This window comes from Pseudohalioglobus lutimaris (assembly GCF_002866825.1).
GTDB classification, from domain to species: domain Bacteria; phylum Pseudomonadota; class Gammaproteobacteria; order Pseudomonadales; family Halieaceae; genus Halioglobus; species Halioglobus lutimaris.
Genome location: NZ_PKUS01000008.1, coordinates 1 through 57671 on the forward strand (window position 1 = coordinate 1; position 57671 = coordinate 57671).

Annotated in this window: 51 protein-coding genes (1 of these 51 running past the window's edge); 24 read left to right on the plus strand and 27 right to left on the minus strand. The window is 58.2% G+C overall.

Features of this window, described 5'->3' with window-relative positions; translation table 11 throughout:
• Positions 1 to 59: 59 nt before the first annotated feature.
• The 5 genes from C0039_RS08350 to glnA form a co-directional block, all read right to left on the minus strand.
• Positions 60 to 524 carry a tRNA (cytidine(34)-2'-O)-methyltransferase gene (locus C0039_RS08350; RefSeq protein WP_075999856.1) on the minus strand — a complete coding sequence of 155 codons (465 nt, stop codon included), beginning with the start codon at positions 522 to 524 and terminating at the stop codon, positions 60 to 62.
• A 32-nt stretch (positions 525 to 556) separates the two neighbouring features.
• Entirely contained in the window at positions 557 to 1960 is a 1404-nt protein-coding gene (gene ntrC, locus C0039_RS08355) for a nitrogen regulation protein NR(I) (protein ID WP_101517825.1), read from the minus strand.
• Positions 1953 to 3014: a nitrogen regulation protein NR(II) gene (gene glnL / locus C0039_RS08360; protein ID WP_243391581.1), complete on the minus strand. Its 1062-nt coding sequence runs from the start codon at positions 3012 to 3014 to the stop codon at positions 1953 to 1955. Before glnL ends, ntrC begins: the two co-directional genes overlap by 8 nt.
• A 275-nt stretch (positions 3015 to 3289) precedes the next feature.
• Positions 3290 to 3820: a DUF4124 domain-containing protein gene (locus tag C0039_RS08365; protein ID WP_101517827.1), complete on the minus strand. Its 531-nt coding sequence runs from the start codon at positions 3818 to 3820 to the stop codon at positions 3290 to 3292.
• A 228-nt stretch (positions 3821 to 4048) separates the two neighbouring features.
• Positions 4049 to 5455 (minus strand): glutamate--ammonia ligase, encoded by a 1407-nt coding sequence (gene glnA / locus C0039_RS08370; protein WP_101517828.1) that lies wholly within the window; start codon positions 5453 to 5455, stop codon positions 4049 to 4051.
• A gap of 722 nt (positions 5456 to 6177) precedes the next feature.
• On the opposite strand from glnA, the gene typA reads away from it, so the two are divergent.
• The gene (gene typA / locus C0039_RS08375) at positions 6178 to 7989 is read left to right on the plus strand and encodes a translational GTPase TypA (protein WP_101517829.1); all 1812 of its coding nucleotides are present in this window, start codon (positions 6178 to 6180) and stop codon (positions 7987 to 7989) included.
• A gap of 15 nt (positions 7990 to 8004) precedes the next feature.
• Positions 8005 to 8442, plus strand: coding sequence for a D-aminoacyl-tRNA deacylase (gene dtd / locus C0039_RS08380; protein WP_101517830.1), 438 nt, complete (start codon positions 8005 to 8007; stop codon positions 8440 to 8442).
• Here dtd and C0039_RS08385 read toward each other — a convergent pair.
• Complete coding sequence (locus C0039_RS08385; RefSeq protein WP_101517831.1) at positions 8426 to 8884, minus strand: GNAT family N-acetyltransferase; 459 nt, start codon at positions 8882 to 8884, stop codon at positions 8426 to 8428. The genes dtd and C0039_RS08385 overlap by 17 nt on opposite strands.
• 153 nt (positions 8885 to 9037) lie before the next feature.
• On the opposite strand from C0039_RS08385, the gene C0039_RS08390 reads away from it, so the two are divergent.
• Both C0039_RS08390 and parC read left to right on the plus strand, forming a co-directional pair.
• Positions 9038 to 9835, plus strand: a complete 798-nt coding sequence (locus tag C0039_RS08390) for a Crp/Fnr family transcriptional regulator (protein WP_075999864.1) — start codon at positions 9038 to 9040, stop codon at positions 9833 to 9835.
• Positions 9836 to 9923: 88 nt separating this feature from the next.
• Positions 9924 to 12176 (plus strand): DNA topoisomerase IV subunit A, encoded by a 2253-nt coding sequence (parC, locus tag C0039_RS08395; protein ID WP_101517832.1) that lies wholly within the window; start codon positions 9924 to 9926, stop codon positions 12174 to 12176.
• Positions 12177 to 12302: 126 nt separating this feature from the next.
• Here the strand turns inward: parC and C0039_RS08400 are convergent, their stop codons facing one another.
• Positions 12303 to 13553, minus strand: coding sequence for a hypothetical protein (locus C0039_RS08400; protein ID WP_101517833.1), 1251 nt, complete (start codon positions 13551 to 13553; stop codon positions 12303 to 12305).
• Between the two features lie 138 nt (positions 13554 to 13691).
• Between C0039_RS08400 and serB the strand changes: the two genes are divergently transcribed.
• Positions 13692 to 14906, plus strand: coding sequence for a phosphoserine phosphatase SerB (gene serB, locus C0039_RS08405; protein ID WP_075999866.1), 1215 nt, complete (start codon positions 13692 to 13694; stop codon positions 14904 to 14906).
• A gap of 15 nt (positions 14907 to 14921) precedes the next feature.
• Here serB and C0039_RS08410 read toward each other — a convergent pair whose 3' ends face one another.
• Positions 14922 to 16760 (minus strand): hypothetical protein, encoded by a 1839-nt coding sequence (locus C0039_RS08410; protein ID WP_101517834.1) that lies wholly within the window; start codon positions 16758 to 16760, stop codon positions 14922 to 14924.
• A 164-nt stretch (positions 16761 to 16924) separates the two neighbouring features.
• Between C0039_RS08410 and efp the strand changes: the two genes are divergently transcribed.
• Positions 16925 to 17497 carry an elongation factor P gene (gene efp / locus C0039_RS08415; protein WP_075999868.1) on the plus strand — a complete coding sequence of 191 codons (573 nt, stop codon included), beginning with the start codon at positions 16925 to 16927 and terminating at the stop codon, positions 17495 to 17497.
• Positions 17498 to 17503: 6 nt separating this feature from the next.
• Positions 17504 to 18457: an EF-P lysine aminoacylase EpmA gene (gene epmA, locus C0039_RS08420; RefSeq protein WP_076002209.1), complete on the plus strand. Its 954-nt coding sequence runs from the start codon at positions 17504 to 17506 to the stop codon at positions 18455 to 18457.
• Here the strand turns inward: epmA and C0039_RS08425 are convergent.
• Both C0039_RS08425 and nhaC read right to left on the minus strand, forming a co-directional pair.
• Complete coding sequence (locus tag C0039_RS08425; protein ID WP_084179477.1) at positions 18454 to 18924, minus strand: acyl-CoA thioesterase; 471 nt, start codon at positions 18922 to 18924, stop codon at positions 18454 to 18456. The two genes, epmA and C0039_RS08425, sit on opposite strands and share 4 nt — an antisense overlap.
• Entirely contained in the window at positions 18921 to 20393 is a 1473-nt protein-coding gene (gene nhaC / locus C0039_RS08430; RefSeq protein WP_232334924.1) for a Na+/H+ antiporter NhaC, read from the minus strand. Before nhaC ends, C0039_RS08425 begins: the two co-directional genes overlap by 4 nt.
• Before the next feature lie 163 nt (positions 20394 to 20556).
• Between nhaC and C0039_RS08435 the strand changes: the two genes are divergently transcribed.
• The 7 genes from C0039_RS08435 to C0039_RS08465 all read left to right on the plus strand — a co-directional run bounded on the left by C0039_RS08435 (position 20557) and on the right by C0039_RS08465 (position 30066).
• Complete coding sequence (locus tag C0039_RS08435; protein ID WP_076002211.1) at positions 20557 to 21726, plus strand: PQQ-dependent sugar dehydrogenase; 1170 nt, start codon at positions 20557 to 20559, stop codon at positions 21724 to 21726.
• A gap of 3 nt (positions 21727 to 21729) precedes the next feature.
• Positions 21730 to 23388, plus strand: coding sequence for a VRR-NUC domain-containing protein (locus C0039_RS08440; protein ID WP_133125965.1), 1659 nt, complete (start codon positions 21730 to 21732; stop codon positions 23386 to 23388).
• A complete protein-coding gene (locus C0039_RS08445) occupies positions 23336 to 25675 on the plus strand; it encodes an ATP-dependent DNA helicase (RefSeq protein WP_133125966.1) in 2340 nt (779 codons plus the stop codon). The genes C0039_RS08440 and C0039_RS08445 overlap by 53 nt, the downstream gene beginning before the upstream one ends.
• A 288-nt stretch (positions 25676 to 25963) precedes the next feature.
• A complete protein-coding gene (locus tag C0039_RS08450) occupies positions 25964 to 27106 on the plus strand; it encodes a Re/Si-specific NAD(P)(+) transhydrogenase subunit alpha (RefSeq protein ID WP_101517837.1) in 1143 nt (380 codons plus the stop codon).
• Between the two features lie 2 nt (positions 27107 to 27108).
• Positions 27109 to 27396: an NAD(P) transhydrogenase subunit alpha part 2 gene (locus C0039_RS08455; RefSeq protein ID WP_075999871.1), complete on the plus strand. Its 288-nt coding sequence runs from the start codon at positions 27109 to 27111 to the stop codon at positions 27394 to 27396.
• 6 nt (positions 27397 to 27402) lie between these two features.
• On the plus strand, positions 27403 to 28755 hold the full coding sequence (locus C0039_RS08460) for an NAD(P)(+) transhydrogenase (Re/Si-specific) subunit beta (protein ID WP_075999872.1): 1353 nt from the start codon (positions 27403 to 27405) through the stop codon (positions 28753 to 28755).
• 186 nt (positions 28756 to 28941) lie between these two features.
• Positions 28942 to 30066 (plus strand): hemerythrin domain-containing protein, encoded by a 1125-nt coding sequence (locus C0039_RS08465; RefSeq protein ID WP_243391582.1) that lies wholly within the window; start codon positions 28942 to 28944, stop codon positions 30064 to 30066.
• Here C0039_RS08465 and C0039_RS08470 read toward each other — a convergent pair whose 3' ends face one another.
• The 16 genes from C0039_RS08470 to C0039_RS08545 all read right to left on the minus strand — a co-directional run bounded on the left by C0039_RS08470 (position 30067) and on the right by C0039_RS08545 (position 45831).
• Positions 30067 to 31827 (minus strand): ABC transporter transmembrane domain-containing protein, encoded by a 1761-nt coding sequence (locus C0039_RS08470; RefSeq protein WP_101517838.1) that lies wholly within the window; start codon positions 31825 to 31827, stop codon positions 30067 to 30069.
• A complete protein-coding gene (locus C0039_RS08475) occupies positions 31824 to 33476 on the minus strand; it encodes a mechanosensitive ion channel family protein (RefSeq protein ID WP_075999874.1) in 1653 nt (550 codons plus the stop codon). Before C0039_RS08475 ends, C0039_RS08470 begins: the two co-directional genes overlap by 4 nt.
• A 57-nt stretch (positions 33477 to 33533) precedes the next feature.
• Entirely contained in the window at positions 33534 to 34283 is a 750-nt protein-coding gene (tatC, locus tag C0039_RS08480) for a twin-arginine translocase subunit TatC (RefSeq protein ID WP_075999875.1), read from the minus strand.
• A complete protein-coding gene (gene tatB / locus C0039_RS08485) occupies positions 34280 to 34594 on the minus strand; it encodes a Sec-independent protein translocase protein TatB (protein ID WP_101517839.1) in 315 nt (104 codons plus the stop codon). The genes tatC and tatB overlap by 4 nt, the downstream gene beginning before the upstream one ends.
• 4 nt (positions 34595 to 34598) lie before the next feature.
• Positions 34599 to 34814 carry a twin-arginine translocase TatA/TatE family subunit gene (gene tatA, locus C0039_RS08490; RefSeq protein WP_075999877.1) on the minus strand — a complete coding sequence of 72 codons (216 nt, stop codon included), beginning with the start codon at positions 34812 to 34814 and terminating at the stop codon, positions 34599 to 34601.
• 28 nt (positions 34815 to 34842) lie between these two features.
• The gene (locus tag C0039_RS08495; protein ID WP_101517840.1) at positions 34843 to 35178 is read right to left on the minus strand and encodes a phosphoribosyl-ATP diphosphatase; all 336 of its coding nucleotides are present in this window, start codon (positions 35176 to 35178) and stop codon (positions 34843 to 34845) included.
• Positions 35178 to 35570 (minus strand): phosphoribosyl-AMP cyclohydrolase, encoded by a 393-nt coding sequence (gene hisI, locus C0039_RS08500; protein WP_101517841.1) that lies wholly within the window; start codon positions 35568 to 35570, stop codon positions 35178 to 35180. Before hisI ends, C0039_RS08495 begins: the two co-directional genes overlap by 1 nt.
• 36 nt (positions 35571 to 35606) lie before the next feature.
• Complete coding sequence (gene ubiB / locus C0039_RS08505) at positions 35607 to 37250, minus strand: ubiquinone biosynthesis regulatory protein kinase UbiB (protein ID WP_101517842.1); 1644 nt, start codon at positions 37248 to 37250, stop codon at positions 35607 to 35609.
• Between the two features lies 1 nt (position 37251).
• Positions 37252 to 37899 carry a ubiquinone biosynthesis accessory factor UbiJ gene (locus tag C0039_RS08510; protein ID WP_101517843.1) on the minus strand — a complete coding sequence of 216 codons (648 nt, stop codon included), beginning with the start codon at positions 37897 to 37899 and terminating at the stop codon, positions 37252 to 37254.
• 2 nt (positions 37900 to 37901) lie between these two features.
• Positions 37902 to 38651, minus strand: a complete 750-nt coding sequence (gene ubiE / locus C0039_RS08515; protein ID WP_075999882.1) for a bifunctional demethylmenaquinone methyltransferase/2-methoxy-6-polyprenyl-1,4-benzoquinol methylase UbiE — start codon at positions 38649 to 38651, stop codon at positions 37902 to 37904.
• Positions 38652 to 38718: 67 nt separating this feature from the next.
• Positions 38719 to 39108, minus strand: a complete 390-nt coding sequence (locus C0039_RS08520; protein WP_243391583.1) for a gamma-butyrobetaine hydroxylase family protein — start codon at positions 39106 to 39108, stop codon at positions 38719 to 38721.
• Positions 39109 to 39119: 11 nt separating this feature from the next.
• The gene (gene hslU, locus C0039_RS08525; protein WP_101517844.1) at positions 39120 to 40442 is read right to left on the minus strand and encodes an ATP-dependent protease ATPase subunit HslU; all 1323 of its coding nucleotides are present in this window, start codon (positions 40440 to 40442) and stop codon (positions 39120 to 39122) included.
• 9 nt (positions 40443 to 40451) lie between these two features.
• Positions 40452 to 40991 carry an ATP-dependent protease subunit HslV gene (hslV, locus tag C0039_RS08530; RefSeq protein WP_075999885.1) on the minus strand — a complete coding sequence of 180 codons (540 nt, stop codon included), beginning with the start codon at positions 40989 to 40991 and terminating at the stop codon, positions 40452 to 40454.
• Positions 40992 to 41273: 282 nt separating this feature from the next.
• Positions 41274 to 41855 (minus strand): SPOR domain-containing protein, encoded by a 582-nt coding sequence (locus C0039_RS08535; RefSeq protein ID WP_101517845.1) that lies wholly within the window; start codon positions 41853 to 41855, stop codon positions 41274 to 41276.
• Between the two features lie 11 nt (positions 41856 to 41866).
• Entirely contained in the window at positions 41867 to 43552 is a 1686-nt protein-coding gene (argS, locus tag C0039_RS08540; RefSeq protein ID WP_101517846.1) for an arginine--tRNA ligase, read from the minus strand.
• Positions 43553 to 43641: 89 nt separating this feature from the next.
• The gene (locus C0039_RS08545) at positions 43642 to 45831 is read right to left on the minus strand and encodes a primosomal protein N' (protein ID WP_101517847.1); all 2190 of its coding nucleotides are present in this window, start codon (positions 45829 to 45831) and stop codon (positions 43642 to 43644) included.
• A 287-nt stretch (positions 45832 to 46118) separates the two neighbouring features.
• Between C0039_RS08545 and rpmE the strand changes: the two genes are divergently transcribed.
• The 3 genes from rpmE (at position 46119) to C0039_RS08560 (ending at position 48497) form a co-directional block, all read left to right on the plus strand.
• Positions 46119 to 46334 carry a 50S ribosomal protein L31 gene (gene rpmE / locus C0039_RS08550; protein ID WP_075999887.1) on the plus strand — a complete coding sequence of 72 codons (216 nt, stop codon included), beginning with the start codon at positions 46119 to 46121 and terminating at the stop codon, positions 46332 to 46334.
• Positions 46335 to 46342: 8 nt separating this feature from the next.
• Positions 46343 to 47182: a thermonuclease family protein gene (locus C0039_RS08555; protein ID WP_075999888.1), complete on the plus strand. Its 840-nt coding sequence runs from the start codon at positions 46343 to 46345 to the stop codon at positions 47180 to 47182.
• A gap of 64 nt (positions 47183 to 47246) precedes the next feature.
• Entirely contained in the window at positions 47247 to 48497 is a 1251-nt protein-coding gene (locus C0039_RS08560) for a malic enzyme-like NAD(P)-binding protein (RefSeq protein ID WP_101517848.1), read from the plus strand.
• A gap of 5 nt (positions 48498 to 48502) precedes the next feature.
• Here the strand turns inward: C0039_RS08560 and C0039_RS08565 are convergent, their stop codons facing one another.
• On the minus strand, positions 48503 to 50941 hold the full coding sequence (locus C0039_RS08565) for a penicillin-binding protein 1A (protein WP_101517849.1): 2439 nt from the start codon (positions 50939 to 50941) through the stop codon (positions 48503 to 48505).
• Positions 50942 to 51116: 175 nt separating this feature from the next.
• Between C0039_RS08565 and C0039_RS08570 the strand changes: the two genes are divergently transcribed.
• From C0039_RS08570 to aroB, 7 genes are all read left to right on the plus strand, one after another.
• On the plus strand, positions 51117 to 52181 hold the full coding sequence (locus C0039_RS08570; protein WP_075999891.1) for a pilus assembly protein PilM: 1065 nt from the start codon (positions 51117 to 51119) through the stop codon (positions 52179 to 52181).
• A complete protein-coding gene (locus tag C0039_RS08575; RefSeq protein ID WP_101517850.1) occupies positions 52181 to 52750 on the plus strand; it encodes a PilN domain-containing protein in 570 nt (189 codons plus the stop codon). Before C0039_RS08570 ends, C0039_RS08575 begins: the two co-directional genes overlap by 1 nt.
• Positions 52751 to 52753: 3 nt before the next feature.
• Entirely contained in the window at positions 52754 to 53368 is a 615-nt protein-coding gene (locus C0039_RS08580) for a type IV pilus inner membrane component PilO (RefSeq protein WP_101517851.1), read from the plus strand.
• An 11-nt stretch (positions 53369 to 53379) separates the two neighbouring features.
• Positions 53380 to 53901, plus strand: coding sequence for a pilus assembly protein PilP (locus C0039_RS08585; protein ID WP_423810683.1), 522 nt, complete (start codon positions 53380 to 53382; stop codon positions 53899 to 53901).
• A 91-nt stretch (positions 53902 to 53992) separates the two neighbouring features.
• A complete protein-coding gene (locus C0039_RS08590; protein ID WP_101517853.1) occupies positions 53993 to 56071 on the plus strand; it encodes a type IV pilus secretin PilQ in 2079 nt (692 codons plus the stop codon).
• Complete coding sequence (gene aroK / locus C0039_RS08595) at positions 56071 to 56586, plus strand: shikimate kinase AroK (protein ID WP_084179487.1); 516 nt, start codon at positions 56071 to 56073, stop codon at positions 56584 to 56586. The genes C0039_RS08590 and aroK overlap by 1 nt, the downstream gene beginning before the upstream one ends.
• A 69-nt stretch (positions 56587 to 56655) precedes the next feature.
• A protein-coding gene (gene aroB, locus C0039_RS08600; RefSeq protein ID WP_101517931.1) for a 3-dehydroquinate synthase crosses the window boundary here: on the plus strand, positions 56656 to 57671 show its 5' portion. 73 nt of this gene lie beyond the right edge of the window; 1016 of the gene's 1089 nt are visible here — the first part of the coding sequence; its start codon is at positions 56656 to 56658; the stop codon falls past the right edge of the window.

The window sequence follows — 57671 nt, forward strand, 5'->3', positions numbered from 1 at the left end:
GTGATCCCAAACTGTGGGACAGCAGTGGAGCTTCGGCTCCTTTTTTTTTCGCCTGTGGTTCAGACCAGTGACGGAAACCCGATCTGGCGCAGCGCCTCATAGGTAACGATTGCTGCCGCATTGCTCAGGTTGAGGCTGCGGCTTTGCGGGCGCATGGGGATACGCAGTCGTTGTTGTGGAGGGAGTTCATCCAGGACTTCAGCGGGCAGGCCTCGCGTCTCCGGGCCGAACAGCAGGGCATCATCACTGCGGAAGCTGACTTCATCATAGGGCATGGCACCCTTGGTAGTGAGAGCCAGCAGGCGTGACGCTGGGAACTGCTGGCGGAAGTCGGTGAGGGAGGGGTACAGGCTTACCGCGGCGAATTCGCGATAGTCCAGGCCGGCTCGCCGAAGCTTTTTTTCCTCCATATCAAAACCAAGCGGTTCTATCAGGTGCAATGAACAGCCGGTATTGGCGCACAGCCGCATGATGTTGCCGGTGTTGGGCGGAATTTCAGGTTGGTAAAGGACGATATTCAGCATCGCCGCATGTTACCGTTGGCCCGTGCCTGCGGCTACATCTGCAGGTCCTTCATTTTTCGGGTGAGCGTATTACGCCCCCAGCCAAGCAACTCGGCGGCATCGCGTTTGCGGCCATGGGAGTGCTGTAGGGCCGTCTCTATCATCACCCGTTCAAACTCCGGTGTGGCCTGTTCCAGAATATGGTTTTTGCCCTGTACCAGCTCATTCCTCGCCCAGTTGCGCAGCAGCACCCTCCAGTCTGCCTCACTATCTTCGGCGACCGGTCCTGCGTCTTTGTTTAGCTCCGGGGGCAGGTCGGTCAGGTGTACTTCGCGCCCGGATGCCATTACCGTAATCCAGCGGCAGGTGTTTTCCAGCTGACGCACGTTTCCCGGCCAATCGAGATGGGACAGGAACTGCTCGGTCTCAGGTAGAAGCACCTTGGGGTCACCGCCGAGTTCGTCGGCGGCGCGCTGGAAAAAGTGCTGCATCAGCCTGGGTATGTCCTGGCGCCGTTCTGAGAGTTTGGGAATATGAATTCGGATTACGTTCAGGCGATGGAACAGGTCTTCACGAAATTCACCGCTGCGCACCAGCTCCTCCAGGTCCTGATGGGTTGCGGCGATGATGCGCACGTCTACCTTCGTCGGGGTTGCACCCCCCACGCGGTAAAACTCGCCATCCGCCAGTACCCGTAACAGGCGGGTTTGCGTCTCGGCGGGCATGTCGCCAATCTCATCGAGGAACAGAGTGCCGCCGTCGGCTTGCTCAAAGCGGCCCTGGCGCCGGGCATTGGCACCTGTAAAAGCGCCTTTTTCATGTCCAAACAATTCAGACTCCATCAGTTCGCGGGGTATTGCAGCCATGTTCAGGGCGATGAACGGGCTGGCTGCGCGTGGGCTGTGTTTGTGCAACGCATGAGCGACCAGCTCCTTGCCGGTGCCCGACTCACCATTGATAAGTACGGTAATGTTGCTGTGTGCCAGTCGCCCGATGGCTCGAAACACTTCCTGCATCGCCGGCGCTTCACCAATGATCTCCGTCTGAGGCAGCTGGTCCGTCTGCGGGGCCTCCAGGCCGTGCTCCTTTACCTGCGCCAGCGCTCGCTCGGTGATGGCTACTACCTCATCCAGGTCGAACGGTTTGGGGAGGTACTCGAAGGCGCCCTGCTGATAGGAGGCGACGGCACTGTCCAGATCCGAGTGCGCGGTGGTGATAATGACCGGCAGTTGAGGATGGCTTTTACTGATCCGGGCGAGCAACTCCAGCCCATCGGTGCCAGGCATACGGATATCGCTGATGATCACATCAGGCGACTCCAGGACCATGCGTTGCAGTAGTTGATCGCCGTCACTGAAGGTCTCATTGTCGATGCCAGCCTGATTTAGAGTGCGTTCCAGCACCCATCGAATCGAGCTGTCATCGTCTACTATCCAGACTTTCGCCTGCTTATGCATTGTTGGTATCCATTGGTAAGTAAATAGTGAAGCGGGTGCGACCCGGTTGACTGGCGCATTCCAGCATGCCGCCATGGCGAGCGATGATGGACTGGGATATGGTCAAGCCCAGTCCAGTACCCTCGGCCCGTCCTGTGACCATGGGCAAGAAAATTGATTGCAGCATATCCGGAGGAACTCCCGGCCCGTTGTCCTCAATGTCGATACGGCACGCCAGGCGGTGGCGCTGATTGCCGATGGTGAACTGGCGTTTGGCCCGGCTGCGCAGTGTGATCACGCACTCATCGATACTGGCTGCGGCTTGCAGCGCATTGCGCATGATGTTGAGTACAGCCTGAATCAACTGGCTGCGGTCGCCGAGCACTTCGGGGATGCTGGGGTCGTAGTCGCGCACCAGTGTGGCACAGTGGTCTGTTTCGGCGCTGATCAGGTCATGAACGTGTTCAAGGACCTCATGAATGTTGAGGTTGCGGATGTCCAGTGCCTGATTTGGTCCCAGAAGCCTGTCGACAAGGTCGCGAAGCCGGTCCGCCTCGCGAATGATGATATTCGTGTACTCGGTCAGCTCCGCGGATGGTAATTCACGCGCCAGCAATTGTGCGGCGCCGCGAACGCCCCCCAGCGGGTTTTTGATTTCGTGTGCAAGCCCGCGGATCATCGCCCGCGTTGTTTCCTGTGCATTGACCTGGTACTCATCACGGCTGATTTTCAGCAGCCGATCCACCGGCTGCAGTTCCAGCAGCATACTGATGCCGTACTCTGAGTTGCTGATGGGAGTGACCATCAGGTCCACGTGTATATCGCGACCGGACAACAGGGTGAGTGGCATGCCGCGGCGTGCCAGCGGACTGCGCGTGGCGCGAACCTGTTTCAGTATCTGCACCAGGGTGTCGGGTCGGGAGACCAGCTTGCGTGGCGTTTTACCCAGGCTGCGCAGTTCGGAAGTCTCCAGCAGGTCCTGGCTGGAAACATTGAGGCTGACGACCCGCAGTTCAGAGTCCAGGGCGACGATCGCCGTACTGATGTTGTCGAGGATGTCGCGATCCTGATGCATTCGGTCGTGAGTCCTTTGGGGGTCTTTGATCACTGCGTTCATTCCTTCACTAACTTAGCAAGAATGGAGCCAATCAGCAGGCGCAGTGCTCGAATTTGGGGCGCGGCCCCGGCTGTGTAGACCATGGCGTAAGCAAGTACTTACTTCGATTGAATTGATGGCGGATCGCCCAAGATGGCGCGCTGTTAAAACAACGTGGACAGATCAGCACTCAATTATTGCGCACCAATATGGTGCGTCATTTTGTGGGGGCTTGTCCAGAGACGGGTGGGCGTTTACTGAACCGACGGGCGCAGTACATAGACCCGCACGGTATCGGATCTGGCGAGAACCTTGCCATCCCGGCCAAGGACTTCAACTACCAGGTCATGGGGGCCGCGAAGCACATTCTGCAGATTCCAGTTCCCCGCCTCCTGGAGTGCGCCCTGCGGCGAACCATCCACCAGCAGTTGCAGTGTTTGCTCGCTGCTGCCGCCAGCGCTGATGGATGCGCTGACTGAGAAATTGCCGCCACCCATGGGGATGGTAGATTCGTTGGCCGGGGACGTAATTGCGACTTCTACAGGCACCGCCTGGGCTTCGGCCGGCTCAGCCTTTGGCCGTGGCACGGGCGTGACGGTCGGTGGCGGAGGTGTGGTGTTTGTCCGCGGCAGGTCCACCTGCTCGCTCTGGCCGGAGCCGGCGGGGGGGGCATCAGTAAACACGACGTTGCCGTGCTCGTCGGTCGTTTTGTATATCTGTGCATTCGCCATGCCCGCCAGCAGCATTGCGGTGCCAAGTACTGTGGCGATTACCAGCCTGATCATAGTGGCCACTCCCTCTCTCTGTGAGTTGTCTCTACCCTATCAGAAAAGTCCTGGCTGCGAGAGTTCAACGAAGGCGGTAAATATTTCTCATTCGTCATCTTCGCATGGCAACGGGCTGTGTTCGCGGGGCTGCTGCAGAGAGAAATAGCGGAGACAAAAAAAACCCGCCAGGCGGAGTGTGTTTTTACACTCTCCACCTGGCGGATTTTTTTAATGACCGCCCTGTCGTTAGACGGAGTAGTACATTTCGAACTCAACCGGGTGAGTGGTCATGTTCAGGCGCTCGATTTCAGCCTCCTTGAGATCGATGTAAGCATCGATCATGTCGTCGGAGAATACGCCGCCAGCGGTAAGGAACCCGCGATCTGCGTCCAGGGCCGCCAGCGCCTGGTCGAAGGTGGCCGCCACGGTGGGGATGGCCTTGCCTTCTTCCGGTGGCAGGTCGTAAAGGTCCTTATCTGCCGCATCGCCAGGGTGGATCTTGTTCTGGATGCCGTCCAGGCCAGCCATCAGCAACGCTGCGAATGACAGGTAGGGGTTGGCGGTCGGGTCGGGGAAGCGAACCTCTACGCGCTTGCCCTTGGGGTTGGGCTCGTAGGGGATACGGATGGAGGCAGAGCGGTTGCGGGCCGAGTATGCCAGCATGACCGGTGCCTCAAAGCCAGGTACCAGGCGCTTGTACGAATTGGTAGAAGCGTTGGTGAAGGCGTTGAGTGCCCTGGCGTGCTTGATAATCCCGCCAATGTAATAGAGCGCCGCATCGGACAGACCTGCATAACCGTCGCCGGCAAATATGTTTTCGCCGTCCTTGGAGATAGACTGGTGCACGTGCATACCGGAGCCGTTGTCGCCAACGACCGGCTTGGGCATAAAGGTCGCGGTCTTGCCGTAGGCATGGGCAACGTTGTGGACGCAGTACTTGAGCACCTGCACCTCATCGCCCTTCTTCACCAGCGTGCTGAAGCGGATGCCGATCTCGCACTGGCCGGCTGTGCCCACCTCGTGGTGATGTACTTCCACGTCCAGGCCCATCTGCTCCATGGCCGTACACATGGCGGCACGGATGTCGTGCAGCGAGTCGACGGGAGGAACGGGGAAGTAACCGCCTTTAACACCTGGGCGGTGACCGATATTGCCTTCTTCAAACTGATGGTTGGAAACCCAGGCGGCTTCCTCTGAGTGGATCTGGTAGCTGGCACCAGACATATCCACCTTCCACTTGATGTCATCGAAGACGAAAAACTCGGGCTCGGGGCCGAAGAAAGCGGTATCACCGATGCCGGTGGACTTGAGGTACTCTTCCGCGCGCTTCGCAACGGAGCGCGGGTCGCGGTCGTAGCCCTGCATGGTGGTGGGCTCTACAACGTTGCAGCGAACGATGACGGTAGCGTCATCGGTAAACGGGTCAAGCAGGGAGGCGCTGTCGTCCGGCATCAGAATCATGTCGGACTCGTTGATACCTTTCCAGCCAGCGATTGATGAGCCATCAAACATCTTGCCGTCTTCAAAGAAGTCCTCGTCGACCTCCTTGGACGGGATAGTGACGTGCTGTTCCTTGCCGCGTGTATCGGTGAAGCGCATGTCAACCCAGCGCGCTTCATTTTCTTTTATCAGGTTCAGAGTGTTCTCTGACATTGATTTTCCTCCTTGGGATGTTTAAGGACCAACGGGTCGGCCTGCGTATTTGTTCCAGTGCGGGGTCAGGGGTTAGCCTGCACCCGGAAAGTTCGACAGTTTTACCTCTGCAATAGCAACAGCAAGAGCTGTGCCAAAAAGGGGCTTTCTCTAACATGCTGAAATCGTTGGAAATAAAGTCGGCTGACTTTCGAATCGAAATCTGCGCGCCCTGTAATGGTGCGCTAAAGCACCATTTTGGTGCAATTCTATTCGGGGTGTATCTCCCTGCTCTTTGGCCTGCGCTGTTCAGTAGCGTTGTCGTAGTAGGCGTGTCCGGCAGAGCCATAGGTTTATGGCCCCAATAGGTTTTATTGTCAAGTTTTCGCCCGGATTACGTGTCACATCCGATCGATCGTGCCTCTGTTGACGCAGGGTTTTGTAGCGTCGGGATGATGGGCCTGCTCCGGGCTGGTTACGGCTGACGCTGCGGGTGATTGTGCAGGTCCACGGCAATTCCGCTGTTGCGTCGTGATGAGATGTCAGGGCAGCGAATGGGGCAGGCCACAGCCGGACCGGCATGATTACTGGGTAAGGCCCCGAAAAACTACCATTTCGCTCCCTTGGCGCTAGTGTATAATCCGCGCCCTTCCCAGTCTGTACAGACCCGGCGGGGCCCGCCGCCGCACGTGCCAATTCAGCGCATCCTGCGGCGGGCCCCGGACATTTTTTGAGGTAATCCCTTGATCGACCAGTTACGCAACATCGCTATTATCGCCCATGTAGACCATGGCAAAACCACGCTGGTGGATTGCCTGCTACAGCAGTCCGGCACGCTGGACCGCCGCAATGAAGGCGCTGAGCGCGTCATGGACTCCAACGACCAGGAACGCGAGCGGGGAATTACCATTCTTGCCAAGAACACGGCGATCAAATGGAATGACTACCGTATCAACATTGTCGATACACCGGGGCACGCTGACTTTGGTGGTGAGGTTGAGCGCGTGCTGTCGATGGTTGACTCGGTCCTGTTGCTGGTTGATGCGGTCGATGGCCCGATGCCACAGACGCGGTTTGTGACCTCCAAGGCGTTTGAGCAGGGGCTGAACCCTATTGTCGTGGTGAACAAGATTGACCGACCGGGTGCGCGACCCGACTGGGTGGTGGACCAGGTGTTCGACCTGTTCGATCGCCTCGGTGCCAGTGAAGAGCAGCTCGATTTTCCCGTGATCTTTGCCTCTGCCATCGAGGGCATCGCCGGGCTGGACCACGAGGAGATGGCGGATGATATGCAGCCGCTGTTTGAGGCGATTATGGAAAAGGTGCCGGCACCGCAGGTCAACAGCGCTGGGCCATTGCAGATGCAGATCAGTGCGCTGGATTATTCCAGTTATGTCGGCGTGATTGGCGTCGGTCGCATCAGTCGGGGCAAATTGGCGCCCAATACCCAGGTTACGATCATCGACCGCGAAGGCGAGACCCGCAATGGCAAGGTCCTGCAGGTAATGGGTTACCTGGGGCTGGAGCGCGTAGATGTAGACAGTGCCGAGGCCGGCGATATTGTTTGTATCACCGGCATCGACGGCCTGAACATTTCTGATACGCTCTGTGAGCCGGGGCAGGTGGAAGCGTTGCCGCCACTCTCTGTGGACGAGCCCACAGTCAGCATGACCTTTCAGGTCAACGACTCTCCATTTGCCGGCAAGGAAGGCAAGTACGTTACCTCGCGCAATATAAAGGAGCGCCTGGAGCGCGAATTGATCCATAACGTGGCATTGCGGGTAGAGCCGGGTGACAGTCCGGACAAATTCAAGGTATCCGGCCGCGGCGAGTTGCATCTTTCTGTACTGATTGAATCCATGCGCCGTGAAGGCTTTGAGCTGGGCGTGTCACGCCCAGAAGTGATTCAGAAGGAAGTTGACGGCGAGTTGCAGGAACCCTATGAGCAGCTGGTAATCGATTGTGAAGACCAGCACCAGGGTTCACTGATGGAGGAACTTGGCCTGCGTCGCGCGGAACTGGAGAATATGGTCCCCGACGGCAAGGGGCGTGTGCGCCTGGAGTTTATAATTCCAGCACGGGGTTTGATTGGGTTCCGGTCCCAGTTCCTGACAATGACCTCCGGTAGTGGCATCCTGACACATGTCTTCGATCACTACGGTCCGGTGAAGGGGGCGGAGATTATTCATCGCCAGAACGGCGTGCTCGTTTCCATGGTGAAGGGCAAAACGCTCGCCTATGGCCTGTTCAACCTGCAGGACCGTGGCCGGCTGTTTGTCGACCCCAATGTTGAAGTATATGAAGGTCAGGTAATCGGTCTGCACAGCCGCAACAATGACCTGACCGTGAACCCGACCAAGGCCAAGCAGCTTACCAATGTGCGTGCTTCGGGCACGGATGAAGCGCTCACGCTGACACCACCGGTAAGGCATACCCTGGAGCAGGCCCTGGAGTTTATCGAGGATGATGAACTGGTAGAGGTCACGCCGGAAAGCATTCGCCTGCGCAAGAAATTGCTGCAGGAACACGAGCGCCGTCGGGCCGGGCGCGTCTAGAGTCAAGCAGCCGGTATGAAGGCCTTGATTCAGCGGGTCAGGTCAGCGCGGGTGGACGTGGCAGGAGAGACCGTTGGGAAAATTGACGGTGGAATACTGGTTCTATTGGGTCTGGACAAGGGCGACGATAAAGCCACAGTAGAGCGCATGCTGGACAAGGTGCTCGCCTATCGGCTGTTTGCCGATGCCCAGGGACGCATGAATTGCTCAGTGACTGATATTAATGGTGGGGTACTGCTGGTCTCCCAATTCACCCTTTCTGCCGGCACGCGCAAGGGTCTGCGCCCCGGATTTTCCTCGGCCATGCCGCCGGTTGAGGCCGAACAGTTGTATGATTTCACGCTGCAGCGTTTACGCCAACGTCACGCGCGCGTTGCCGCCGGGGCGTTTGGCGCTGACATGCAGGTCAGCCTGTGCAACGATGGTCCGGTAACGTTCATGCTGGAGCTGTAGACAGCACCATTTCCAGATGGGGGATGCCGTCCAGGCCATAAACGTCGCCCTGGGTGACAAAGCCCAGTTCACGGTAAAAGTCCTCCAGGTGGGCCTGGGCGTGTATGCGTATAGCGGCCTGTGGCCAGCGCTCGAGGTTGTGGGTAATGCCCCGCCGGACCAGTTCCCGACCCAGGTTCTTGCCGCGTGCCGCAGGCGCGACAACGATACGGCCCAGGGTGCTCTCGGTCTCCTGTAGGCCTGGTGGTAGGCAGCGCTGGTAGGCAAGCAACTCACCATCCTGCCAATGCAGCATATGGATGGCCTCGGGGTCGAGGCCGTCCGCGTCCACATAGATACTGGCCTGTTCCACTGCGAAGACTTCCTGCCGCAGTTTCAGCGCAGCATACAGCTGCGAATTGCTCAGCCCTGCAAAATCGCTGGTGAGCCATTGCGATGACATGCTTCTAATACCTCATTTACCGGTTCCGGCCTTCCTCCTGATATGGAGATGTTGCTACTATAGGGGTGATTTTACCGCAATGACAGGGAGTGTCGCTCGCGGTCACCATAGCGCCGTCCCGCAGGAACGGTTGCCCAGTTGGAGAGACTACCGATGCTGGCGACAGCGGAGCCCGGCCCGGACTTCACAGTCCTCGGTCAGCAATACAAGAAACTGATCCGCGCACTAGTGGAAGTGGTTAACATGCCCGCTGTGCCAGTAGAGGTGGCGCCCGTCACCGACGGCAACTTTCGGGGCTTTGATGATGGGCAGTTTTATATCGTGGAACGTGGTTCACTCACTGCGCGCTACCAGGGGAAGATGGTCTACCTGCTCGAGGAGGGGGATATTCTCCTGCCAGACATAGCGGGCACGGCAGACACGGATGCCGCAGTTTATTTCGGCAGTGATAGCGGCGCGAAGCTGGGCAGCTACCCGGCTCTGGAGTTTATGCGCCGTGTGTTTGCCGACCAGTCAGCCACCAAGCTGTGGACGCGTTTACTGGTCACCTACTCCGGACTTATGCTGCGGATTACCGCGGCCAATATCCAGGATGAACCGGACGCTACCCCGGGCTTTGAAGTTTATGAACCGGGCGATATTATTATCCGCCAGGGAGAGCGTGCGGACTTTGTCTTTCACATGTCGGCCGGGTCAGCCGAGGTCGTGGTAGATGACATCGTCGTCGGTCGCATCGGCGAGGGTGAGATTTTTGGCGCCATGGCAGCGTTGACCCAGGCAGATCGCAGTGCAACGGTTCGCGCCAAGACGAGCTGCTCTGTAGTGAAAGTGCCCAAAGACCAGTTTACCGAGCTGATCAAGAACAACCCGGCGACCATACACAGCCTGTTGATTGACATGGCCAACTCCATCGTCAACCTCAACGAGCAGTTGGTCGGTCTGCGCGGCTAGCCTCAACCTTAATCCCATGTCGGCATGATCCCGGTCATTACCCAAAGGCCGGGGACAGCACTGAACAGTATTATCTTATGGAAAACGCATGTCAGATATTGTAGAAATCGACGAAGACGGCATTGAGCAGGTCTCGATGCAGCAGTACACGGAGAAGGCCTACCTCGATTACTCCATGTACGTGATCCTCGACCGTGCCCTTCCCCACGTGGGCGACGGTTTGAAGCCTGTGCAGCGGCGCATCGTCTACGCCATGAGCGAGCTGGGCCTCAAGGCTTCCGCCAAGTTCAAGAAATCAGCGCGGACGGTGGGCGATGTGATCGGTAAATTCCATCCCCACGGCGATAGTGCGGCTTACGAAGCGATGGTGTTGATGGCACAGAACTTCAGCTATCGCTATCCGCTGGTTGACGGACAGGGTAACTGGGGCTCTCCCGATGACCCCAAGTCCTTTGCGGCCATGCGCTATACGGAGTCCCGGCTTACCGCTTATGCGGACGTACTGCTGAGCGAGCTGGGCCAGGGCACGGTGGATTGGGCGCCTAATTTTGACGGCACCCTGGAAGAGCCTCGTGTACTGCCTGCGCAGGTGCCGAATGTATTGCTTAACGGTACCACGGGTATCGCTGTGGGCATGGCAACGGATGTGCCCCCGCACAATCTGAGGGAAGTGGTTGCTGCTACCGTTCACCTGCTGGAATCTCCGAAGGCAACCGTGGCCGAACTCTGTGAATACGTGCTCGCTCCGGATTTCCCGACGGAGGCCGAGATTATTACGCCGCGAGAGGAAATTGTAGCGCTTTACGAGAGCGGGCGAGGCGGGCTGAAGATGCGTGCGGTGTGGGAGCGCGAAGGCGGCGATATCGTTATCAATGCTCTGCCCCATCAGGTCTCGGGCTCAAAGGTACTGGAGCAGGTCGCGGCGCAGATGCAGGCCAAGAAGCTGCCAATGGTGGCTGACCTGCGCGATGAGTCCGATCATGAGAACCCCACGCGACTGGTCATTGTGCCGCGCTCCAACCGGGTAGATGTGGAAGCGGTGATGAATCACCTGTTTGCCACCACCGACCTTGAGCGCAGCTATCGGGTCAACCTCAATATGATCGGTATCGATGGCCGTCCCGGGGTCAAGGGCCTGGACCGGATTATCAGGGAGTGGCTCAAGTTTCGCACCGAGACTGTTCGTCGTCGCCTGGAGTATCGCCTGGAGCGGGTGCTGCGCCGCCTGCACATTCTCGAGGGCTATCTTGCCGCTTACCTCAATATCGATGAGGTGATCCACATTATCCGGACGGAGGACAAGCCGAAGCTCGCTTTGATGGACCGCTTCGGCATTTCCGACATCCAGGCCGAGGCAATTCTCGACCTCAAACTGCGCAACCTGGCCAAACTGGAAGAGATGAAAATCCGCGGTGAGCAGGATGAACTGGAAGCCGAGCGCGATCAGTTGCAGAAGGTCCTCGGCAGTGCTGCCCGCCTGAAAACACTGATCAAGAAGGAGCTTCTGGCTGTTGCTGAGCAATTTGGGGATGCGCGCCGGTCTCCTTTGGTAGAGCGCGGTGAGGCCCGTGCTTTCAGTGAGCTGGAACTGATGAGCGCTGACCCGATCACTGTGGTGATGTCAGAGAAAGGCTGGATTCGTGCCGCCAAGGGGCATGATATTGACCCGTCAGCACTCAGCTACAAGTCCGGGGACGGCTTCAAAATGTCTGCCCTGGGGCGCAGCAACCAGCCCACGGTAATACTGGACTCAACCGGGCGCGCCTATACCGTGTCCTCGCACAACCTGCCGTCTGCGCGGGGCCAGGGTGAGCCGGTCACCGGTCGTATCAACCCGCCATCAGGGGCTACTTTTGAAGGCCTGATGATGGGTGATGAAGATTCGCTCTACCTGCTGGCGTCTGACGCCGGCTATGGTTTTGTCGCCAGATTCGCTGACCTGCAAACGAAGAACAAGGCAGGAAAGGGAGCACTCAACCTGCCCAAGGGCAGTGCGGTGTTACAGCCCGCACGGATTTCTGAGCAGGAGAATGCGTGGGTTGCTGCGGTATCCAACGAGGGACGGCTGTTGGTCTTTCCTCTCGCAGACCTGCCGCAAATGTCCCGTGGCAAAGGCAACAAGATTATCGGCATTCCCTCAGCCCGCGTGCAGTCGCGAGATGAGTTTGTCGTTGCGGTGAAGGTGTTGACCGAGAAGGACGCGCTGGTGGTCTACGCCGGGAAGCGTCATCACCGCTTGAAGTTTTCTGACCTGGAACATTATCGTGGTGAGCGCGGCAGACGTGGTAACAAACTGCCTCGAGGGTTCCAAAAAGTGGATGCGATGTTGGTGGAGAGCTGATTTCCTGTTGTTGCCTATCGGGCCGGGTTCTTGCCCCGGCCGGACAGGCAGCGGTATTTCCCGCTGCCTGCCTTTCACCATAGCTTCAGGTGTGCATGCACAGACCCGATTGAATACCGCGAAGCGCTATACCAGCAATGGGTCCATCAATCGCTTCAGGATCAATTGCAGCTGCCGTTCCAGCAAATCCTGGTAAGGCCCCGCAAAGCTCTCCAGCATGCTGTAGTCCAGAACCTCGGTGGACTCCAGCTGTAGCCTCCCCTGAATGTCCGTATCCTCGGTCACCGCTGGCGAAAGCAATATCTTTGGCGGCTTGCTGGCACAGACAGCCTGCAGTTCGTCCAGCGTGTGCTGCATGTAGAGTCCGGGATAGATGTCACGGGCATCGCCTATACCCAGCTCGCTCTGGGAGATCGCCATCGCAATTTTCATGGACAGTGCCATGTTTTGTTCCAGCTCTGCTGCGACAGCCTGAATCAGCCAGGCGCAGGAGGCCGCGCGAAACGGCGCGCTGCCGGCATTGTTGGGGCCGCTGAAATACACGGCCAGTGCGAACTGGCGGGTGACTTGAAGTTCTCCGCCATAAAAACCCGCAGCCGCATAGACTACCTGATGGAGCCTGTCTGCATAGCGATGCAGTGATTTTTCGTCCAGCGTGTCCACGTAGCCGGAGAGGCTTTCCAGATGGAGGTAAAGCACCGCAGTAGAGCGATAGTTTTCGTCCCGGGCTTCTGCATCGTTGCGAGTGCGCAACAGGTCCATGGGTAATGCCCGGACGCGTGTCTCCAGCAGATCCAGTTCACTGGTGCCGGTGGCCGCCGGGGGCGCATCTTCAAGCGCCAGATTTCGTGCCAGACCGGCAATGCGGTTTCCCAGTTGTTTGCCCAACTTCAATCCAGCTCCATAGGCTGCCAGGCTGAGCAGGACTGCAAGTCCGAGCAGGCTGATCACGAAACGCTGGTGAGCAGCGCTGGCCGAATCGGTGTTGATTGTTACCAGCACCTCGCCCGCGACATCGGCTTCAATGCGCACTGGCGCACGGTATTGGCCCGCGTTCTTCTCCTGTGGGTCTCCTGCTTCGCCCAGCACTGTGCCCTCCACGTCAAAAATGGCTACCGCCGTGGCAGGGGAGGTGTCGACAAAGCGCTGTAGTGAGGCGGTGATGCTCAGCAGGTCACCGTTTTCCAGCGAGATGCTGACGCGCCGGGCAATCTGGTGCGCCAGGGCACTGCCAAACTCTGCCTGTTGCTCTCGTTGCAGGTGCTTGCTGGAAATTGCTGCCAGAACAACCAGCGCCAGACTGACGGTCAGGCAAAGCGCAGCCGCCGTGTAGGCTAGCTGTTGGTTCAGGGAGGCTTTTTTCAGGTGAATCAGCACGTCTTTTTATCGTAGTGGGAACGCGTGGAGTATAAACCAGCTGTCGCCCCCGCGGGTCTTTTTCTGTGAACTGTCGCGCTTCCTCGTGCGCGATGCTGGGGTTAGAATAGCGGGCTTTCACTGAGCCCTGGAATACCCTTGAGCCAAATCCTGTTAATTACCATTTCCGGCGAGGACCACCCCGGCGTAACCGCAGGTATTACTGCAATTCTGTCCCGGCACAATGTCAATATCCTCGATATAGGTCAGGCGGTCATCCACGCTACGCTGTCCATGGGGGTGCTGGCCGAGCTTCCTGGCGGCTGCGACCGTGAAGTGGTCAGTGCGGAGGTAGAGCGCTGCGGGCAGGAACAGGGCATGCGCGTGCGTATTGCCGAGGTCTCCGCTGACAGCTATGGCCACTGGGTCGCTGCCCAGGGGCGGGCCCGTTATATTGTCACCTTGCTGGCGCGCAAGATAACGGCAGACCAGATCGCCAGGGTCACCGAGGTAATATCCCGGCACGCTTTGAATATCGACAGCATCAATCGGCTTTCCGGACGCATTCCGCTGGGCGATTTACCGGATCTGTCCCGGGCCTGCGTGGAGTTTTCCGTGCGCGGTCCGCTCGCCGAGATGTCCACATTCCGCCGTGACCTGTTGGAGGTGGCTGGCGCTCTGGAGGTGGACCTGGCATTCCAGCAGGATAATATGTATCGGCGCAACCGGCGCCTGGTCGCCTTTGACATGGACTCTACCCTGATCGAGGCAGAAGTTATTGATGAGCTGGCCGCGCGTGCCGGAGTTGGCCCTCAGGTCGCAGCGATTACCGAGCGTGCGATGCGTGGAGAGCTGGATTTTTCCGCGAGCTTTCGCGAGCGGGTGGCGCTGCTGCACGGGCTTGATGAGGCTGTACTGGAGGAAGTCGCCAGTGATCTGAAAATCACCGAAGGCGCGGAGCACCTGATTTCCACGCTGCGAACCCTGGGGTACAAAACGGCGATTCTCTCGGGGGGGTTCACCTATTTCGCCCGTTATTTGCAAGCCCGGCTGGGCATGGACTTCGTGCACGCCAATGACCTGGATATAGAGGGCGGCAAGGTTACGGGAAAGGTTACGGGTACCATTGTCGATGGCGAGCGCAAGGCGCAGTTGTTACGTCAGCTGGCGGACTCGGAGGGTATCGACCTGCAGCAGGTCATAGCGGTCGGGGACGGCGCCAATGATCTGCCTATGTTGAGCACTGCCGGCCTGGGCATCGCCTTCCGTGCAAAACCGCTGGTGCAGAAATCGGCAGAGCAGTCCATCTCTACTCTGGGGCTGGATGCTATTCTTTATTTGCTGGGATTCAGCGACCGCGATCAGCAGCGTTAGCCTTTGCAAGTCATGCTAGATCTTGCTCCAGAGTGAATCATAGGATGCATCCAGCGGGCCGCTCTTGTCTTCTGCCACGACCTCGTCCAATTGCTTGATATAGCGGAAATCGAACTGCGCATAGCTGGCGGTTGCTGCAACCTGTTGGGTAAGCTGGATCAGGAAGCTCTCGCCGAGTCGTAGTAGCGAGATCTTCTGGCGCTCACGAAAGCCTGACCGGGCAGTGAGCAATGTGTGGGGTTGCCCTACCAGCTTGATCTCCGGCAGCAGCAATACTCGTTGTGGGTCGGCTTCCTGTCCTTTCTTGGTGTGTATCAATGCGCCATAGGCCACAGCCTGTGGGCTAAGCAGTTCAAGCCCGATGAGGGTGCGCGCGTTCTGGAGGCGACTGACCCAACGTATCACTGCGATAGACCAGCTGCTGCTCTTGCCTTCTTGCACAGAGGCGATTGCGCCGGCGCGGATATCCTCCGGCAGGTCTTCACCCCACTCTATGCAGTATCCACCAGGACTCGCGTTGATGGATTTGACTTGATACACGGGGTAGCTGCGCCTGGGTGAATCGGCTGCATTACCATTGGTGATTGCCTGCAGGCTCTGCTCGTCTACCTCGATGTTATGGGTAAACGCAGCTTCGGCCTCACTGGCCGACTCCTCGCGGACGAAGTCTTCTTCGGGATTGGCTTTTCGCCAGGGGTCATGGGGGGACTTGTCCTCGCGCAGGAAAACGTTGGTGCTCATTCGCCCAGCGGCTTCCGGGCTGTAGTGGTCGCCGTGAATCAGTTGCTCAAAGTCTCTTCCGTCGGCTGCGTGGAAGTGGGCAGCCCCCAGGCCTATGCTGATAGCGAGGGGGGTCTCGCTTTGTACGCGACTGAAATTGCGCATGCTCATACTGCTGAGGCAGTCGATAAGATGACCGAGCATGTTGGACGGAAGGCTCAGTCCATCCTCCAGTTTGACGCCAGGCTTGCCCTTGGCGTCGTCCTGTTCCTGTAACTGATGTAGATAGCTTACCAGTTCCTGTGCACTGATCTGGCGACATTGGCTGCTGCTGTGCTTGTCATAGAGCTTGCTGTAAAGCGGCGGTTGGTCGCGGTCGAGATCGACAAGAAACAGGCCATCGACTGTGCCCTGGCCGCCTATCTGCAGTTTCTCGCTCCATTGCGCCAGGGCAGCATGTACCGCCACCATATCGGACTGTCGGAGTTGATTGGGTTTGATACAGCCCAACACAAGGCCCTGCAGGTAGGTGTTGGTCACGGTCGTACTGCGGCCATCAGCGTCATTGACCGCAAGTGTCGCCAGTCCCTGTCGCTCGGCCAGCGCATACAGCTGATGCAGGGTCAGCCATCCGCCCAGGGTGACTGGCCGGTATAGCTGGAAGCTGAGCAATATGCTGCGACCGCTAAAATCGAGACCCGACTGAATCGCCTCGCAGAGCAGGCGGGCGGGATTGTGGTCGCGAATGCTGTCCGGATCATTGACGATATGCGTGGCGAGCAGTGAATACGCGTCGATAAGTTGACCGTAGATATCTTCAGTCAGTTCCGCCAGTTGCCTGGGTTCTTCGGGCATGACCAGCGGCTGATGAAGAAAGCGCTTGGTGAGGTTGGCAAGCGTGACCTGCACACTGCCTGACAGGGCTGCAAGTATCGCGTGACGCAGCTCGGGAGCGACCACGCAATGATTCAGGTCGTCAAGTGCGGCCCGCAGTTGTTCTGCGACGGCACGGATATTCGTCACCGGCAATTGCTGCGCCCAGTCGCGCGCCGCATCCCCATCCAATTGGAAATGTGTGAATTGCGCGAGATCCTGCTGCGGCAGCTTCATTTTTAGCAAATTATCGTTATTCATTTCCCTGGTCCTGCCTTACCGTGTTCGCGTCCAGGTGCTGGTTTAGCAAGATTAGCTCATTTCCCGCGGTCGCCGCCAGCGGCAATGCTTGCAATCTCCCCAAGACCCGCGCTCTGGGGTATCATTGTCGCCACTTTTCTGAGCCCAAGGTAAACGGTAACACCATGGCGAACTATTCAACCAACGAATTCAAGTCCGGCCTCAAGGTCATGCTGGACGGTGACCCCTGCAGCATTCTCGACAACGAATTCGTGAAGCCCGGCAAAGGCCAGGCTTTCAATCGCGTCAGATTGCGCAATCTCAAGACTGGCAGGGTGTGGGATCGTACCTTCAAGTCCGGTGAGACACTGGAGGGCGCCGATGTAATGGACCGGACCATGGAGTATCTCTACAACGACGGTGAGTTCTGGTACTTCATGGAGCCAGACACCTTCGAGCAGTACCAGGCCGATGCCAAGGCCGTGGGCGATGCGCACCTGTGGTTCAAAGAGCAGGAAAAGTGCGAAGTAACCCTGTACAACGGCACCCCCCTTTCGGTAGCGCCGCCCAACTTTGTCGAGTTGGAGATCACCGAGACGGATCCTGGCCTCAAGGGAGATACAGCACAGGGCGGCAGCAAGCCGGCTACCCTCAGCACCGGTGCAGTAGTCAAGGTTCCCCTGTTCCTCAGTGAGGGCGAGGTCATACGCGTTGATACCCGTACGGGCGAATACCAGGGTCGTGCCAGCAAGTCCTGATTGTTGATGGGTTGGCAGCCCGCGGCAACCCTGGATAGGCTGCGCCAGCGAGCTGCCCTGTTGGCGCATGTTCGCGATTTCTTCTGTGGCCGCGGCGTTCTCGAGGTGGAGACGTCGCTGCTGTGCAGCAGCGGGATAACCGATCCTTCGATCGAGCCCCTAAGGGTACAGTGTGGGCAATCCATCACCGGCACCCGTTTCCTGCAGACCTCTCCCGAATACGCGATGAAAAGGCTGCTTGCTGCTGGCAGCGGACCTATCTACCAGGTCGCAAAGGCCTTTCGTGATGGCGAAGCAGGGCCGCGCCACAACCCCGAATTTACGCTGCTGGAGTGGTACCGGCCGGGTTTTGATCACCACCAGTTAATGCGGGAGGTGGCGGACCTGGTGCTCTCATACCTGGGTACTCAGCCGGTGGAATACCATGCCTATCGCGCATTGTTTCAGCAGGAGCTGGGGGTGGATCCTCTCACCGCGGAGCTGGACACGCTGCAGTCAGTAGCGCGCGCGGAACTGGATGTCGGTGGCCTCAGTGGCGATCGTGACCTCTGGCTTGACCTGCTTATGAGCCATCTTATCGAGCCGCGACTGATAGGGCGCGGCCTGTGCTTCGTTTATGACTATCCTGAAAGCCAGGCCGCTCTGGCCCGCGTCAGCGAGGTCGATGGCATGTCGGTGGGTCATCGTTTCGAGCTCTACGTCAACGGCCTGGAGTTGGCCAACGGCTATTGGGAGCTGGGTGACGCTGTCGAACAGCGCCGCCGATTCGTCGCCGATAATCAGCGGCGATGCGTCGCTGGCCAGAACGAACAACCCCTGGACGAGCATTTGTTGGCGGCACTGGCAGCGGGAATGCCAGACTGTGCCGGGGTTGCCCTGGGTCTGGACCGCTTGTTGATGCTTGGCGCGGGTTGCGAGGATATTCGCCAGACCCTGGCATTCGATTGGTCGCGCAGTTAGCGGATGATGGCATTGTCGTCCACGTCGCACACCGCCGGACCATAGCCCGCGATAAATTCCGCGGGCAATCGCCTGGGTCTGCCGCTGGACATCTCGATACAGGCAAAGCGCATGCCACCGCGCAGCAGGGTGACGCCGTCATCAACGCGGACGATCTGGAAGCGGCGCTGCATGGTGAGACGACGGTCCCAGTTGACTATCCAGGTAGCGATTACGACTTTGTCGCCCTCACGGGATGCCTGCAGGTAGTGATATTCGCTGTGGGTGATCGCCATGGCCCTGTCCAGCCGCCGGTATGCTTCAAGGTCAAGGCCAAGCGATACCGAGTGGGCCCACGCCACTTGCTCACACCATTTAACGTATACGGCGTTGTTGGTGTGATTGAGTCCGTCGATATCGTCAGCCTGGACGATGCTGTCCAGGGTAAAAGGTTGAAGGTAATCCCAGTCCGGCATTCGAGGGCTCATGGGCTGGCGGCCTCGGCGGCTTCCGCCGGGTCAAAAGAGATGGGTTTGAGCGCGAACTGCAGGTAGCCGTAGATGATGGCAATGACCGGGCAGAACAGGTTGAAAAAGGCGTAGGGGGCATAGCTGATCGTGGCGACGCCAAGGGTGGCCGACATGTACGCTCCACAGGTGTTCCATGGAATCAACGCCGAGGTTAGCGTAGCGGAGTCCTCCAGCGTTCGCGACAGGTTGAGAGCAGACAGTCCACGCTCTCGATAGGCGTTGCGATACATACGCCCGGGCAGCGCCACGGCAATGAACTGGTCTGCCGCTAGGATATTGGTGCCAATGCAGGTAAACACGGTGGTGGTGATAAGTGAGCCAACGCTCTTCACGCTGCGCAGGGCCAGCCCCAGCAGATAGCCAAGAATACCTGTGCGCTCCAGTACTCCTCCAAATCCCAGCGCGCAGATAATCAACCACACCGTATTGAGCATCGACGACATACCACCCTTGCTCAGTAATGCGTCCAGGAATTCGTTTCCGCTATTTGAAGTGAAGCCGTCAAAGAGTGCGATCCAGATTCCCTTTAATTGCACGAACATATAGCTGAGATCCGGGCTACTGCCGGCGAGTCCGGCGACCTGGTCTGGCTGGAACAGCACTGCGAATACGGCGCCTGTCAGCGCGCTGACAACGATCGCGGGAAAGGCGGGAAAACGCTTGAATACCAGTAGTAACATCAGCACTAGCGGCAGCAGCAGGTGCAGACCAATGGTGAACTCGGCGGCGAGCGCAGCCTGCAGGTTGGCAATCTCCCGGGGGGTCGCGCCCTCGGAAGAGCCGAGTACGGCAAAAATGGCCAGTGCCAGTACAAAGCTTGGCAGGGTTGTCCACAGCATATGACGAATATGATCGAACAGGTCCACGCCGGTGGCGGCAGCGGCGAGGTTGGTGGTGTCGGACATCGGCGAGAGTTTGTCGCCAAAATAGGCCCCCGAGATAATCGCCCCGGCCGTTATCGCAGGCGACAGGTCAAAGCTGCCGGCGATACCCATCAGGCCGATGCCAAGGGTGCCGGCTACCGTCCACGAACTGCCGATGCTGATAGCGACGATGGCGCAGATTGCAGCGCTGGCTGCGTAGAAGATATCGGGGTCGAGAATCTGCACACCGTAATAGATCATTGCCGGCACCGTGCCGCAGAGGATCCATGTGCCGATAAGCATGCCCACACTGAGCAGGATCAGGGTCGGGCTCAACCCCATGCTGATACCGTTGACAATGCCCTCCTGCGCCTCTCGCCAACTGACTCCGCGGCTGCGTGACACCAGGGCCGCGACACAGGTGGCCAGAAGCAGGGCGATCTGGTTGGCACCGTAAGAGGAGTCTGCGCCAAACAGGTAAACGGAGCAGCCAAGGAGGGTGACGAGAAAGGCGATCGGGGTCAGCGCCTGCACCGCAGTGATTGGGAGTTTTTCTTTTCTCACGTCTAATCGCCGTTCACCCGGGTTGCCTTTGTGCATCCCCAAGCCAATCAGGATGCCTGAATTTGTGCATACGGTACAGCCTGCGACCGGCCTGGGTCTGACAGCGAAAACCGTATCGCGTAATATAGGCACCGTCCTATTCAGTTTTTCCTGGAACAGTCACATGCGCCCTCATTCCCTACTCCCCGCATTGTCAGTGGCAGTATTTATTCTTTTATCAGTTGTTGCCTGCGCCCAGCCGGGCCCGGGTCCTGCGCGTGTTGAGCCTCTTCTGGAGAATGCGGCCAGCGCAACCGGGCCGGGCGAAGAGACCGGGATTCGTGTGCGCACGCTGTTGGAGTGGTTGCAGGAGCCCTGGGGAATGGACTTCCTCCCCGATGGTCGGCTGCTGCTGACAGAAAAGCCCGGCACCCTGAAAGTCGTCACGCCGGAAACCTGGCGCACCACGGATGTGAGTGGTGTGCCAGCAGTTGCCGACGAGGGGCAGGGGGGATTGATGGATGTTCTGGTTCATCCCGACTTTGAGCGCAATCATTGGGTGTATCTAAGTTACGCTGTTGCGGTAGAGGGTGGTTTCACGACTCGGGTAAGTCGCGCACGTCTGCGGGGTACTGCGTTGGAAGACTTCGAGGTCCTGTTTACAGCGCGACCTGCCTATGCCGAGCGGCGGCATTTCGGATCGCGCCTGCTTTTGGACCGGGGACTGCTCTATATCACCGTTGGTGACCGCGGCAATCGTGAAAAGGCCCAGTCACTACTGACGCATAACGGCAAGGTACTGCGGCTCACTGAGGATGGGCGCATTCCTGATGACAACCCATTCGTGGGTCGCGACGACGCCCTGCCTGAAATTTATAGCTACGGCCATCGCAATCCCCAGGGTATGGCCCGCCGCCCGGGGACGCGAGAAATCTGGGTCACCGAGCACGGTCCCCAGGGCGGAGACGAGATAAATATCATAAAGCCAGGCGCCAACTATGGCTGGCCCGTAATCACCTATGGTGAAGAGTACGGGGGTGGGGCAATTGGTGAGGGCGTCCACAAGGACGGCATGGAGCAGCCGCTTATCTACTACGTACCCTCCCTGGGAACGGGCGGTATCGCCTTCTATGACCTGAATACCTATCCTGGCTGGAACGCGTCACTGCTGGTCTCCGGCCTGCGCCTCGCGAGAATCAACCGCCTGGAGCTTGACGCCAGCGGCAAACCTGGAAAGGAAACTCGCCTGCTGGGGAACCTGGGTATGCGGGTACGCGACATTCAGGTGGGCCCCGACGGTCTGGTCTATGCCCTGGCTGACCGGTCGCGCCTGATTCGACTCGAGCCGCGCTAAACCTTGCCATCACCCCACCGGCCACCTGCGGAACTACCCCCGTTTTACTATCGGGAAAACTTCCACAAGTTGCTGGACACCGTCGAAGGTCAGTATGGGGACCTGCTGCTCCCTGAGGAGACGGGCTTCCTCGAGGCATACAGGCGACTGGGTTTTGATGCGCAGTGCCTTTATGTGCGACTGATCTCGCGTGTGGGCCCCTGGTTCAGGGAGCTGCGACTGCATTACCCGGAGCTGGGCGCCATTACCCCGGCGGTGGACGATTTGCTGCAAGCCGGTCTCGCCGAGCAGGCAGCAGGGCTGTCTGTCGAAGACCTGGGGGGGCTTTGCAGCGTCGCCGAGCTGTCCACTTTATACGCGACTCGGGCCGCCGACAAAGCCAGCCTGCTGCAGCAGATTAGCCAGGTCGAGAGTAGCGAGACGGGCGCTCTGGACACGCTCATAGCCGCAGATTGTGCTCGTGTGATTGCGCCGGCAAAAACAGACGTGGTCAACCTGCTGCAATTGCTGTTCTTTGGTAATCGCCGTCAGGGGCTGACCGACTTTGTGCTCAGCGACCTCGGGGTGGCGCGCTACTATCCCTACGCGCTGGACCGGGGCCAGCGCCTGTTTCCCCGGCGTGAAACGCTGGAGGCCTATCTCGACTGCGCCGCCTGCGAGGATCAGTGGCACGTCCTGCTGGAGCAGGGCGACGAAAAAGGTATCCGTGAGTTGGCGGTCGCCATGTCTTGCACAGCAATTCGCGACCCTGCGGTACAGCACCGCTGGGACCGTCTCTACAATCGTGTTGCCCGACAACTGGAGCGCATGGGGGAAAGCCAGCTCGCATTGACCCTGTACAGTCTCAGTCAAAGGCATCCGGCACGCGAACGCAGTGCCCGGCTGTTTGAGAAAGTGGGTGCTCACTCGCAAGCGGAGCAACTTTGCGAGACCATCGAAGCGCAGCCCTGGTGTGAGGATGAGAGGGATGCGTCGCGGCGCATTCTGCCGCGCGTGCGCAGGAAGTTGTATGGTGGCAGCACGTCCCGGCGTCGCGACCAATTCGATCAATTCGTGTTGTCTTTGCCACACAGTGACGTGCGAGTGGAACGGCAGGTAGCGCAGAAACTGTCTGGCGATTGGCAGCAGGTACGCTACGTCGAAAACCAGTTGATGACTGCGCTGTTCGGACTGGCGTTCTGGGAGCAGATCTTTGCCCCGGTTCCCGGCGCATTCAACAATCCCTATCAGAGTGTGCCTGCCGATATGTACGAGCAGGACTTTGCTGCCAATCGACGGGAGCTGCTCGACTCGCGACTGGCCGAGCTCTCGACTCTGTCGCTGGATGTTGAATTACCCAATCGTTGGCGCAGCTACCAGGGATTCCAGTGCCGCTGGGTGAACTGGCGCGTCATCTCTGAAGAGCTGGTGACCAATGCCGCAGCCGTGATTCCGCGTGAACATTTGCTAGCCATCTGGCAGAGAATCCTCTTTGATCCCCGGGAGAACCGCCGTGGTTTTCCGGATTTGCTGGCGCTTGGTTCCCGCCCAGGCGACTACCAGATGATAGAAGTCAAAGGCCCCGGGGATACGCTACAGGATAGCCAGAAGCGTTGGCTTCGATTTTTTCGTGAGCAGGGGATTCCTGCTGCTGTCGCGCATGTACAGTGGTCCGATGACTGAATTTACCGTTAGTGTTCGCGATCTGGTGGCGTTCTGCCATCGTAGCGAGGACATTGATCACCGCTATACGCCGTCCCCTACTGCTGAGCAGGGGATGGATGGGCATGCGCGGGTCTACCGTCGCCGCGCCGACAGCTACCACCGGGAGTATCCGGTACGGTACCGACACCAACAGGGCGAGTGTAGCTTGCTATTGCGCGGGCGGGCGGATGGTTACGACGCGACTCTGGGCCTGGTAGAAGAAATCAAAACCTGTCGTGGGGATCCGGCGCGTATTCCTCCGGCAGTGAGCCGTCTTCACCTGGCGCAGGCGCAAGTCTATGCCGCCATTATCGCTGAAAATGAGGGTCTGGCATCGCTGGAAGTGCGCCTGACCTGGCTGGATATTGATCAGGACCAGGAACACCCTCTTTCCCAGCATTACCAGCGCGAGGAGCTGAGAACTTTTCTGCTGGAGACGCTGGCGCGGTTTTCGCAATGGCTGGAACTGCTGCAGCGACTGCGAGAGCGCCGTCAGGCAAGTTTGCGTTCCCTGCCTTTTCCCCACGGTGAGTTTCGCAGCGGGCAGCGGGATATTGCCGAACTGGTCTACAAATGTGTGGATCAGGGGGGGCAACTGATGATTGAGGCCCCGACGGGCATCGGCAAAACTTCGGCGGTGCTGTTCCCGTCACTGAAAGCGATGGAGCGCGACAAGCACGAGGCGCTGGTATTTGTAACCTCCAGAACGGTGGGCAGGCGCACAGCGGAAAGCAGCCTGGCGATGATGGCGGAAGCAGGCTTGAGGGCATGCAGCCTCAGCCTGTCTGCCAGGGCCTCGGTCTGCCTGTCGCCGGGCAGTGCCTGCCATGGAGATGATTGTCTCTATGCCAGCGGCTACTACGACCGGCTGCAAGGCGCGATGGCCGAGGCGGTGCAGGCGGGCCTGCTGCAGCGTGAAACACTGCAGGACATCGGCAGGCGTCACCGCGTATGCCCTCATCAACTGGCTACCGACCTCCTGCCCTGGGTGGATATCGTGATTGCCGACGCCCATTACGTTTACAGCTTGCAGCCCCTGGTCGGCAGGAAGATGGAAGAGCACCGGCGCTGGAGCGTATTAGTGGACGAGGCGCACAATCTGCCTGAGCGCGCGCGTAGCATGTATAGCGCCAAACTGTCCAAGTCGGCATTGATGCGGGTGAAGAAACATGCCTCCGGACCAATAAAAAAGGCATTGGAGCGACTCAACCGGGCGATACTGGCGCTGCAGAGCGAACGCTGCACTGAGACTGCGCAGTACGCCATCCTCGAAGACCTGCCGTCCCCGTTGGTGAATGCCATGGCTGACGTGGTCGCGGCGGTGGTGCAACGCATGGGAGAGGACGTGCGCTTCCCCCCTGCCAACCCGCTGCTGATGGACTTCTTCTTCTCCCTGTTGCAGTGGCTGCGGGTCGCGGAACGCTGGGGCGATGAGTACCGACTGGAACTGGACCCCGGCGAGGGCAGGCAAGGGCTGATCCTGCATCTGAATTGCCTGGATCCGTCGCGACTGCTGGCGCTGTGCCATAGCAGGGCTCATGCCACGGTGGCTTTCTCGGCGACACTCTCACCGCGCGACTGGATGCGTCAGCTGATGGGTCTGCAGGAGGATGCCGTTTGCCGGCGTCTGAATTCCCCTTTTTCTCCCGGGCAGCTGCAGGTGGAACTGGAGACGCGTGTTGATACCCGTTACCGCCAGCGGGAGGCCAGCCTGGATCTGCTGGCGGCTAGAATTGGTCAGTTTCTCCGGCAGACTACCGGAAACTGCATCGTATACTTCCCATCTTATCGTTATCTTCACCGGGTGCTGGAAGTCCTGCACGCGGCCGGGGGATTGCAGGGGCGCCAGCTCTGGGAGCAATACCCGGAAATGGACGAGGTGGCGCGCAATGGTTTATTCGAATCCTTGCACCGGGCCGACAATGTGGCCGCATTCTGTATTCTCGGCGGTTTGTTCTCCGAGGGCATAGACTTGCCGGGCGACCTGCTCACTGGCGTTGTCATTGTGGGAGTGGGTATGCCCCAGGTAGGCCAGGAAAGGGAGCTGCTGCGCCAGTGGTACCAGCTGAGATACGGCTCTGGATTTGAGTATGCCTACCTTTACCCTGCGCTGCAGAAGGTGGACCAGGCGCTGGGCCGGGTCGTGCGCACCGATGCAGACTGCGGTCAGGCCTTACTGATCGATATTCGCTATGACAATGACAGCTATCGCCAGTTACTGCCCCCCTGGTGGACTTACCAGCGCGCCGTCGATCCACTTCCGTAGCGATCGATCTGGTCTATATTATTGGGCTCTGTCGCACTTGTTTGCGCGGCTTGAGTCCGTACATTAGCGGATCTGCAGATTAATCGGCTAGAGTTGGCGCCGAAATGAATTTGCTCAATCCATTCAGCGCGTGAATAACAGTCATAATTCCTGCGCTGTAGGCACTGTGCTAGAGTGTCCGGCCGGCCCAAAGAGGGCGGTAAGGTTATGGCCCACAAGAGGCCAGCCAAAGGCGTCCGCACAGGGCGAGAACAAGAAACACAAACCAGCAACGGGGGTTACACCGCAATGCGTATCGCAATACCCAGGGAGACACAGCCGGGCGAGAACCGGGTGCCTATCACTCCCGACGTGGCCAAGAAACTGGTGCACATGGGCGCAGATCTTGTCATCGAAGCCGGACTTGGTGTCGGCGCCGGATTTACCGATGAGGAGTACGTTAAAGCTGGCGCTACTGTATCCAGCGACCGCAAGGAACTGTTCGCCAGTGCCGACCTGCTGTTGCGCTTGAATAAGCCGACGGTTGAGGAAATCGGACAGATGCAGAGGGGCTGCATCCATATCAGCTACCTGGACCCCTTTAATGAGCGTGAACTGATCTCCGCTTTCAAGGAAGCAGGCGTCACGGCCATTTCCATGGAGATGATTCCCCGGACTACCCGTAGCCAGAAGATGGACGCCTTGAGCTCCCAGGCTAACCTGGCGGGTTATGTGATGGTAATGAAGGCTGCTTCGCACCTGCCACGTATATTCCCGATGATGATGACGCCTGCTGGAACCTTGAAGCCCGCGAGTGTTTTTGTCATTGGCGCAGGTGTGGCGGGTTTGCAGGCCATCGCCACGGCCAAGCGTCTCGGCGCCAAGGTTACCGCATTTGATACACGCCCGGTTGTTGCCGAGCAAGTACAATCACTGGGTGGCAAGTTTCTCGAGATAGACCTCGGTGAAACGGGTGAGACCGCCGGCGGATATGCCAAGGAACTGACGCCAGAGCAGGTAGAGCTGCAGCGCCAGGCCCAGAAAGATGTGATCGCCAAGTCCGATGTGGTAATCACCACAGCGCAGGTTTTTGGTCGCAAGCCTCCGGTTCTGGTTACCCAGGATATGATCCAGGGCATGCAACCCGGTTCGGTGATTGTGGACATGGCGGCCGAGACGGGCGGCAATGTCGAAGGCTCGCGTCCGGGTGACATTGTTGAGTGGTCGGGAGTGACTATCATCGGCACGGGCAACTGGGCCGGCGAAGTCGCCCGGGATGCCAGCCAGATGTACTCCTCGAACTTGTTCAATCTGGTTGAAGACAACTGGTGTAAGGAGCAGAAGCTGTTTCAGGTCGATTTCAACGACGACATTCTCCCCGGTTGCATCATCACCCATGGCGGTGAAGTGACCAACGAGACTATCAAGAACATCATGGAAGGGGAGGCATAATCATGGTACCCGCAGTCGTATTCCTCACGTTTATTCTCATGTTGTCCATCTTCCTGGGCTTCGAACTGATCAACAAGGTCCCGGCGACCTTGCACACACCCCTGATGTCAGGCGCCAACGCGATCTCCGGCATTACCGTGGTAGGTGCGGTCAGCCTGGCCGGCACTGGCCACGGTGACGCGGCGCAGTGGTTCGGCTTCTTCGCTGTAGTTCTTGCCTCGATTAACGTGGTCGGCGGTTACCTGGTGACTGATCGTATGCTCGCCATGTTCAAGAAGAAGGAGGGCTAAGGCGCTATGGATATTGTGATTCAGTTCGCCTACGTCGTTTCTGCGGCCCTGTTTATCCTTGGCCTGAAGCAGTTGGGCTCACCAGCGACCGCGCGTCGCGGCAACATGATCTCCTCTTTTGGTATGTTGCTGGCTATTGTCGCCGCTCTGCTTGATCAGGGCATCGTTGACTACCAGTGGATTGTGATCGGCATCATTATCGGTGGTGGCATTGGTGCAACGGTCGCACGTATGGTGGAAATGACCTCCATGCCGGAGATGGTTGCCCTGTTCAACGGCTTTGGCGGTATGGCCTCCCTGCTGGTCGGTATGGCCGCAATTGCGCCAGATGCAGCCACGTTCACCCTGATAACCATCGTGCTGTCCATACTGATCGGTGGCGTGACGTTCACCGGTTCACTGGTCGCCTATGGCAAGCTCAGCGAGCGCATCAGTAGTGCCCCCGTCCTGTTTGCCAAACAGCAGGTTGTGAATGGCCTGATTGTCGCCGGCATTGTGGTCAGTGGCCTGCTGTTTGCCACCAACCCGGACACCGGTTTCTGGCTGTTGCTGGTGGTTGTGCTGTCCCTGGCTTTTGGCGTTATGGTGGTGATCCCCATCGGTGGCGCGGACATGCCGGTGGTGATTTCACTGCTGAACTCCTATTCTGGCCTGGCCGCTTGTGCCGCTGGTTTCGCCGTGGACAACAATATTCTCATTGTTGCCGGTTCCCTGGTGGGTGCCTCGGGCATCATCCTTACCCAGATCATGTGCAAGGCGATGAACCGCTCTTTGAGTAACGTACTGTTCTCCGGCTTCGGCAGTGGTGTGGTCGAGACCACCGAAGTAGAAGGTGAGATCAAGCCTATTTCCGTAGAGGACGCCTATTACGTTCTGGAAGCGGCTTCCAGCGTTGCCGTCGTTCCCGGGTACGGTATGGCTGTGGCCCAGGCCCAGCACGTGGTCAAGGAATTGATGGAGCTGCTGGAAGAAAACGGCTGTGAGGTCAATTTCGGCATTCACCCGGTGGCGGGTCGCATGCCTGGTCACATGAACGTGTTGTTGGCGGAAGCCGATGTGCCCTATGACCAGCTGCTGGAAATGGACGACATCAACCCGCGTATGGAAACAGTGGATGTCGCCATTGTGATCGGCGCCAACGATGTGGTTAACCCAGCAGCGCGCGAGAACGAGGGGAGCCCGATATACGGCATGCCAGTAATTAACGTGGACCAGGCGCGTACCGTATTCGTACTCAAGCGTTCCATGGCATCCGGCTTCGCCGGGATTGAGAACCCACTGTTCTATAAAGAGAACACGCGTATGTTGTTTGGCGATGCCAAGGAGTCCATTGGCGGACTGATACGCGAATTCAACTAAGGGTCTACAAAGACCTTTCAACGCCGGCCCTGTGCCGGCGTTTTTCGTTGTGCGGGGCGCCTCTGGTGCACACAGTTGCGCCACGGGAGAATTTTTGCAAGTCCTGAGGAAGATCAATGATCTGCAGGACTGGACAGCTTAGGCTGGGAGCCTATTCTGAGAAGAAGATAACTTGGGAGACATCGCATGGCAGCTTCTGCAAGCGACACGCAAAAAAAGACCGCGACAAAGAAGAAACCTGCCGCGCGTAAAACGGCGCCGGCCAGGAAGAAAGTGCCCGCCAAAAAGGCAGCTGTGAAGAAGGCGGCTACGGCCAGGCGAAGAACGACTGCCGCAAAGGTTTCAAATCGCAAGACTGCAGCCAGGGAAGTTCCGGCAAAGTCACCTGGCGCAGCCTCCGGTCGACAGTCCCGGAAACAGCAGGGCGGGGTAGATAAAAAAACGCCTGAGCAGCCAATGATGAAGACGCTGCGTGCTGAGCATCGCCACATTGCCACCGTGATGCAGCTGTTTTCCGAGCAATTGCAGGCCATTGAAGCAGGGGACTCCGTCGACCCGCACGTGGTGTTCGAGATCATGGAGTACATGGCGACCTGGCCAGACCGCTACCATCATCCCCGAGAGGACCTTATTTATAGCCGTGTCGCAGAGTTGGATGAAAAAACGGCGGACGAAGTGGATACGCTGCAGCGGGATCACGACCAGACTGCGGAGCGGGGCAGGAAACTGCTCAAGGACATTGAATCCTGGAGAGAGGGCGACGTAAGCGGTTCAACGATCGTCAAACGCGGCAGGGAGTATATCAGCCATACCTACGAGCACATGAATATTGAGGAAAAAGTCGTATTCCCTCATATCGAATCTGTACTCACTCTGGAGGACTGGCGTGAGCTTGCCGAAGATGATGAACTGCGTGCCATTTCGCTTCCCGTGTTTGGTCCACGTGTGCAACGGGAATTTCGCAGTATGGCCAGGCGGTTGCGGCGCAGTGTGCGCCGTGGGGTAGAGCATGGCGCGGTTGTGGAATGGGTTGGCATTGAAGCGTTGATGGAGTCTATTGAGGTGCTTTCACTGGCCTACGACTCGGCGCGTTCCGCCGCGCAGGAGCACTGGGAAAAGGCGCTAACTGAATCAAAAGAGTTGTTCCGGGAGTCACCGGTAAGCGCACCGTTGCGTTGTTCGTTGAATAACCTCAAGGTGGGCTACAAGCTGCTGGGGGATGTGGCGAAGATCTCACGGGAGGTGTTCGACGACCTCGAGCAGGTGAACGAAGAGCGCAAGGGCCGGATAGGCCTGTTCAGCCGGGACTAGTCAGCTTTCGATGTCGCGAAACTGCAGTTTTGCCAGTCTGGCGTAGAGCGGGCTGCTAACCAGTAGCTCTTCATGGCTTCCGGTGGCCACCAGCTCACCCCCATCCATTACCGCAATTTTGTCTGCGTGCAGGATTGTCGACAGCCGGTGCGCAATGATGACGGTTGTGCGGCCCTGCATCAGCTCCTCCAGTGCTTTTTGCACGTGGTATTCACTTTCAGTGTCCAGTGCGCTGGTCGCTTCGTCCAGCAGCAGAATGTCAGGGTCGTTGAGAATGGCCCTGGCCAGGGCAATTCGCTGTTTTTGCCCGCCTGAAAGCCTGACACCCTGCTCTCCGAGATGGCTGGCATAGCCATCGGGTAGCTCACTGATGAACTCGTGTGCATGGGCGGTTTTCGCGGCGGCAATTATCTCGCTTTCGCTGGCTCCGGGGCGACCGTAGGCGATGTTATAACGCACATCGCCGGTGAACAGGGCTGGCTGTTGTGGTACCAGGGCGATATGTTCGCGCAATTGCTGTAATCCCAGTGTTCGAATATCACGACCATCCAGGGTAATCCGCCCCTGCTGTGGGTCATAAAAACGCTGCAGGAGTTCAAAAACGGTGGATTTTCCGGCTCCAGACGGGCCAACCAGTGCGAGGCTGCGCCCCGGCTCAATCGGCAGGCTGAAGTCCGCCAGTGCGGCAGTCGCGGGCCGTGTGGGATAGCAAAAAGATACCTTTTCCAGGTTAAGCGAGGGTTGGCTGCTCGGGGGCCCTCCTGCAGTTTGGCCCGGATCCTGTATGAGGCTGGGAGTCTCGATTAATTCTACCAGCCGTTCTGCCGCCCCCGCTGCCCGTTGCAATTCCCCCCAAACCTCTGAGATGGTAGCGACCCCTGACCCGACCATGATTGCGTAGAATACGAATGCGCCGAGCTCGCCACCGCTCATGCGCCCGCTGATAACATCCTGGCCTCCTTCCCAGAGCATGCCCGACATGCCTACGAATAACAGCAGAATCGCGGTGCAGATAAGCAGTGCGCGCTGGCGAATGCGTCGGCGCGCAATACCGAATGCCCTTTCTACTTCGGTGGCGAAGGCCTCGCTCTCATACTGCTCACGTGTGTAGCTCTGCACTACGCGGATGTGCTGAATGATCTCCCCCGCATAACTGCCGACGCTGGCAATGCTATCCTGGCTTTCGTTGGACAATTTGCGCACACGTCTGCCAAATACGAGAATCGGTAGCAGCACCAGGGGTACGCCTATGGCGATGATCAGGCTCAGCTTCAGGTTGGTGACCAGCATCATCACCAGTGCGCCGACCAGCGTCAGGCTGCTGCGCAGGGCCATGCTGAACGAGGAGCCGATAATAGTCTGCAGCAATGTGGTGTCGGTAGTCAGGCGGGACATGATCTCGCCGGAACGATTGCTTTCAAAATAACCGGGATGCAAGCGCACAATGTTGTCAAAGACGGCCTTGCGGATGTCAGCGCTGACCCGTTCCCCCAGCCAGGAAACCAGGTAAAAGCGCAGGAAGGTGCCAACCGCCATTGCTGCGGCAATAGCCAGCAAAAGACCAATGGCCGCGCGCAGGTCAGCAGCCGTGCCGCCGCCAAAGCCCTCGTCTATCAGTACCTGCAAACCCCAACCCAGAGATAGTGTCGCGCCCGCGGTGAACAGTAGTGCGACGCTGGCGGCGGCCAGTCGGGCCTTGTGCGGCAGGAGGTAGCGGAGTACCGGTAGCAGGGAACTGACGGCTCCCCGGGATCTACTCATTCTGCCTTGCCTTTACCCTCAGCGGCTGGCGGCATCGGCTCCTGGTGCAATTGTGCGGGCCCGGTAAATCTCGCACCGGCCCGGTCAACAATATCCAGCATGCCCAGGTTAAGGTCCTCGGCTACGGCCAGGAAATCCTGGAAGTTGGTGGTGGCCACGCCTGCGTCAACACGAAGTATGGCGTTTGCGTCAATGATGTCCTCAAAGCGCACGCTTACCGTGTCCTCCATTACCTGTTCATGACCCAGTAGCAACGCGCGAACATCCTCAAGAATCGAACGCATCTGATCGGCACTGGGAACCTGGATACGGTAGCGTCTGTAAAAGCGAATCCGGTCTCGCTCAGAGTAGTTTTCGATCTCGACAGAGGAGAACACCGAATTGGGGATTACCACCATTGATCGGTCCAGCGTGCGGATAATTGTCGAGCGTAGGCCAATCTCCTCGACGATACCGGTGACGTCACCGAAGCGGCATAGATCGCCGGCACTGACCGGCCGGGCTGTATACAGGGTGATGGCGCCGATTACATTCTCCAGGGTCTTTTGTGCGGCCAGCGCTACCGCCAGTGAGCCCACACCCAGCCCGGCGAGTATGGTCGACATGTCGTAGCCGGCCTGTTTCGCCCAGTAGAGGGCGATGATGGTGATCACCAGTATCTTTAAGATAGTGGTGAATGGTTTCAGTAGCGCAACGTAGTGTGTATTGCCGGCGTGCTGCATTTTACGTATCTGGTAATCACGCAGCAGTGACAGTACGCCCATGAACAATACGGTGAACGCGACATAATCGATACCGGAAGACTCCAGCAGTATGCTCGCCGTCATCGACAGTCCCAGGTGATCGATTAACAGGCGTGCGATAACAATAAACACGAAAAATCGCATCGGTCGACGGAAGAAGTGCTGGATGCCCAGCGGGAAGCGATTGGGGATTAGCAGAGCCAGTCGCATTAACAGGTAAGTGATAATGCTGGCCACGGGCCATGCCAGCAGGAAGAACAGAACCAGGCCTGCTACCTGCCAGTTTTCCATGCCCATGAAGCGGAACTCGGGCAACCACCTGCTCAACTTGACTGCCGTATCGCTGTAACCCAACTCTTCCCACATGTCGGGGATTCTGGCAACGGTGGCATTGGACAGTTTCCACACCCTGCCGCCCTTGCCGTCGGGCACCCGCTGTAGATAGATCGGGATTGTCTCGCTGGTCAGCTGCACAGCACCGATCTGGTCACGGTAATTGGGCAGTCCGTCATCAAGGCGGCCCTCGGGGTCGTCGCTAAGGGTGGTGAGCTCGATGATATTCTGGCGGCCGAATACGTAAGCTAACGCTTTCAGCAGTTCTTCATCGGAATACTCTGCGATTTCGTCATCGATATAGCGTCGGTCGAGGAAGTTGCCCAGGGACTCGTGGTCCTGCGAGCGCATGGCTGTGCGCAGTCCCAGCATTGCTGTCAATGGCGTCGCCTGATCCCGCATCGCATTTGGGTCTGTAGATTCCCTCTGCTCGACCAGTTGCGCTGTTTGCTTTTCAGCCTCTATCAGGTCCCGTGCCGAAAGGTCAGGCTGTTCCGGCGAGGGTTGAGCCCTGGCAACAGAAACTGCCATCCATGGCAGCAGAAGAGAGAGTATTATCAGTGCGCGCAACATTGGAGTTCATATCCTGTCTGTCAGGCTGCCCATGTTAGCGCAAAGCCGGCCGCTACCCTAGGTAGCGGAACCGTCCTCTTTTGGCTGGATAAGGCGGCCGAAGAATACACCCAGTTCAAACAGTATCCACATGGGAATCGCCAGCAGTGACTGTGAGATTACATCGGGTGGCGTGAGAAGCATGCCAAATATGAAGCAGCCGACAATAATGTAGGGGCGCTTGCGCGCGAGGTCTTCCGGGGTGGTTATACCTGCCCAGATCAACAGTATCGCGGCGATGGGGATTTCAAAGGCGATGCCGAAGGCGAAGAACAGCTTGAGCACAAAGCTGAGGTAGCTGTTGATATCGGTCATTATGGTGATGTCTTCAGGGCCCACACTGGTAAAGAACGCGAATATCAGCGGGAACACCGCGTAGTAGGCAAAGGCTGCCCCGAGATAAAACAGGGCGACGCTGGAGACAAGCAGTGGTATCGCGAAGCGCTTTTCATGTTTGTACATGCCCGGCGCGACAAAGCTCCAGATCTGGAAAAGGATATAGGGAATGGCGATGAAAACAGCGGCGACCAGGGTCAGCTTGAAAGGTGTTAGAAAAGGAGAGGCGACTTCCGTTGCAATCATGCTGGCACCCTCAGGTAACAATTGACGCAAGGGCTCTGAAACGAAGGCATAAATATCGTTGGCAAAAGGGAATAGACAGATAAATACAATCAGTACTGCCAGCAGTGCGCGCAACAGGCGATCACGCAGCTCCGTCAGGTGTGCCACCAGGGGAAGTGGCTGGTCGGTATTTTCCGCGTCGCTCATTCAGGGAGTTTTCCGGCGGGCTTGTCCTGCGGCTCGGCCAGGGGGTTTACGTCGTCAACAGCCTCGCGAATACCGGCGCTGATTCCTGCTGATTCGTCTTTCAGTTGCTGTCCGGTCTTTTTCAGTTCCTGCATGACAGCATCGTTATGCAGTTCCTGCTCCACTTCCTGTTTGATGTCATTGAAGCCGCGTTTAATACGCCCCAGCCAGGCACTGCCGGTTCGTATGGCGCCGGGTAACCGCTCTGGCCCTATGACCAACAGCCCCACTATCGCCACAATAACGAGTTCGGTAAAACCGATATCAAACATTCAACTATGACTTGTCTTTGCTGTCTGGCTTCTCTGTGTTGTCGTTGTCCGCCGCTGGCTTCTCTCCACTGTCGCCGTCATCAGACATGCTCTTGCGGAAACCTTTGACTGCGCTACCCAGATCCGATCCCAGGCTACGCAGGCGCTTGGTGCCAAACAACATAACGACAATCGCCAGGATGATAAGCAATTGCCAGACGCTAATTCCACCTATACCCATGATGCTCTCCAGTATCGTTTATTTAAATTCAAGTCTGACCACGGGCGGCTTTTTCATCGAGGCCGGAAGTGCCCGCGCGCCTGGCCAGGCAATCTGTGACTTCGCTCAGTTCCACGTCCAGGTGAGAGAGCATGACCATACTGTGAAACCACAGATCAGCAACCTCGCCCACCAGGCCTTCCCGGGTGCCACCATTGTTGAGGTCCTTGGCCGCCAGAATCGTTTCCGTGGCCTCCTCTCCAATTTTCTCTAGAATTTTATTCAGACCCTTGTGATGAAGGCTGGCAACGTAGGAGGAGCCCGTGTCTCCCGTCTGCTTGCGTTGCTTAAGTGTGTTCTCCAGTTCACGCAATATATTGTCCATCAGGCTTTGCTTCCGTACATGTCATCCGGGTTCTTGAGTACTTCATCGGTCACGGTCAGCTCGCCTGCAGAGTTTGCAAGCCTGTAAAAACAGCTTCTCCTGCCGGTGTGGCAGGCAACGCCACCAACCTGTTCTACCTGCAGCAGCACAGTGTCACCGTCGCAGTCTACCCGCAATTCCCTGAGCCGTTGCACATTGCCTGATTCCTCGCCCTTTCGCCACAGCGACTGCCTGGAGCGAGAGAAGTAGATAGCGCGCTGTTCCTGGAGGGTGAGCCGCAGGGCCTCGGCATTCATCCAGGCCATCATCAGTACCTCACCGGACTTCCAGTCCTGCGCGATGGCGGCGACCAGCCCCTGCTCATTCCATGTGATTTCTTTGTTCAGTTCCATGATGAATTCCGTTCAGACTGACCATTATGGCACAGCTCAGGACTCCCTTGGCCACAGCAGTGCCAGTCCCAGCGCAGCCAGCAACCAGCTGGAGAGCGGTGCTTGCGCCAGTTGTTGCCATGCGCCGGGAAAGGCTCCAACGGCTGCAGCACCGCAGGCCAGTGCGGCCACGAACAGTCGCCTGCGCCGGCGTGTGTCGTCGCGCACCTGGTCCTGGAGAGTTTGCACCCGCTGTTGTTGCAGAGTGAAGCGATGCTCCAACTCCCTGGCCTGTTGCAGGTTGTCCATGAACACGTCGGGTAGTTGCGGCAGCTGTTCAAGCCAGGAGGGAGCATGGCGCTGCAGTCTCTTGAGCATGGACTGGGGTGAGTAGCGTTCCGCCACCCACTCTTCGAGGAAGGGCTGCGCGGTATCCCAGAGATTCAGGTCAGGGTAAAGCTGGCGGCCCAGGCCTTCTATGTTGAGCAAAGTCTTCTGCAGTAGCACCAGCGAAGGCTGCACCTCCATATCAAAACGGCGAGCGGTGCGGAACAGGTAAACCAGCAGCTGTCCAAAGGATATCTCACTGATCGGTCTTTCAAATATCGGCTCGCAGACCGCGCGCAGGGCAGACTCAAAATCCTGCACCCGTGTGTCCGGCGGCACCCAGCCACATTCCACGTGTAATTGTGCGACCTCGTGATAGTCGCGGCGAAAGATACCCAGCAGATTGCGCGCCAGATAGTACTGATCAGATTCCGAAAGTGCGCCGATGATGGCGCAATCCACAGCGATATAGCTGGGGTTTGCCGGGTCAGTAGCATCGATAAAGATATTACCGGGGTGCATGTCGGCGTGGAAAAAGCTGTCACGTAGAACCTGGGTAAAGAAGATTTCCACTCCTCGCTCAGCCAGCACCTTGAGGTCCACGTTCTTTGCCCGCAAGGTCTCCATGTCGGTTACCGCGATGCCGTTGATACGCTCCATGGTGAAGACGTTGCGACGCGTGTAATCCCAGTAAACCTGAGGGACGTAGACGAGGTTGCTGCCCTCAAAGTTACGCCGCAGCTGTGAGGCGTTGGCTGCTTCACGACCCAGGTCCAGCTCATCGAGAATAATAAGTTTGTAGTCGCTGACCACTTCAACCGGGCGCAGGCGGCGGCCATCGGGCAGGTAGCGCGCTACCAGCCTTGCCAGGGTAAACATGAGGGAAAGGTCCTGGCGAATAATCGGTTCGATATCCGGTCGCACCACCTTGACTACCACGTCCTCACCGCTGTGCAGTGTGGCGGCATGAACCTGGGCGACGGAAGCGGAAGCCATCGGGGCGGTTGAAAACATCGCGTATAGCTCTGATACCGGCTTGCCAAGGGCTTCTTCGATGATCGCTATCGATTGCTCTTCAGGAAAGGGAGGAACGTTGTCCTGAAGTTTGGCGAGTTCATCGGCGATATCTTCTGGCATCAGGTCGCGACGCGTGGAGAGCATCTGTCCGAATTTGATAAATACCGGGCCCAGCTCTTCCAGCGCCTTGCGAATGCGGGCTCCGCGGGGCATGTCCGGGACACTGCCTAACCGCCAGGGCGAGACTTTAAGTGCCAGGCGTGCCACTCCGGGCAGCTTTTCTGTGTCCACCAGCTCGTCGAGCCGGTAGCGGCCGACGGTGCGGAATATTGTAATCAGGCGCAGTGCACGTGACATATCAGTCCTTATCTGCCTTTTCGTGCAGTCGCTTGCGCAGTCTTGCTGTGCGCAACTCAATACGCTCGACCTGCATTTGCAGTTCATGAACTTCGCGGTAAAAGTCCTCCAGTTCCAGCCTGGGGGGAGTCAGCCGCGCCTCTTCATGGATAAACTCCTCAAGCTGACGAGCAAGTCCTGCGGAGGCCTGCCGGCCCCAGCTGAAAGCACCTTTCAGCAGCGTGGCCAGTTGGTGTCCTGCAACGTCACCCAGCGCATCGACCAGGGGTGCCTCCCAGTCCACGTCCAGGTGGGCGAGGGTGCGTTGCAGTTCGATCAGTGGTGCGCTGTCACCATGCAGTTCCAGGTTGCCATTGATCAGTGCTGCCGCGGGGTCATTGGCGGTGGCTAGTTCGGCAAAGTCTGAGGCCTGGCCACGGATCGAAGTGGTTACCGGGCCATCGTAGATGCCCATGAGGCGAATACTGCCACTACCCGGTTGCAGGAATACATCCAGCTGCGGTGCAGTGCAATGCAGGGCGAAAACACAGTCTTCCAGTTCAGCCAGTGCCGCCCTGCCTGCCGGCGCCAGTTCCAGCGCGCGATTCATCGCCGCCTCAGCTGCGGCCAGGCCCGCCGTGTGCAGCGTAGGATTGATATCACCAGCCATGTTCAGGCCTTTACGCCCCGATGCAGGGCGACGATGCCACCGGTCATGTTGTGGTATTCGACGCGGTTGAAGCCAGCGTCCTCCATCATTTCTTTCAGCGTGTCCTGATCGGGGTGCATGCGGATCGATTCGGCGAGATACTGGTAGCTCTCCGCATCATTGGCAACCAGTTTTCCCATCAGGGGAAGCAGGCGAAAAGAGTAGGCGTCGTACGCTTTACTCAGTACCTCATTCTCCGGTTTCGAGAATTCCAGCACCAGCAGTCGCCCGCCTGGCTTGAGCACCCGCAACATGGAGCGCAGGGCCGTTTCTTTCTCAGTAACGTTGCGCAGGCCGAAGGCAATGGTGATGCAATCAAAGCTGTCGTCCGGGAACGGCAGGAACTGTGCATCTGCCTGAACAAATTCGATATTACCCTGGTAGCCGGTATCCAGCAGCTTGTCGCGGCCAACTTCCAGCATGGACTGATTGATATCGGCCAATACCACGCGACCTTCCGTACCGACGATGCGCGAGAACTTCGCCGCCAGGTCCCCGGTGCCTCCGGCGATGTCCAGCACCGAATTGCCCTTACGAACGCCCGATAGCTCTATGGTAAATCGCTTCCATATGCGGTGGATGCCCGCGGACATCAGGTCGTTCATCAGGTCGTAGCGAGCCGCCACGGAGTGGAAGACATCCGCGACCATGTCAGCCTTGGAGTCTTTGTCTACCTCTTTGTAACCGAAGTGTGTGGTTTTTTTTTCGCTCATGAGCCCTCCTGCAAGCGGGCCATTGTACCCCGATGTGCGCTTCGGGTCAGTGTAGACCTGACGCTAATCAGAGCTCCAGTTTTACCACTTGCACAGAGGGGTCGCGACTGGCCCCGGCGGCTTGCATACGATCAAGGTAGGTCTGCCAGAGCTCAGCCTGCCGGGTGCAGAGCTGGTGCAGATAGTCCCAGGAGTAAAGCCCGGTATCGTGGCCGTCATCAAAAACCAGTTGCAGGGCATAGTTTCCTACCGGGCGAATAGCGGTGATGGCCACGTCAAGTTTACCGCTCTGCAGTACCTCCTGTCCGGGCCCATGACCCTTCACCTCCGCTGAGGGCGAGTGCACACGTAGAAATTCGCAGCTGAGCCTGTAGTTGGCGCCGTCAGGATAGCTGAGCTCCAGCTCCCGGGAGCGGCTGTGGAGCTGGATGCCGGAGGGGCGCAGTTGCTGATCCACCTGGTTGATCCTCAGAGTATGAAGCGAGACAGGTCTTCGTCGGCGCTGAGCGCCTCCAACTGGCTGTTCACATAGGCGGCATCCACCTGTAAGGCATTGTCAGACACCCCTGCATCCGCGGCGCTGAAGGACGCATCCTCCAGCAGCCTTTCCATTACCGTGTGCAGGCGCCGGGCGCCAATGTTCTCTGTTTTCTCGTTTACCTGCCAGGCCATTTCGGCAATCCTGCGCAAACCGTCTGCAGTGAAGGACACACTCAACCCCTCAGTTTTCAGCAATGCCTGGTACTGCTCGGTTAATGAAGCGTTGGGCTCGGTGAGGATGCGTTCAAAGTCCTCGGCCGTCAACGAGCTCAGCTCCACGCGGATAGGCAGGCGACCCTGTAGTTCGGGAATCAGGTCCGACGGCCTGGCCAGGTGGAATGCGCCGGAGGCAATAAACAGGATGTGGTCGGTCTTGATCATGCCGTGTTTGGTGCTTACGGTTGACCCCTCGATCAGCGGCAGCAGGTCACGTTGTACGCCCTCTCGGGAGACATCTGCGCCCGCGCCTTCACTGCGTTTGGCAACTTTATCCAGCTCGTCGATAAAGACAATACCGTTTTGCTCAGCCGCTTCCACCGCTTGTTGCTTGAGCTCGTCCTCGTTGACCATTTTTGCGGCCTCCTCATCACATAGCGCAACGAAGGCGGCTTTGATGGGCAGCTTTTGCGTCTTGCGCTGACCGCGGGACATACTGGAAAACATGCTTTGTAACTGGTTGGTCATCTCTTCCATGCCCGGAGGCGCCATGATTTCCATGCCCATGGCGGGTGCACTGATCTCCAGCTCGATTTCCTTGTCGTCAAGTTCTCCCTCCCGCAGTTTCTTGCGCAGCAGCTGACGCGTGGTCTCGCCGGTAGTTCCGTCGGCGTCCCGGGCCGGCGGTAACAAGACATCAAGAATACGCTCTTCCGCAGCCTCCTCGGCACGAAATCGAACGCGGGTCATTTCCTGCTCGCGCAGCATCTTGATCGATACGTCAACCAGGTCGCGAATAATGGATTCCACGTCGCGTCCCACGTAGCCCACTTCAGTGAATTTGGTGGCCTCGACTTTAACGAAAGGCGCCTTTGCCAGTTTCGCGAGGCGCCTTGCGATCTCTGTCTTACCGACGCCGGTGGGCCCGATCATGAGGATATTCTTGGGAGTGATTTCCGCCCGCAGCTCCTCGTCTACCTGCATGCGTCGCCAGCGATTGCGCAGGGCGATGGCAACCGCGCGCTTGGCCTCGTCCTGGCCGATGATATGTTGATCGAGTTCCGAGACAATTTCCCGGGGAGTCATGTTGGACATGGTTACAGCCTAGAAAGTGAGTTCTTCGATGGTTTGGTTGTGGTTGGTGTAGATACAGATGTCGCCGGCGATGGACAGCCCCTTCTCGACAACGGTTCTGGCATCCAGCTCAGTGTTGTCCAGCAGCGCGCGTGCGGCCGACTGGGCAAAGGGGCCGCCGGAACCAATGGCAATGAGGTTGTCCTCGGGTTCAATGACGTCACCGTTGCCGGTGATGATTAACGAGGTTTCTTTGTCCGCCACGGCCAGCAGGGCTTCCAGCTGCCGCAGGGCGCGCTCCGTGCGCCATGCCTTGGCCAGTTCTACAGCGGCACGCACCAGGTGGCCCTGGTGTTTGTCCAGCTGCGCTTCAAATAATTCAAACAGGGTGAAAGCGTCAGCGGTACCGCCTGCAAACCCGGCGATCACCTTGTCTTTGTGTAATCGGCGTACCTTGCGTGCGTTGCCCTTCATCACCGTATTGCCCATGGATACCTGGCCGTCGCCACCGATAACCACGCTGTTGCCCCGGCGGACCGAGAGAATGGTGGTGCCTCTATACTGTTCCACGCGGAGTCTCCTTATGCAGTTTGCTGGATATGGGGGTTAATGTGGTTGTTTCAAGGTCCCCCAGCCCGGTTGTTCTGTCGTGGACCGCCGGCCCGGTGGCGGTCTAATCCCTCGCGAAAACCGGTAGCGTGCCGTCCATGTCAGGCTCGGCGTCGGCCATCCATGGCCTCCGACGTCCCGGGAACGGTGCCTGAACCCTCCCGGCCGGTTTCGTCAGAACTGAAACAGGTTAAAAAGGGTTACTCTTGCCCCGTCAGCGTGGATATTAGCCAAAAGCTAAGGTCAACCACTGCGCTTAAGCAGTAACGTGTCAATATTCTGCGCCGCGGTGAGGCTGCGCGCTTTGGACATCTTCGAACGGGACTCGAACGGCCCCAGGTACACGCGAAACCAGCGCCCATTCTCGCCCTGCGCTTCCTCGACGCTCGGTTCCAGCCCCAGCAGCAGCAGTTCCGCCCTGCGGCGGTCAGCGTCTTCCCGCTGGCGGAACGACCCTGCCTGCAGCAGGTAGTAGGCCTCAGGCTCAGCCGGAGCAGCGTTTCGACTGGGTTGCTCTGCAGGCTCGTCTACCTCGATCTCCTGTTCCGGTAGCATTGTGTAGAAGTCGAAGCGAGGCTTTGGGGGTGTTTCTGGTTCAGCTTTAGCCTGTCCGTTCCCGGTACCCGGCTCGAGCACCGCGCCACCGGGCAGGGTGCCCAGATAGAGCAGGAAGCTGAGGAAAACCCCGCTGGTCAGGCCAGCGAAGTACCAGCGCCAGACACTGCGTCCGTTGCCGGTGTTGTTTTTGCCACGCGCAGCCGGTTTTTTGCGCGCCGGTGTTTTCCTGCCACCTGTACCGCTTTCTTTGGCGTAATCTCGACTCATTGGCTGCAGGCCTACATCGACTCGGGGGCGGATACGCCGAGCAGGTCCAGCCCATTGGCAATGACCTGGCGCACCGCTTCAGAGAGCGCCAGGCGGGCATCGCGCAGGGCCTTGTCATCGACCAAAGTCTTGTGCGCGTTATACCAGGCGTGAAAGTCCGCAGCGAGGTCCTTCAGGTAGTTGGCTACAAGGTGCGGCTCCGAGTTTGCGGCGGCGCTGGCCACTACTTCCGGGTAGCGGTCCAATCGTCGAAGCAGGGCCTTTTCATGCTCCTCCTGCAACTGCTCCAGGTTCTCGATACCTCTTTCAGCGTTCCAGCTTTCGCCTTGTTCAGCCAGTTTGCGCTGTATCGAGCACACCCGGGCGTGAGCGTATTGAATGTAGTAGACAGGATTGTCGTTGCTCTGCGACATCGCCAGGTCGATATCGAAGGTTAGCTGTGAACTGGGGCCGCGTGCTACCAGGAAGTAACGGGTAGCATCGCGGCCTACCTCGTCAATCAGGTCGCGCAGGGTGACATAGCTGCCCGCACGCTTGGATATTTTCACTTCTTCACCATCGCGCATCACCGTGACCATCTGGTGCAATACATAGTCCGGCCAGCCCTCTGGAATACCCTTTTGTAGCGCCTGTAGTCCAGCGCGCACACGGGTGACGGTGCTGTGGTGGTCAGCGCCCTGTTCATTGATGACGCGCTGGAAACCACGTTCCCACTTGTTCAGGTGGTAGGCAACGTCTGGCAGGAAATAGGTGTAGCCGCCTTCGGACTTGCGCATCACCCGGTCCTTGTCATCGCCAAATTCCGTGGTGCGCAGCCATAGCGCTCCGTCCTGCTCGTAGGTGTGGCCATTGGCAATCAGTTGCTCTACGGTCTCTTCTACCGCGCCGCTCTGGTAAAGCGAGGACTCGAGGAAATAGAGGTCGAAGTGCACCGCGAACGCCTTCAGGTCAAGATCCTGTTCGCGACGCAGGTAGGCCACGGCGAAGTCGCGGATGGCGTCGGTGTTGTTTGCATCACCTGCGCCAGTCACGTGCCGATCCTGCGCGTCGATGGTTTCGCCAGCGAGGTAGGCCCTGGCGACATCGTGAATATAGTCGCCGCGGTAGCCATCTTCAGGCCATTCCGGGCTGTCCGGGGTCAGGCCCTGGCAGCGTGCCTGTACCGAGCGCGCCAGATTATCGATCTGCGCGCCGGCGTCGTTGTAGTAGAACTCGCTTGCCACGTCCCAGCCTGTTGCCGCGAGCAAGCGGCAGAGACTGTCGCCCACCGCCGCCCCGCGGCCATGCCCCACATGCAGTGGGCCGGTGGGATTGGCAGACACGAACTCTACCTGTACACGTTGTCCTTTACCCACATCGCTGCGCCCGAAGCCCGCACCCTGCTGGAGAATGCTGCGCACGACAGCCTGGCTGCTGCTGTCGGAGAGAAAGAAGTTAATAAATCCGGGGCCGGCGATTTCCGTGCGCGTAACGACTGGGGAGGCGGGCAGGGCTTCACAAATCTGCGCTGCCAACTCGCGCGGGGGTCGGCCTGCGGCCTTGGCCAATGACAGCGCTACATTGCTGGCCAGGTCGCCGTGGTTCTTGTCGCGGGTGCGGTCGATCTGGATTTTTGGCGCTACATCTGCGGGCAACTGGCCCTGTGCAACCAGCGCGGCCAGCGCCTGCTCTACCAGCAGGGTGATTTGTTCCTTCATTGAGGGAGGGGTACCTGTCTCTGTTGGGGCCCCGGCGTCCCCGGGTCACAAGCGCGGTATTATCGCCGGAACACGCGCCATTGGCCAGTTCAGAACATGTCCTGGGGGTCCACGTCCAGCGACCAGTTCAATCCCCGGCTGGCAGGCTGGGCCTGGGCCAGGTGCACAAGGGTTCGCGCCGCCAGCCGTGACAGCCGGCGATCGGCAGTGTGGACCAGTAGCTGGCTGCGGAAGCGTCCTGCACGACGCTGCATGGGGGCCGGTAGTGGGCCGATCATATCAATCCCCGCAGGCAGCTGACTCTGGGCGGAGGCTCGCAAGTCGACCAGGAACTGCTCTCCATGGTCCGCGTCGGCACAGTCTGTGCGGGCGATCAGTAACTGACCGGCCGGAGGCAGGGACGCCAGGCGCCGTCTTTCCAGCATGGCCAGTGCCTGTTGATGGTAAGGCTGGCTTAGCATCGCCTGGAGAACGGAGTGATCCGGGTGGTGGGTCTGCAATAGAACGCGGCCCCGGTGTTTCGCGCGTCCCGCGCGCCCCGACACCTGGGTCAGTAACTGGCTTGCCCGTTCCTCGCCGCGAAAATCGGTGCTGAACAGCATTGCATCCATATCGATTACGCCCACCAGCGAAACAGCGGGAAAATGATGCCCTTTGGTCAGCATCTGCGTGCCCAGCAGAATACATGGCTCGCCCCGATTGATCTGTTCCACCAGGGTATGCATGGACTCCCGGCCCTGCATGGAGTCGCTGTCCACACGGTAGAGCGGCCATTGGCCCAGATGTTGTCGCAGCCAGTCCTCAGTCTGTTCGGTTCCCAGTCCCAGTGAAACCAACTGTTTGCTCTGGCACTGTGGACAGCTGTGCAGCAGTGGCCCTGCGGTGCCACAGTGGTGGCACCGCAGGCGGCGCTGACGGCGATGCAGAGTGAGGCGCGCATCGCAGTCCTTGCACTCTGCAATCCAGCCACAGTCGTGGCACTGCAGAGTGGGCGCGTAGCCGCGCCGGTTGAGAAATAACAATACCTGCTGGCTGCTCTGCAGGCACCGCTCCATAGCCTGCAACAGGGCTGGGGAGAGGCCGGCTTGCAACGGTGCCTTCCTGACATCGATGGCTTCTATAGTCGGCAGCTGGCTGTGCCCGGCACGTTGCAGCATACGATGATGAGCGTATCGGCCTTGCAGGGCGTTGTGCAGGCTCTCCAGAGAGGGCGTGGCAGATCCCAGGATCACCGGGCAGTTTTCAAGCTGACCGCGCTTTACCGCCACGTCCCGTGCAGAGTAGCGGAAGCCATCCTGTTGCTTGAAGGACTGATCATGCTCTTCGTCCACCACAATCAGGCCGGGTCTGGCCATTGGGGTGAAGACAGCGGAGCGCGTGCCGATGACAATGTGGGCGCTGCCGCTACGCGCGGCTTCCCATGCACTGTAGCGCTGCGCGTCACTCAAACCGGAGTGCAATACCGCGATCTCTGCCTGAAAACGCTTGCTGAACCGTGCCAGGGTTTGCGGGGTGAGGCCGATTTCAGGAATCAATAACAGGGCCTGCTGGTTGGCGGCGAGACAATCAGCGATCAGCTGCAGGTAGACCTCGGTTTTGCCGCTACCGGTGACCCCTTCTATCAGGTGGCAGTGGAAGTTCGTTCCGGCACTGCGTATTGATGTCAATATCTCGGCCTGCTCGGCACTGGGCTGAAGTGCTGCCCCTGTTTTAGCTGCTGTTGTGGCGAGGCGGACATCGCAGCGCTCCGCCAGGCCCTTGTCGGCGAGTGCCTTGAGCACAGCGGGACTGATGCCCGCCTCTTTAAGTTCGCGCAGGGTGACCTGGGGTTGCTCCTGTAGTATGCCCAGTGCCAGCGCCTGCTTTGGGGAGCGTGCCAGTGCCCCGGCGGGTAGCCCCTTGCCGCGGGTGCTCAGTTGCCAGCCGGGTTCGCTGTTGTAGCGGTGAGGCTGGCCCTGGCGCAATGTTTTGGGGAAAGCGGCCTGATAGACCTCGCCGGGGGGGTGCTGATAGTAGTCCGCGGCCCAGGTGCATAAGCCCAGCAGCGGGGTCGAGAGCAGTGATTGCGAATCCAGGAGGGCGTCAGCTGCCTTCAGCGAAGATGCGTCGAGGTCGCTCTCTGTGCTCTGCCCAACCAGGTATGCGGTGACCTCCCGCCGGCCGAAAGGGACACGCAAGCGAGCGCCGGGCTGCAGCTTCGTCAGGTCACAGTCCAAAGGAGGCAGGTAATCAAACAGAGTGCGCAGGGGTGTGGGAATGGCCAGTTTCAGTACAGGCATAGCGCCTCTTGGGCTTGGCAGCGTGGAAAAACGTGAGTGTAGCAACCAATGACACCGGGCAGCCACGAGGAATGCCGTGAATCCGGCCGCAGTGAGGCAAACCTGCGACTTTCATCCCTTGCCAATCCCGCTGTGTCTGGTAAGATGCGCGCCTATTTTTTCTCTGGACCGTGTCCGGCGCTTGGATCCCCTGGGGGTAGAAAGGCGGCGGGAGGCCGACTCCAGTAATGAGATGCGGTACCCGGCGAAGGATCGGGTGGCGGCATCGGACAACGAGGAGCACTACCATGCAAACAGAAATTCATCCCAAGTACGAAGCGGTTACCGCCACTTGCAGTTGCGGCAACAAAATCGAGACGCGCTCTACCCTGTGTAAGGATATTCATATCGATGTGTGCTCTCAGTGCCATCCCTTTTTCACCGGTAAGCAGAAGATTGTCGATTCTGGCGGCCGTGTAGATCGCTTCAACAAGCGTTTCGGTAATCGCGGCAGCAAGCGCTAGAACACATCGTGCTGCGCATCGACGCAGTCTCATCAAGGCGCCAGTTCCATTTCGGACTGGCGCTTTTTTTATGCCTGGGTATCACCGCCTGCTCGCGAGATGGGCAAACTCAACCCCCTCAGGTGGGGCCGGGGTGCCTGGCTGACACCGGGAATCTGGAGCGGCGCCGGGTTGAGCGGGTGGTGGATGGAGATACCCTGCACCTGGTCGGGGGTGACCGGGTGCGCCTCGTTGGCGTCAACACGCCGGAGATCGGGCGCGATGGCCGTGCCGACGAACCCCTGGCTCGCGATGCGCAAAGAGCACTCGCGGAGATGCTCAGTAGTGCGCAGGAGGTGTGGCTGCAAGACGGCAAACAGCGCAGTGATCGCTACGGTCGCCGTCTCGCCCATGCCTTCGATGGAGATGGAGTCAGCATTTCCGGCCGGTTGATCGCTCGTGGCCTGGGCTTCCATGTGGTGATTGCCCCCAATGACCGCTACGCATCCTGTCTGCAAGCCGAGGAAGCGCATGCCCGCAGTGGTCGCAGTGGTGTCTGGAATGAATCCGCGTTCGCTGCCACACCCGTGGTCGCCCTGCAGCCTGGGCAGGGTGGCTTTACCCGGGTCAGCGATCGCGTGACGCGGGTATCGTTCAAGCAGAATGGTTGGTGGGTGCAACTCGGAGGCAAAGTGGGGGTGCAGATCGACGGCGATGCCCGCTCCCGGTTCTCACGCGCGCAGCTTCGCTCATTGCAGGGCCGTGAAGTTGAAGTTCGGGGCTGGCTGATCCCGATGAAGGGTGATTGGTGGATGATGAGCCTGGATCACCCCAGCATGTTGCATGTTGTGGGCGATTCAGTAAATTAGTCAACTTGTCCCGGTAGTGGCTTTTCTATATCCTCGGGAACCTTTTTCCCGCTGGGGCGATTTCATGAACAAGGATCTTGTGCAAGCCGCACTTGCATACCATGCCGAACCGACGCCCGGAAAGATCAGCGTTGAGCTGACCACACCCGCAGAGACGCAACTGGACCTGGCCCTGGCCTACAGCCCCGGCGTTGCCGAGCCCTGTCGGAAAATCGCCGAGAATCCTGATGATGCCTACCTCTACACGGGTAAGGGCAATTTGGTGGCGGTTATCAGTAACGGCACTGCGGTGCTGGGCCTTGGCAATCTCGGGTCACTGGCAAGCAAGCCAGTAATGGAGGGCAAAGCTCTGCTGTTCAAGCGCTTTGCCGGCATCAACTCTATTGATATAGAAGTTGACACAGAGGACGCCGAAGAGTTTATCGAGACCGTTGACCGCATTGCCGATACTTTTGGCGGCATTAATCTGGAAGATATAAAGGCGCCTGAGTGTTTCGAAATTGAATCCGCACTGATCGAGCGCTGCTCCATCCCCGTGTTTCACGACGACCAGCACGGTACTGCCATCGTGACTGCTGCTGGCCTCGTTAACGCACTGGAGATTCAGGGCAAGCGGCTTGAGGATGCTGTGATTACCTGCCTGGGCGCGGGCGCCGCTGCAATCGCCTGCATGCGTCTTCTGGTCAGTATTGGTGCCAGGCGCGAAAATATCTATATGCTGGATCGCCGGGGTGTGATTTACGCCGGTCGAGAAGGGGTGAATGCCTACAAGCAGGAGTTCGCCAACCGCACCGACAAGCGCAGTCTTTCTGATGCGATTGCTGGTGCAGACGTCTTCATCGGGCTTTCCGGGGCTGATTTGCTCAGTACCGAAATGCTCAACTCAATGGCGCAGCGGCCCGTGGTCTTCGCCTGTTCCAATCCCGATCCGGAGATCAAGCCGGAATTGGCCCTGCAAACCCGCGATGACCTTATTATTGCGACCGGCCGCTCCGACTATCCCAACCAGGTCAACAATGTACTGGGCTTTCCTTTTATCTTCCGCGGCGCGCTGGATGTGCGCGCGAGCTGCATCAATGAAGAGATGAAAGTGGCCGCCGTTCATGCGCTTTGCGAGTTGGCCAGGGAGCCGGTCACCCAGGAAGTGCTGGACGCCTGTGGCGAGCAGTCATTGGAGTTTGGCCCAGAGTATATTATCCCCAAGCCTGTTGACGGGCGCCTGCTTAGCTGGCTGGCGCCAGCGGTAGCCAGGGCGGCGGTGGACAGTGGGGTAGCACGGATACCGCTTCCTGACGATTACGCACCGGTTCTGTAGCTCAATCAGAAGATATCCCTGACCAGGTTCTCGGTGCCCTGGGTCGCGCTACCCGGCGCCAGACCTTCTGGGTTCCTCGGTGGTACATGCTCTGTGCGAAAGTACTCAAAAATGGCGTTGCTCTGGCTTGAGTCGGCCAGGGCGCCGGTCTCCGGGTCGATGCGCACATTGACGACTCCAGGAGGGATGGGGCGCTGTCGATCAGGACTGTCCTTTAGCGCCTCGCGCATGTAGTTAATCCAGATCGGCAGTGCCGCGGTACCGCCGAATTCCCTTCTCCCAAGCGGCGTATAATTATCGAAGCCTACCCAGGTTGTAGTGACCAGGTCGCTATTGTAACCGGAGAACCAGGCGTCCATCGGGCCATTAGTCGTGCCGGTCTTGCCCGCGAGGTCAGTGCGTTCCAGTACCAGTGCCCGACGCCCCGTACCGCGGGTAATCACGTCCTGGAGAATACTGTTAAGAATAAAGTTCGTGCGTTCCTCCATTACTCTTGGGGCGGCCCTGGTCATGTCGGCCCGGTCGTTATCTGCGGCCAGTATCTCTTCCATGCTCATCTCGCCACTTTCTTCGGCAGTGCTGCTGTTTTGGCATTCCCTGCACACGGTCAGCGGTTCGCTCTGGTAAATGACCTCCCCGCCGATGCTCTCTACGCGGTCGATCAGATAGGGTTTCACCTGGTAGCCGCCATTTGCGATCATGGCATAGCCAGTGGCGACCTCCAGTGGCGTCATGGCATGTGTGCCCAGAGCCAGGGAGAGATCGGGTGTGAAGTCTGAGGTGTCAAACCCGTAGCGCTCGACTGCCGCAATCAGGTTGCGCACCCCCAACTGCTGCAGCAGTCGTATAGAAACCAGATTGCGGGACTTGGTCAGCGCCCATCGCAACCGGGTAGGGCCATGAAAAACACCCCCATCGTTTTCCGGGCGCCATATGTCTTCCAGTGAGCTGTCTTCCATGACAACGGGCGCATCGTTGATGATGGACGCGGCAGTAAAGCCTGCCTCCAGCGCGGCGCCATAGAGGAAGGGCTTGAAGTTGGACCCCGGCTGCCGCTGGGCCTGTGTCGCTCTATTGAATTTACTGAGTTCAAAGCCCATGCCACCTACAATACTGACGATAGCTCCATCGTCGGCCCGCAGTGAGACCAGGGCCGCCTGGGCAGCGGGTACCTGCGCCAGTTGCCAGCTATCCTCCGCGTTTCTGGTCAGGCGGACGAGATCCCCCGGATCGAATAAATCTCCGGGTACCTGCGGCGGTTGGGCTGTTCTGTTCTCGGAGACATAGGCTCGCGCAGTCGAGATACCGTTTTCCCAGAGCAGTTCACCGCTGCTGCCCTCGGCGAACAACAGGCTGACCCGGTCTTCAAGGACTTCGGTTACCACTGCGGGCGTCTGGTCGGCAATCTGCGGGATTCGAATCAGCTTCTGCAGCCAGTATTGAGAGGGTTCCGCGGCGTAATTCCCGGGCAATGGCCAGCGTTGTTCCGGGCCCCGGTAACCGTGTCGCCCGTCATAAGTGACTAGCCCCTCGATCACCGCCTCCCTTGCGACCTGCTGCAATGGGCGGCTGATAGTGGTGTAGACGTGATAACCATCGTTGTAGGCTGACATCCCGTAACGATCGAGCATCTCCTGTCGCGCCATTTCCGCAGCGTAGTGTGCAGAGAAAGAAATCTGTGCCCCGTGTAGTTCTGCCGTCACGGGCGCGGCGATAGCGGTTTGGTATTCGGAGGGTGCGATATAGCCCAGTTCCAGCATGCGGCCCAGAATCCAGTTGCGGCGATCACTACCCTGCTCCGGGCCGCTCACCGGATTATTGCGCGAGGGTGCCTTGGGTATTCCTGCCAGCATCGCGTGCTGGGCGAGGGTGAGATCGCCAATGCTCTTGCCATAGTAGACTCGGGAGGCGGCTTCGAAGCCATAAGCGCGATGCCCGAGGAACACCCTGTTGAAGTAGAGTTCAAAGATTTCCTGCTTGTCGAGGGCGCGTTCGATCTCGATGGCCAGCAGGATCTCGTTGAACTTGCGCATGAAGGTTTTTTCCAGGGACAGAAAATAATTGCGCGCAACCTGCATGGTCAGGGTGCTGCCACCTGATCCTTTTTCCCCGGTAATAAGTAACTCGGATACCGCCCGACCCAGTCCCATCACGTCGATGCCCCGATGTTCGAAAAAGCTGTCGTCCTCGGCGGCCAGTAGGGCCTCCACGAACTGCTGGGGAATTTGTGGGTAGGTCAAGGGGCTGCGTTTCTGTTCGCCAAACTGCCCGATCAGATCACCCTCGCGGGTATACACCCGCATAGGTGTTTGCAGCCTGACATCGCGCAACGTCTCCACGTCTGGCAGGTTGGGACTGAGGTACAGGTAGGTACCGGCGGCCAGCCAGACCCCGCCTAGAAGACCAAGGATTGATGTGCGTATAAGAAAGTAGAGAAAGCTCATTTAATATCTTTACAAAACAGTTGCTTGTATTAATGTAGGTAACAGGGGCGGGCATGTGAGTGGTAATTATATGCCTTTTTTAAGTTTGGATATATTTCCGACTGTGTTATACCTTTTGATTAATGTATCGGTGCATAAAAATATCCTAAGTTAGTGATACTGATAGGGAAAAAAGTTGCTTGGTCTAATAGGGAAAAGAAAGGCGACACCGGTTCTGGGGATTGATATCAGCTCAACTACAGTCAAGTTGCTGGAGCTGAGCTACTCTGGGGATCGCTACCGCGTTGAAAGTTACGCGGTGAGTTCGCTGCCGCAGGACGCGGTTATCGAGAAGAACGTCAACGATGTGGATGGTGTTGCCAACGCCATTCGCAGTGCAGTGGCGCAATCACGAAGTAAACTGAAAACAGCCTCTGTCGCTGTGGCCGGGTCGTCGGTTATCACCAAGATGATCGATATGCCCAGTGGTCTCAGCGATGACGATATGGAGATGCAGCTTACCCTCGAGGCGGATCAGTACATTCCCTATCCCCTGGAAGAAGTGGCGATCGACTTTGAAGTCCAGGGCGAATCCCCGGAAGCCCCCGGACAAGTTGAGGTATTGCTTGCCGCGTGCCGACGGGAAACCATCGATGCACGTGTGGAAGCCATTGAGGGCGCGGAGCTGACAGCAAAGATCATGGATGTTGAAGCCTATGCGATGGAGCGCGCCTTTTCCCTGATCAATCATCAGTTGGAGCTGGATGCCGATGCCACGGTTGCCGTGGTCGATATCGGTGCCACCATGACCACGCTCAGCGTGCTCAATAACGGCCAAACCATCTACACCCGAGAACAGTTGTTTGGCGGTAAGCAACTCACCGATGAAATAATGCGCCGGTATGGTTTGCCGCTGGAGGAAGCCGGCCTCGCCAAGAAACAGGGCGGCCTGCCCGACGATTACGAGCCCGAGGTACTGGAGCCGTTCAAGGATGCTGTTGTGCAGCAGGTGGCGCGCTCGCTGCAGTTCTTCTTCTCCTCGAGTCAATTCAACGACGTGGACTGCATCATTCTCGCCGGCGGGGTGGCTTCCATGGAGGGTCTCCCGGAGCTGGTGCAGGAGAAACTGGGCACCCCTGCCTCCGTGGCCAATCCCTTCGCCAATATGTCGATTTCATCCAGGGTGAATGCGGTGGCACTTTCCAGTGACGCACCGGCCCTGATGATTGCTTGTGGCCTGGCCCTACGGAGTTTCGACTGATGGCGCAGATCAATTTACTACCGTGGAGAGAGGAGCGTCGCCAGGAGCTGAAGAAGGAGTTCCTGATTACGCTGGCGCTGGTTGCCCTGCTGGGCGGGGGTCTGGTGTTGTTTGCAGATCGAGTGGTGAATGGCCAGATTGACCATCAGCGCGCCCGCAATAATTACCTGACGCAGAATATTCGCGAGCTGGACAAGAAAGTTGCCGAGATTCGTGATTTGCAAAAGCGCCGTCAACAGCTGATCGAGCGTATGCGAGTGATTCAGGAACTGCAGGGTAATCGCCCTGTTATCGTGCGCATTATGGATCAGCTTGTGCGCACCATTCCCGATGGGGTTTTCTACACCGGGCTCTCGACGAAAGCCGGAAGCATTTCGATCAATGGCATCGCAGAGTCCAATAACCGCGTATCTAGCCTCATGCGCCGACTGGACGGCTCTGACTGGCTGGCGTCGCCCAATTTGGACAAGGTGAGAGCCGCGCCGACCTACGGTGACCAGGCAACAACATTCAACCTGACGGTGGCGCTGGAGCTGCCCAAGCAGGAAGCAGAGCAGGGAGGGCAATAAAAGATGGCTTTTGAAGATACCATTCGCTCCCTGAAAGAGTTTGATGTCAACGACCTGGACTTTGAAAATGTCGGGTCGTGGCCTTTTCCCATCAAGTTGCTCATCTGGGTGGTGATCCTGGTGGGTGCGCTGGCGGCGGGCTATTACTACCACATTGAAGACCTGCAACTGACACTGGATGGCGAACGCAAACAAGAAGAGAAGCTAAAGAAAGAGTTTGAGGATAAAGCCTTCCAGGCGGCCAACCTGGATGCCTACCGGCAACAGATGCAGGATATGGAAGAATCTTTTGGTGCCCTGGTCAGCCAGTTACCCAGTGATACAGAAGTTCCGGGCCTGCTTGAGGATATTACCAACAAGGGCTTACTCAACGGCTTGAATATAGGCACCATCGACCTGCTGCCCGAGCAGGCGAAGGAGTTCTATATCGAGTTGCCTATCGGCATTGTCGCTACCGGGTCCTACCACGACCTGGGTGCATTTATCAGCGGGATGGCGGCATTGCCGCGTATTGTGACCCTTCACGATTTCAAGATATCCGCGCCAGCGGGAGACGCCAACAAACTGCAGATGAGCATCACTGCGAAGACCTACCGCTACCGGGATGACGAGCTATGAGGATGAAGCGTATGACCCGTATCTCATTGCTTCTGGCTGCCTCCCTGGCCATCGTCGCCTGCAGTGCCAAGGATTTTACTGACCTGGATGCGTTTATGGCCGAGAAGCTGGCACGCCCGGGCGGCATCATCCCGCCAATACCGACGTTCAAGGCATACGAGGCCTTTGCCTATAGCGCCACCACCTTGCGCAGCCCGTTCGAGCGCCCGATAGAAGTGCGACAGATAGCCCAGTTACAGGCAGTCAGCGCCATCAAGCCAGACGAAAATCGCGCCAAGGAATTTCTTGAGCAGTTTACCTTTGATTCACTGAGTATGGTGGGGACCCTGGAGCGTAACGGGACCAACTGGACCTTGATTCGTGACCCGCAGGGCGGCGTGCACAGGGTGACCGCAGGGAACTATCTCGGCCGCTCTCACGGCAAAATAGTGGAGACAGCTGAAACTTACGTCGCGGTCGTGGAGATCGTCAGCGACGGCAGCGAGGACGGCTGGGTAGAACGTCCGCGCACAATAAAATTATCCGGCATATAAGCCGAGGCCATGGGTGATTGCCATGACATTTAAAAAACAACTTCTGGGGACAAAGGCCGTGGGGAAAGGAACGTTAGATCTGGGGAAATGGATGCGCCCTGTGACCGGGCTGGTGGTGAGTCTGTGGGCCTTCGCGGCCCAGGCTGCACCAACGATTACCGATATCGAGTTCAGCTCGCGTCCAGGCAGCAAATTTGAAGTGCGCCTGGATTTCAACGAGACGCCGCCCGATCTGAAAGCCTATACCATTGAGAAGCCCGCGCGCATAGCTGTAGATTTCCCCGGTACGTCCAGCAGTCTGGAGCGTAAGCGCTATCCCTTGTCTTATGGCAATGCGACCGGCGTGGTAGTACTTGAGTCCGGTGATCGCACGCGGATGATTGTGAACCTGGTCAAACTAGTGCCCTACGAAACCCGTGTGGATGGCAACAGCCTGTTTCTCGTTGTGGGTCAGGACGGCGGCGACTACGCCAAGGTCACGACCGATCCCAACCGCCTGCGCACCCAGGTCGAGCCCGTCGCGGATGTGGCGTCAGAGGTCAGCGATCTGCAGTTCCAGCGCAGTGGTGATGGTGAAGGTAGGCTGACGCTCGAGCTCTCCAATCCTGCGGTAGACGTGAATGTGTTCAGCGAGGCCGGAGATATCAAGGTGCAATTCCTCGATACTACTGTGCCGGAGCGGTTGATGCGACGCTACGATGTCACCGACTTCGCCACGCCGGTAGACAGTATTTCTGTAAACACGACACAGCGCGGCGCCACCCTGACGCTGAAAACGACTGGCGATTTTGATTACCTGGCCTACCAGACCAACAACCAATACATTCTCAGCGTGAAGCCACTCAGCGCCAAGGAAGTGGAAGAGCGACGCAACGAATTCACGTATGTGGGTGATCGTATCTCGCTTAACTTCCAGGACATCGAGGTCAGGGCAGTGCTGCAGCTGATTGCTGACTTTACTGAGCTCAACCTGGTTGCCAGCGACACGGTCGCCGGCCGCATTACCCTGCGACTGCAGAATGTTCCCTGGGATCAGGCCCTGGAACTGGTTCTGAAAACCAAGGGTTTGGACAAGCGGCAGATCGGCAACGTGCTGATGGTTGCCCCCGCGGCGGAAATCGCTGAACGCGAGCGTCAGGAAATTGAGGCTAACAAACAGATCGCTGAGCTGGCTCCCCTGCGCTCCGAGTTCGTGCGGATTCGCTATGCCAGCGCGGCCCAGGTGGTAAACCTGTTCAAGGCCGGCTCAGAAGAGGGCGGCAGCCTGATCTCGGAACGTGGTTCGGTAGTCGTCGACGCCCGCACCAACTCGCTGGTCATCACCGACACTGCGGTAAAGCTGGCGGAGATTCGTGAACTGATCGAGCGTGTCGATATTCCCGTGCGTCAGGTGATGATTGAGTCGCGCATTGTGATTGCCCAGTCTGACCTCACCCACAACCTGGGTATCGAATGGGGTGGTGGCTACATTGATGACGTCAATGGCAACCTCCTGTCTGTGTCCGGCGATGCGGCGAACGTGATAGGTATTAATAACTCACTGGTCAATGGTGAGACACCGTCAGTCAGTTATCCCGGTGCCCTGCTGGTGGATCTGGGCGTGGCGAGCACCAGCGGCTTTGCCCTGGGCTTTACCAGCGATGACCTGTTCCTGACCGCGGAGCTTTCCGCGCTGGAAGCTGCCGGACAGGGTGAAGTCGTTTCCCAGCCCAAGGTGATTACCGGCGACAAACAGCAGGCGACTATCAAGTCGGGTACCGAGATCCCCTATCAGGAAGCGTCTGCCTCTGGTGCGACCTCTACCTCCTTCAAGGAGGCAGTGCTTGAGCTTGATGTAACACCCAATATTACCCCTGATGACCGTGTCATGCTGGACCTGAACGTCAAGCAGGATTCCGTTGGTGACCTGGTGCCCAGTGGTCAGGGCGGGTTCATTCCCTCTATCGATACCACTGAACTGCAAACTCAGGTTCTGGTTGGCAACGGTGAAACAGTGGTGTTGGGCGGTGTGTTCAAGACCGAGGATATCGAGACGGTGAACAAAGTGCCTTTCTTCGGCGATATCCCCTACGTGGGCGCTTTCTTCCGCAGCGAGACACGGAGTAATACCAAGACCGAGACGCTGATTTTCATTACCCCGCGCATTCTGGCAGATACGCTGCTCGACTGATGCCATCATTGCAACGCGTTTTTCTTGTCGGTCCCATGGGGGCCGGCAAGACGACCATTGGGAAGTACCTGGCAGACCACCTGAAACTGCAGTTTGCTGATACCGACAGCGAAATCGAAGTCCGCACCGGTGCTGACATACCCTGGATATTTGATGTTGAAGGCGAGGAAGGCTTTCGCGACAGGGAGCAGCAGGTCGTCGAAGAAATGACCCTGTGGGACAACACCGTGCTCGCCACCGGCGGCGGTGTGGTGCTGCGACCCGAGAATCGCAACGCGCTGGGGGGGCGCGGCTATGTGATTTACCTATACGCCAGTGTCGACGAGCAGGTGAGGCGGACTCGGCGCGATCGCAAACGACCACTGCTCCAAAATGGTGACCCTGAAGAGACCTTGCGTTCCCTGATGCAGGAGCGTGACCCGCTCTATCGTGAGATAGCCGACCATATTATTGAAACCGATGGTTGTAGTCCCAGAACAGTCGCCCAGCGACTGGTAAGGGAACTCACCGCTTAAAGACACGGCCCGCCCCGGGCAGTATTATGTGTCCTTTGAAATTCAGAGGATGTTCCAGTGTCTTTGCTGATGCATAAACTGCAGGTTGAACTCGGCGAGCGTAGTTACCCGATTTACATAGGCCGTGAGTTGCTGGCAGATTCTGCCCTGTTGGCAGAACACGTCGTTGGAACGCAGGTCGTTATCATCAGTAACGATACTGTAGCGCCGCTTTACCTCGATCGCCTGCGCGCAGCCCTGGGCGAGCGGGAGCTGGTCACAGAGATCATTCTTGCCGATGGCGAGCAGTTCAAGTCAATGGACACGCTCAACGAAATCTTCGACCGGGTACTGACCGACCGTCACAGCCGCAGTACCACCATGATCGCGCTGGGTGGCGGTGTCGTCGGCGATATCACCGGCTTCGCCGCGGCCTGCTACCAACGCGGGGTGAAATTCGTCCAGGTGCCTACCACACTGCTGTCCCAGGTGGACTCCTCTGTAGGCGGGAAGACCGCGGTGAATCACCCCCTGGGTAAAAACATGATTGGCGCCTTCTATCAACCGCAGGCAGTGCTGATCGATATCAATACCTTAAGCAGTCTGCCCTCACGTGAGTTTGCCGCGGGCGTGGCTGAGGTACTGAAGTACGGATTGATCTGTGACGCGCCGTTTTACCGGTGGTTGCAAGAGCAGATGCCCAAGTTGCTGGCCAGAGAAGAGGCAGCCCTCGCCGAAGCCATAGAGCGCAGTTGCGCATGCAAAGCGGAAGTGGTCGCTGCAGATGAACGTGAGGGAGGCCTGCGCGCCATACTTAACCTGGGCCACACATTTGGCCACGCCATAGAGACGGCGCAGGGCTACGGCAACTGGCTGCACGGAGAAGCTGTAGCGACCGGCATGTTGATGGCCATGGAGTTGTCCGCGCGCCGCGGCTGGATTGATCGTGAGGAGGTGAAGGGCTTCCGGGATCTCCTGCTGGCGGTGAATCTGCCGGTTCGTCCGCCGTCAGAGATGACGCCAGGGCAGTTTCTGGACCTGATGGGGCGTGACAAAAAAGTCTTGGACGGCAGGCTGCGCCTGGTTTTGCTAAAGTCCATGGGCGA

What these genes read in the sequence shown, in the direction of transcription:
- C0039_RS08350 (WP_075999856.1), bottom strand. Translation starts at nt 524, where the DNA reads ATGCTGAATATCGTCCTTTACCAACCTGAAATTCCGCCCAACACCGGC.
- ntrC (WP_101517825.1), bottom strand. Translation starts at nt 1,960, where the DNA reads ATGCATAAGCAGGCGAAAGTCTGGATAGTAGACGATGACAGCTCGATT.
- glnL (WP_243391581.1), bottom strand. Translation starts at nt 3,014, where the DNA reads ATGCATCAGGATCGCGACATCCTCGACAACATCAGTACGGCGATCGTC.
- C0039_RS08365 (WP_101517827.1), bottom strand. Translation starts at nt 3,820, where the DNA reads ATGATCAGGCTGGTAATCGCCACAGTACTTGGCACCGCAATGCTGCTG.
- glnA (WP_101517828.1), bottom strand. Translation starts at nt 5,455, where the DNA reads ATGTCAGAGAACACTCTGAACCTGATAAAAGAAAATGAAGCGCGCTGG.
- dtd (WP_101517830.1), top strand. Translation starts at nt 8,005, where the DNA reads ATGAAGGCCTTGATTCAGCGGGTCAGGTCAGCGCGGGTGGACGTGGCA.
- C0039_RS08385 (WP_101517831.1), bottom strand. Translation starts at nt 8,884, where the DNA reads ATGTCATCGCAATGGCTCACCAGCGATTTTGCAGGGCTGAGCAATTCG.
- C0039_RS08390 (WP_075999864.1), top strand. Translation starts at nt 9,038, where the DNA reads ATGCTGGCGACAGCGGAGCCCGGCCCGGACTTCACAGTCCTCGGTCAG.
- parC (WP_101517832.1), top strand. Translation starts at nt 9,924, where the DNA reads ATGTCAGATATTGTAGAAATCGACGAAGACGGCATTGAGCAGGTCTCG.
- C0039_RS08410 (WP_101517834.1), bottom strand. Translation starts at nt 16,760, where the DNA reads ATGAATAACGATAATTTGCTAAAAATGAAGCTGCCGCAGCAGGATCTC.
- efp (WP_075999868.1), top strand. Translation starts at nt 16,925, where the DNA reads ATGGCGAACTATTCAACCAACGAATTCAAGTCCGGCCTCAAGGTCATG.
- epmA (WP_076002209.1), top strand. Translation starts at nt 17,504, where the DNA reads ATGGGTTGGCAGCCCGCGGCAACCCTGGATAGGCTGCGCCAGCGAGCT.
- C0039_RS08425 (WP_084179477.1), bottom strand. Translation starts at nt 18,924, where the DNA reads ATGAGCCCTCGAATGCCGGACTGGGATTACCTTCAACCTTTTACCCTG.
- C0039_RS08435 (WP_076002211.1), top strand. Translation starts at nt 20,557, where the DNA reads ATGCGCCCTCATTCCCTACTCCCCGCATTGTCAGTGGCAGTATTTATT.
- C0039_RS08450 (WP_101517837.1), top strand. Translation starts at nt 25,964, where the DNA reads ATGCGTATCGCAATACCCAGGGAGACACAGCCGGGCGAGAACCGGGTG.
- C0039_RS08455 (WP_075999871.1), top strand. Translation starts at nt 27,109, where the DNA reads ATGGTACCCGCAGTCGTATTCCTCACGTTTATTCTCATGTTGTCCATC.
- C0039_RS08460 (WP_075999872.1), top strand. Translation starts at nt 27,403, where the DNA reads ATGGATATTGTGATTCAGTTCGCCTACGTCGTTTCTGCGGCCCTGTTT.
- C0039_RS08465 (WP_243391582.1), top strand. Translation starts at nt 28,942, where the DNA reads ATGGCAGCTTCTGCAAGCGACACGCAAAAAAAGACCGCGACAAAGAAG.
- C0039_RS08470 (WP_101517838.1), bottom strand. Translation starts at nt 31,827, where the DNA reads ATGAGTAGATCCCGGGGAGCCGTCAGTTCCCTGCTACCGGTACTCCGC.
- C0039_RS08475 (WP_075999874.1), bottom strand. Translation starts at nt 33,476, where the DNA reads ATGTTGCGCGCACTGATAATACTCTCTCTTCTGCTGCCATGGATGGCA.
- tatC (WP_075999875.1), bottom strand. Translation starts at nt 34,283, where the DNA reads ATGAGCGACGCGGAAAATACCGACCAGCCACTTCCCCTGGTGGCACAC.
- tatB (WP_101517839.1), bottom strand. Translation starts at nt 34,594, where the DNA reads ATGTTTGATATCGGTTTTACCGAACTCGTTATTGTGGCGATAGTGGGG.
- tatA (WP_075999877.1), bottom strand. Translation starts at nt 34,814, where the DNA reads ATGGGTATAGGTGGAATTAGCGTCTGGCAATTGCTTATCATCCTGGCG.
- C0039_RS08495 (WP_101517840.1), bottom strand. Translation starts at nt 35,178, where the DNA reads ATGGACAATATATTGCGTGAACTGGAGAACACACTTAAGCAACGCAAG.
- hisI (WP_101517841.1), bottom strand. Translation starts at nt 35,570, where the DNA reads ATGGAACTGAACAAAGAAATCACATGGAATGAGCAGGGGCTGGTCGCC.
- ubiB (WP_101517842.1), bottom strand. Translation starts at nt 37,250, where the DNA reads ATGTCACGTGCACTGCGCCTGATTACAATATTCCGCACCGTCGGCCGC.
- C0039_RS08510 (WP_101517843.1), bottom strand. Translation starts at nt 37,899, where the DNA reads ATGGCTGGTGATATCAATCCTACGCTGCACACGGCGGGCCTGGCCGCA.
- ubiE (WP_075999882.1), bottom strand. Translation starts at nt 38,651, where the DNA reads ATGAGCGAAAAAAAAACCACACACTTCGGTTACAAAGAGGTAGACAAA.
- hslU (WP_101517844.1), bottom strand. Translation starts at nt 40,442, where the DNA reads ATGTCCAACATGACTCCCCGGGAAATTGTCTCGGAACTCGATCAACAT.
- C0039_RS08535 (WP_101517845.1), bottom strand. Translation starts at nt 41,855, where the DNA reads ATGAGTCGAGATTACGCCAAAGAAAGCGGTACAGGTGGCAGGAAAACA.
- argS (WP_101517846.1), bottom strand. Translation starts at nt 43,552, where the DNA reads ATGAAGGAACAAATCACCCTGCTGGTAGAGCAGGCGCTGGCCGCGCTG.
- C0039_RS08545 (WP_101517847.1), bottom strand. Translation starts at nt 45,831, where the DNA reads ATGCCTGTACTGAAACTGGCCATTCCCACACCCCTGCGCACTCTGTTT.
- rpmE (WP_075999887.1), top strand. Translation starts at nt 46,119, where the DNA reads ATGCAAACAGAAATTCATCCCAAGTACGAAGCGGTTACCGCCACTTGC.
- C0039_RS08560 (WP_101517848.1), top strand. Translation starts at nt 47,247, where the DNA reads ATGAACAAGGATCTTGTGCAAGCCGCACTTGCATACCATGCCGAACCG.
- C0039_RS08565 (WP_101517849.1), bottom strand. Translation starts at nt 50,941, where the DNA reads ATGAGCTTTCTCTACTTTCTTATACGCACATCAATCCTTGGTCTTCTA.
- C0039_RS08575 (WP_101517850.1), top strand. Translation starts at nt 52,181, where the DNA reads ATGGCGCAGATCAATTTACTACCGTGGAGAGAGGAGCGTCGCCAGGAG.
- C0039_RS08580 (WP_101517851.1), top strand. Translation starts at nt 52,754, where the DNA reads ATGGCTTTTGAAGATACCATTCGCTCCCTGAAAGAGTTTGATGTCAAC.
- C0039_RS08585 (WP_423810683.1), top strand. Translation starts at nt 53,380, where the DNA reads ATGACCCGTATCTCATTGCTTCTGGCTGCCTCCCTGGCCATCGTCGCC.
- C0039_RS08590 (WP_101517853.1), top strand. Translation starts at nt 53,993, where the DNA reads ATGCGCCCTGTGACCGGGCTGGTGGTGAGTCTGTGGGCCTTCGCGGCC.
- aroK (WP_084179487.1), top strand. Translation starts at nt 56,071, where the DNA reads ATGCCATCATTGCAACGCGTTTTTCTTGTCGGTCCCATGGGGGCCGGC.